This window comes from Marixanthomonas spongiae (genome assembly GCF_003095375.1).
Classification (GTDB): Bacteria; Bacteroidota; Bacteroidia; order Flavobacteriales; family Flavobacteriaceae; genus Marixanthomonas; species Marixanthomonas spongiae.
Window position 1 is genome coordinate 115,344 of sequence record NZ_QEHR01000006.1, and the last position, 57,671, is coordinate 173,014.

Annotated in this window: 55 protein-coding genes and 1 tRNA gene (2 of these 56 cut by a window edge); 23 read left to right on the forward strand and 33 right to left on the reverse strand. The window is 41.5% G+C overall.

Annotated elements, in window-relative coordinates:
- The 6 genes from DDV96_RS10215 to DDV96_RS10240 form a co-directional block, all read right to left on the reverse strand.
- Positions 1–204, reverse strand: partial view of a DUF3050 domain-containing protein gene (locus DDV96_RS10215; protein ID WP_116694675.1) — the start only. Its footprint begins 576 nt before the window's first position; the window shows 204 of its 780 coding nt (coding positions 1–204); its start codon is at positions 202–204; its stop codon lies off the left edge, out of view.
- A 74-nt stretch (positions 205–278) separates the two neighbouring features.
- A complete protein-coding gene (locus DDV96_RS10220; RefSeq protein WP_116694676.1) occupies positions 279–953 on the reverse strand; it encodes a hypothetical protein in 675 nt (224 codons plus the stop codon).
- Complete coding sequence (locus DDV96_RS10225) at positions 953–2,131, reverse strand: acyl-CoA dehydrogenase family protein (RefSeq protein WP_116694677.1); 1,179 nt, start codon at positions 2,129–2,131, stop codon at positions 953–955. The genes DDV96_RS10220 and DDV96_RS10225 overlap by 1 nt, the downstream gene beginning before the upstream one ends.
- Positions 2,132–2,181: 50 nt before the next feature.
- A complete protein-coding gene (locus tag DDV96_RS10230; protein WP_116694678.1) occupies positions 2,182–2,922 on the reverse strand; it encodes a tRNA1(Val) (adenine(37)-N6)-methyltransferase in 741 nt (246 codons plus the stop codon).
- Positions 2,923–3,037: 115 nt separating this feature from the next.
- Positions 3,038–3,562, reverse strand: a complete 525-nt coding sequence (gene rimM, locus DDV96_RS10235; protein WP_116694679.1) for a ribosome maturation factor RimM — start codon at positions 3,560–3,562, stop codon at positions 3,038–3,040.
- Between the two features lie 14 nt (positions 3,563–3,576).
- Positions 3,577–4,128, reverse strand: coding sequence for a 30S ribosomal protein S16 (locus DDV96_RS10240; protein ID WP_116694680.1), 552 nt, complete (start codon positions 4,126–4,128; stop codon positions 3,577–3,579).
- A gap of 421 nt (positions 4,129–4,549) precedes the next feature.
- Between DDV96_RS10240 and DDV96_RS10245 the strand changes: the two genes are divergently transcribed.
- The 6 genes from DDV96_RS10245 (at position 4,550) to DDV96_RS10270 (ending at position 12,073) form a co-directional block, all read left to right on the forward strand.
- Positions 4,550–4,999, forward strand: coding sequence for a ferritin-like domain-containing protein (locus DDV96_RS10245; RefSeq protein ID WP_116694681.1), 450 nt, complete (start codon positions 4,550–4,552; stop codon positions 4,997–4,999).
- 284 nt (positions 5,000–5,283) lie between these two features.
- A complete protein-coding gene (gene dnaE, locus DDV96_RS10250; RefSeq protein WP_116694682.1) occupies positions 5,284–9,636 on the forward strand; it encodes a DNA polymerase III subunit alpha in 4,353 nt (1,450 codons plus the stop codon).
- A gap of 104 nt (positions 9,637–9,740) precedes the next feature.
- The gene (trxA, locus tag DDV96_RS10255) at positions 9,741–10,058 is read left to right on the forward strand and encodes a thioredoxin (protein ID WP_116694683.1); all 318 of its coding nucleotides are present in this window, start codon (positions 9,741–9,743) and stop codon (positions 10,056–10,058) included.
- 204 nt (positions 10,059–10,262) lie between these two features.
- Positions 10,263–10,814, forward strand: coding sequence for a ClpP family protease (locus tag DDV96_RS10260; RefSeq protein WP_116694684.1), 552 nt, complete (start codon positions 10,263–10,265; stop codon positions 10,812–10,814).
- 179 nt (positions 10,815–10,993) lie between these two features.
- On the forward strand, positions 10,994–11,926 hold the full coding sequence (locus DDV96_RS10265) for a DUF58 domain-containing protein (protein ID WP_116694685.1): 933 nt from the start codon (positions 10,994–10,996) through the stop codon (positions 11,924–11,926).
- A gap of 73 nt (positions 11,927–11,999) precedes the next feature.
- Positions 12,000–12,073 (forward strand) — tRNA-Asp (locus tag DDV96_RS10270).
- Positions 12,074–12,444: 371 nt separating this feature from the next.
- On the opposite strand, the gene DDV96_RS10275 is transcribed toward DDV96_RS10270, so the two are convergent.
- From DDV96_RS10275 to DDV96_RS10300, 6 genes are all read right to left on the reverse strand, one after another.
- Positions 12,445–13,383, reverse strand: a complete 939-nt coding sequence (locus DDV96_RS10275; RefSeq protein WP_116694839.1) for a HipA domain-containing protein — start codon at positions 13,381–13,383, stop codon at positions 12,445–12,447.
- Positions 13,373–13,708 (reverse strand): HipA N-terminal domain-containing protein, encoded by a 336-nt coding sequence (locus DDV96_RS10280; protein WP_116694686.1) that lies wholly within the window; start codon positions 13,706–13,708, stop codon positions 13,373–13,375. The genes DDV96_RS10275 and DDV96_RS10280 overlap by 11 nt, the downstream gene beginning before the upstream one ends.
- Positions 13,695–13,916 carry a helix-turn-helix domain-containing protein gene (locus DDV96_RS10285; protein ID WP_116694838.1) on the reverse strand — a complete coding sequence of 74 codons (222 nt, stop codon included), beginning with the start codon at positions 13,914–13,916 and terminating at the stop codon, positions 13,695–13,697. The genes DDV96_RS10280 and DDV96_RS10285 overlap by 14 nt, the downstream gene beginning before the upstream one ends.
- Before the next feature lie 285 nt (positions 13,917–14,201).
- A complete protein-coding gene (locus DDV96_RS10290; RefSeq protein WP_116694687.1) occupies positions 14,202–14,447 on the reverse strand; it encodes a hypothetical protein in 246 nt (81 codons plus the stop codon).
- A 40-nt stretch (positions 14,448–14,487) separates the two neighbouring features.
- Positions 14,488–14,727, reverse strand: a complete 240-nt coding sequence (locus tag DDV96_RS10295) for a hypothetical protein (protein ID WP_116694688.1) — start codon at positions 14,725–14,727, stop codon at positions 14,488–14,490.
- Between the two features lie 34 nt (positions 14,728–14,761).
- Positions 14,762–14,995, reverse strand: coding sequence for a hypothetical protein (locus tag DDV96_RS10300; protein WP_116694689.1), 234 nt, complete (start codon positions 14,993–14,995; stop codon positions 14,762–14,764).
- Positions 14,996–15,112: 117 nt separating this feature from the next.
- Between DDV96_RS10300 and DDV96_RS10305 the strand changes: the two genes are divergently transcribed.
- Positions 15,113–15,766 (forward strand): DUF2461 domain-containing protein, encoded by a 654-nt coding sequence (locus DDV96_RS10305; protein WP_116694690.1) that lies wholly within the window; start codon positions 15,113–15,115, stop codon positions 15,764–15,766.
- A gap of 52 nt (positions 15,767–15,818) precedes the next feature.
- Here the strand turns inward: DDV96_RS10305 and DDV96_RS10310 are convergent, their stop codons facing one another.
- Positions 15,819–17,060, reverse strand: a complete 1,242-nt coding sequence (locus tag DDV96_RS10310) for a 3-deoxy-D-manno-octulosonic acid transferase (protein WP_165806002.1) — start codon at positions 17,058–17,060, stop codon at positions 15,819–15,821.
- Between the two features lie 361 nt (positions 17,061–17,421).
- Here DDV96_RS10310 and DDV96_RS10315 point away from each other — a divergent pair, with 361 nt between their 5' ends.
- Both DDV96_RS10315 and DDV96_RS10320 read left to right on the forward strand, forming a co-directional pair.
- Entirely contained in the window at positions 17,422–19,554 is a 2,133-nt protein-coding gene (locus DDV96_RS10315; protein ID WP_116694691.1) for a carboxy terminal-processing peptidase, read from the forward strand.
- A 64-nt stretch (positions 19,555–19,618) separates the two neighbouring features.
- Positions 19,619–20,722, forward strand: coding sequence for an ABC transporter permease (locus DDV96_RS10320; protein WP_116694692.1), 1,104 nt, complete (start codon positions 19,619–19,621; stop codon positions 20,720–20,722).
- Between the two features lie 14 nt (positions 20,723–20,736).
- On the opposite strand, the gene DDV96_RS10325 is transcribed toward DDV96_RS10320, so the two are convergent.
- Positions 20,737–21,183, reverse strand: coding sequence for a hypothetical protein (locus tag DDV96_RS10325; protein ID WP_116694693.1), 447 nt, complete (start codon positions 21,181–21,183; stop codon positions 20,737–20,739).
- A 449-nt stretch (positions 21,184–21,632) separates the two neighbouring features.
- On the opposite strand from DDV96_RS10325, the gene DDV96_RS10330 reads away from it, so the two are divergent.
- The 5 genes from DDV96_RS10330 to DDV96_RS10350 all read left to right on the forward strand — a co-directional run bounded on the left by DDV96_RS10330 (position 21,633) and on the right by DDV96_RS10350 (position 26,076).
- Positions 21,633–22,865: a metallophosphoesterase gene (locus tag DDV96_RS10330; protein ID WP_116694694.1), complete on the forward strand. Its 1,233-nt coding sequence runs from the start codon at positions 21,633–21,635 to the stop codon at positions 22,863–22,865.
- 54 nt (positions 22,866–22,919) lie between these two features.
- Positions 22,920–23,216, forward strand: a complete 297-nt coding sequence (locus DDV96_RS10335; RefSeq protein ID WP_116694695.1) for a thioredoxin family protein — start codon at positions 22,920–22,922, stop codon at positions 23,214–23,216.
- Between the two features lie 157 nt (positions 23,217–23,373).
- A complete protein-coding gene (locus DDV96_RS10340) occupies positions 23,374–23,931 on the forward strand; it encodes a nitroreductase family protein (protein WP_116694696.1) in 558 nt (185 codons plus the stop codon).
- 324 nt (positions 23,932–24,255) lie between these two features.
- Entirely contained in the window at positions 24,256–24,618 is a 363-nt protein-coding gene (locus DDV96_RS10345) for a BlaI/MecI/CopY family transcriptional regulator (protein WP_116694697.1), read from the forward strand.
- Complete coding sequence (locus tag DDV96_RS10350; protein WP_116694698.1) at positions 24,619–26,076, forward strand: M56 family metallopeptidase; 1,458 nt, start codon at positions 24,619–24,621, stop codon at positions 26,074–26,076. It abuts the gene before it with no gap.
- Positions 26,077–26,176: 100 nt separating this feature from the next.
- Here the strand turns inward: DDV96_RS10350 and DDV96_RS10355 are convergent, their stop codons facing one another.
- The 5 genes from DDV96_RS10355 to DDV96_RS10375 form a co-directional block, all read right to left on the reverse strand.
- Positions 26,177–28,771 (reverse strand): CHAT domain-containing protein, encoded by a 2,595-nt coding sequence (locus DDV96_RS10355; protein ID WP_116694699.1) that lies wholly within the window; start codon positions 28,769–28,771, stop codon positions 26,177–26,179.
- A complete protein-coding gene (locus DDV96_RS10360) occupies positions 28,759–30,774 on the reverse strand; it encodes a DUF7849 domain-containing protein (RefSeq protein WP_116694700.1) in 2,016 nt (671 codons plus the stop codon). The genes DDV96_RS10355 and DDV96_RS10360 overlap by 13 nt, the downstream gene beginning before the upstream one ends.
- Positions 30,775–30,777: 3 nt before the next feature.
- Positions 30,778–31,770: a hypothetical protein gene (locus tag DDV96_RS10365; RefSeq protein ID WP_133240838.1), complete on the reverse strand. Its 993-nt coding sequence runs from the start codon at positions 31,768–31,770 to the stop codon at positions 30,778–30,780.
- Between the two features lie 99 nt (positions 31,771–31,869).
- On the reverse strand, positions 31,870–33,624 hold the full coding sequence (locus tag DDV96_RS10370) for a T9SS type A sorting domain-containing protein (RefSeq protein ID WP_116694702.1): 1,755 nt from the start codon (positions 33,622–33,624) through the stop codon (positions 31,870–31,872).
- 189 nt (positions 33,625–33,813) lie between these two features.
- Complete coding sequence (locus tag DDV96_RS10375) at positions 33,814–34,815, reverse strand: hypothetical protein (RefSeq protein WP_116694703.1); 1,002 nt, start codon at positions 34,813–34,815, stop codon at positions 33,814–33,816.
- A gap of 241 nt (positions 34,816–35,056) precedes the next feature.
- Here DDV96_RS10375 and DDV96_RS10380 point away from each other — a divergent pair, with 241 nt between their 5' ends.
- From DDV96_RS10380 to DDV96_RS10390, 3 genes are all read left to right on the forward strand, one after another.
- Positions 35,057–35,641 carry an RNA polymerase sigma factor gene (locus DDV96_RS10380; protein WP_116694704.1) on the forward strand — a complete coding sequence of 195 codons (585 nt, stop codon included), beginning with the start codon at positions 35,057–35,059 and terminating at the stop codon, positions 35,639–35,641.
- A 7-nt stretch (positions 35,642–35,648) separates the two neighbouring features.
- Complete coding sequence (locus DDV96_RS10385; RefSeq protein ID WP_116694705.1) at positions 35,649–36,386, forward strand: tetratricopeptide repeat protein; 738 nt, start codon at positions 35,649–35,651, stop codon at positions 36,384–36,386.
- Positions 36,387–36,491: 105 nt separating this feature from the next.
- Positions 36,492–36,980, forward strand: coding sequence for a hypothetical protein (locus tag DDV96_RS10390; RefSeq protein WP_133240839.1), 489 nt, complete (start codon positions 36,492–36,494; stop codon positions 36,978–36,980).
- Here DDV96_RS10390 and DDV96_RS10395 read toward each other — a convergent pair.
- Genes DDV96_RS10395 through DDV96_RS10405 form a run of 3 tightly spaced genes read right to left on the reverse strand, consistent with a single transcriptional unit; the run spans position 36,975 to position 39,995 of the window.
- Positions 36,975–37,844, reverse strand: a complete 870-nt coding sequence (locus DDV96_RS10395; protein ID WP_116694707.1) for a hypothetical protein — start codon at positions 37,842–37,844, stop codon at positions 36,975–36,977. The two genes, DDV96_RS10390 and DDV96_RS10395, sit on opposite strands and share 6 nt — an antisense overlap.
- A 49-nt stretch (positions 37,845–37,893) precedes the next feature.
- Positions 37,894–39,051, reverse strand: coding sequence for a glycosyltransferase (locus tag DDV96_RS10400; protein ID WP_116694708.1), 1,158 nt, complete (start codon positions 39,049–39,051; stop codon positions 37,894–37,896).
- Positions 39,048–39,995 (reverse strand): hypothetical protein, encoded by a 948-nt coding sequence (locus tag DDV96_RS10405; RefSeq protein ID WP_116694709.1) that lies wholly within the window; start codon positions 39,993–39,995, stop codon positions 39,048–39,050. The genes DDV96_RS10400 and DDV96_RS10405 overlap by 4 nt, the downstream gene beginning before the upstream one ends.
- A gap of 30 nt (positions 39,996–40,025) precedes the next feature.
- Between DDV96_RS10405 and ruvC the strand changes: the two genes are divergently transcribed.
- Positions 40,026–40,583, forward strand: a complete 558-nt coding sequence (gene ruvC / locus DDV96_RS10410) for a crossover junction endodeoxyribonuclease RuvC (RefSeq protein ID WP_116694710.1) — start codon at positions 40,026–40,028, stop codon at positions 40,581–40,583.
- Positions 40,584–40,725: 142 nt separating this feature from the next.
- Here the strand turns inward: ruvC and DDV96_RS10415 are convergent, their stop codons facing one another.
- From DDV96_RS10415 to DDV96_RS10445, 7 genes are all read right to left on the reverse strand, one after another.
- Positions 40,726–41,589, reverse strand: coding sequence for a hypothetical protein (locus DDV96_RS10415; RefSeq protein ID WP_133240840.1), 864 nt, complete (start codon positions 41,587–41,589; stop codon positions 40,726–40,728).
- A 48-nt stretch (positions 41,590–41,637) separates the two neighbouring features.
- A complete protein-coding gene (serS, locus tag DDV96_RS10420) occupies positions 41,638–42,912 on the reverse strand; it encodes a serine--tRNA ligase (protein ID WP_116694712.1) in 1,275 nt (424 codons plus the stop codon).
- A gap of 203 nt (positions 42,913–43,115) precedes the next feature.
- Complete coding sequence (locus tag DDV96_RS10425) at positions 43,116–44,450, reverse strand: HTTM domain-containing protein (RefSeq protein ID WP_116694841.1); 1,335 nt, start codon at positions 44,448–44,450, stop codon at positions 43,116–43,118.
- The gene (locus tag DDV96_RS10430; protein ID WP_116694713.1) at positions 44,443–45,375 is read right to left on the reverse strand and encodes a bifunctional riboflavin kinase/FAD synthetase; all 933 of its coding nucleotides are present in this window, start codon (positions 45,373–45,375) and stop codon (positions 44,443–44,445) included. Before DDV96_RS10430 ends, DDV96_RS10425 begins: the two co-directional genes overlap by 8 nt.
- 1 nt (position 45,376) lies before the next feature.
- Entirely contained in the window at positions 45,377–46,009 is a 633-nt protein-coding gene (pth, locus tag DDV96_RS10435; protein WP_116694714.1) for an aminoacyl-tRNA hydrolase, read from the reverse strand.
- 79 nt (positions 46,010–46,088) lie between these two features.
- Positions 46,089–46,757, reverse strand: coding sequence for a 50S ribosomal protein L25/general stress protein Ctc (locus DDV96_RS10440; RefSeq protein WP_116694715.1), 669 nt, complete (start codon positions 46,755–46,757; stop codon positions 46,089–46,091).
- 216 nt (positions 46,758–46,973) lie between these two features.
- Positions 46,974–47,915: a ribose-phosphate pyrophosphokinase gene (locus tag DDV96_RS10445; RefSeq protein WP_116694716.1), complete on the reverse strand. Its 942-nt coding sequence runs from the start codon at positions 47,913–47,915 to the stop codon at positions 46,974–46,976.
- Between the two features lie 350 nt (positions 47,916–48,265).
- Between DDV96_RS10445 and DDV96_RS10450 the strand changes: the two genes are divergently transcribed.
- The 3 genes from DDV96_RS10450 to DDV96_RS10460 all read left to right on the forward strand — a co-directional run bounded on the left by DDV96_RS10450 (position 48,266) and on the right by DDV96_RS10460 (position 50,782).
- Positions 48,266–49,033: an exodeoxyribonuclease III gene (locus DDV96_RS10450; RefSeq protein ID WP_116694842.1), complete on the forward strand. Its 768-nt coding sequence runs from the start codon at positions 48,266–48,268 to the stop codon at positions 49,031–49,033.
- Between the two features lie 34 nt (positions 49,034–49,067).
- Positions 49,068–50,021 carry an OmpA/MotB family protein gene (locus tag DDV96_RS10455; RefSeq protein ID WP_116694717.1) on the forward strand — a complete coding sequence of 318 codons (954 nt, stop codon included), beginning with the start codon at positions 49,068–49,070 and terminating at the stop codon, positions 50,019–50,021.
- 152 nt (positions 50,022–50,173) lie between these two features.
- Positions 50,174–50,782, forward strand: coding sequence for a hypothetical protein (locus DDV96_RS10460; protein ID WP_116694718.1), 609 nt, complete (start codon positions 50,174–50,176; stop codon positions 50,780–50,782).
- Positions 50,783–50,868: 86 nt separating this feature from the next.
- Here the strand turns inward: DDV96_RS10460 and DDV96_RS10465 are convergent, their stop codons facing one another.
- From DDV96_RS10465 to radA, 3 genes are all read right to left on the reverse strand, one after another.
- Positions 50,869–52,233, reverse strand: a complete 1,365-nt coding sequence (locus DDV96_RS10465) for an acyl-CoA dehydrogenase family protein (protein ID WP_116694719.1) — start codon at positions 52,231–52,233, stop codon at positions 50,869–50,871.
- Positions 52,234–52,300: 67 nt separating this feature from the next.
- Positions 52,301–53,431 (reverse strand): M23 family metallopeptidase, encoded by a 1,131-nt coding sequence (locus tag DDV96_RS10470; RefSeq protein ID WP_116694720.1) that lies wholly within the window; start codon positions 53,429–53,431, stop codon positions 52,301–52,303.
- Between the two features lie 35 nt (positions 53,432–53,466).
- Positions 53,467–54,828, reverse strand: a complete 1,362-nt coding sequence (radA, locus tag DDV96_RS10475) for a DNA repair protein RadA (protein WP_116694721.1) — start codon at positions 54,826–54,828, stop codon at positions 53,467–53,469.
- Between the two features lie 47 nt (positions 54,829–54,875).
- On the opposite strand from radA, the gene DDV96_RS10480 reads away from it, so the two are divergent.
- A complete protein-coding gene (locus DDV96_RS10480) occupies positions 54,876–56,888 on the forward strand; it encodes a tetratricopeptide repeat-containing sensor histidine kinase (protein WP_165806003.1) in 2,013 nt (670 codons plus the stop codon).
- 1 nt (position 56,889) lies between these two features.
- Positions 56,890–57,540, forward strand: coding sequence for a response regulator transcription factor (locus tag DDV96_RS10485; RefSeq protein ID WP_116694723.1), 651 nt, complete (start codon positions 56,890–56,892; stop codon positions 57,538–57,540).
- On the opposite strand, the gene DDV96_RS10490 is transcribed toward DDV96_RS10485, so the two are convergent.
- A protein-coding gene (locus tag DDV96_RS10490) for an alpha/beta hydrolase (protein WP_116694724.1) crosses the window boundary here: on the reverse strand, positions 57,537–57,671 show its final stretch. It continues 1,014 nt past the right edge of the window; only the last 135 of its 1,149 coding nucleotides appear in the window; its start codon lies beyond the right edge, outside the window; its stop codon occupies positions 57,537–57,539. The genes DDV96_RS10485 and DDV96_RS10490 overlap by 4 nt on opposite strands.

Below are 57,671 nucleotides of genomic sequence, written 5' to 3' on the forward strand. Positions count from 1 at the left end.
ATCACCTTTAGGAGTCCAAGGGATAGTTGTGCACGTTAAATTGTTTTGCAACGATTTTAACAATGACATACCATCCCACACGGCAAACACGTGGTGTTCCGTAAAGGTTTTAAGGTGTTTGGCCGTTTTTAGTTCACTGTACAGCGGATGGTGGAGCAAGGTATCGCGGTACGGCTGTATTCGCTTGTTGATCTGGGCAATCATAGGTTTCTTTTTCAAGAAAACAAAAAGGCACCGCAAGTATTGCAGTGCCTGTTATAAAAGATTGTTAATAGTGGTTATTGAGCGATTAACTCTTTACCGTGAAACGGGCAAAAGTGCCATTTACCAGAATGCATAGCGTTATCTACAGGGCAAACTTTTTCTTTTAGAAGTTTAGATAATGGCAAATCGACCTCTTTGGTAAAATCGGCCAAAGTGATGGTCAAATTGTCATTGCCGGTAGCCTTAATGGGCAGTACGGTTTTTGAGCTGCTGTCTTGCATCAATACAAAATGCATGTTTTCGCCCATGGTACCGAACAAATTGGCCATCATAGGCTGCATAGCCGAAAGAAAATTTAAGAGATCCGAAGGTATTTCTTCTTTCTGTACAGGCTTCAAGTCGGTGTTTTTGTAACGTACCTTCAGTTCTTTTAAAATTGCTTCTAAAGGTTCATAGGTAATACCGCCAAAATAGCCAATTTTACCTTTTACAATGGCAAATAATTCGTATCCTTCAAATAACGCTTTGAGGGCTTGAATATCTGCTTCGGAAGAAGAGCCGTCTTGTAAAAATGAAATTTCCCAGAATTCCGTGGGTATCCACCAAACCAGTTCCATCGCATCGGGATGATCGTTACTGAACTGGGTTTCGCCCAACAGTCCATCGATGCTTACGTTTGTTAAATCCTTTTCTTGAGAATAAACAGAGACGCTGCTCACTAAAAGCAGAATTATAAGGAGTTTTCTCATTATTTAAAAGCATTTTCGCCCGTAATATCCAAGCCGGTTATCAACAAATGGATGTCGTGCGTGCCTTCGTAAGTGATGACGCTTTCAAGGTTCATCATATGGCGCATAATGCTGTATTCGCCAGTGATGCCCATTCCGCCTAATATTTGTCTGGCTTCACGCGCAATTTTCAATGCCATATCCACATTGTTGCGTTTTGCCATCGATATTTGGGCTGAGGTGGCTTTCCCTTCATTTTTCAACTGTCCTAATCGAAGCGCTAACAATTGTGCTTTGGTGATTTCGGTAATCATTTCGGCCAATTTTTTCTGTTGCAATTGAAATGCTGCAATAGGTTTTCCGAACTGAACACGCTCCTTTGCATACCGTAAGGCCGTATCGTAGCAGTCCATGGCCGCCCCGATGGTTCCCCAAGAAATTCCGTAGCGGGCAGAATCCAGACAACCTAACGGTGCGCCTAAACCGCTTTTATTGGGCAGTAAGTTTTCTTTGGGCACTTTTACGTCTTGAAAAAGCAACTCGCCGGTTGCACTGGCACGCAAGGACCATTTATTGTGCGTTTCCGGTGTGGTGAACCCTTCCATACCGCGTTCTACCAGCAAACCGTGAATGCGGCCTTCTTCATTTTTTGCCCAGACTACGGCAACATCACAAAATGGGGAGTTTGAAATCCATAGTTTGGCGCCATTCAATAAGTAGTGATCGCCTTTGTCTTTAAAATTGGTAACCATCCCACCAGGGTTGCTACCGTGATCGGGTTCTGTAAGGCCAAAGGACCCCATCCACTCACCGGTGGCTAATTTTGGCAAATATTTTTTACGCTGTTCTTCGGTACCGTATTTCCAAATAGGATACATAACCAACGAAGATTGTACGGAAGCAGTAGAGCGAACGCCACTGTCGCCCCGTTCAATTTCTTGCATAATGAGGCCGTAGCTTATTTGGTCTAATCCGGCACCGCCGTATTCTTCAGGAATATAGGGGCCAAAAGCGCCAATCTCGGCAAGGCCCGGGATAATCGATTTTGGAAATTCGGCCTTTTGGGCTGCCTCTTCGATAATGGGCGATACGTCACGTTTTACCCAATCACGCGCAGCATCGCGGATGAGTTTGTGCTCTTCGGTTAATAAATCGTCGATATTATAATAATCTGGAGCTTCAAATAAGTCTGGTTTCATGATTTTGTGAATTTAAGGAATACAAATGTAAAAATCACGGGTCTAACCTCCTACATTTTCAAGTAAAAATCGCGCACCAACTTTTTATAGGCTTCAGTATAATTATGGCGGCTTATTTCAATCGTGAGCTGTTCAATTTTAGGAGTCGTTTCAGTAAATGAAAACTCCAAAAGACTGCGTTTTTCTTCGGAAGTTTCTGTACCGCGAACCCTGCAAATACGGTTGACAAAAAGTCCTTTAGCTGAAGCCAATTCAATGAAGCCTTTTTCTTCTTTCTTCGGAATTATGGTAGAGAAAATGCCTGTTTCAGAAAGCAAAGCGGAAACACTTGCTACTAAATCCTCAAAAGGCATGGCATCATTGAACCGCGCCAATTTTCGGGATGCAGAAATTTTTTTCTCATCCTTTGGGAGAGATGCCGAAGGCAGAGGGGCGTCATAAAACGGTGGATTGGATACAATTAAATCGTATTTATCATCAATTTCAGAAACAAACTCCTCCAACGAAGCGTGATAACAAAACAACCGATCGCTCCAAGATGAGTTTTCAAAATTCTCCACACATTGCTCATATGCGTTTTCGTCAATTTCAATGGCGTCGATTAATTCGGCAACGCTTCGTTGTGCCAGTTGCAACGCGATGATACCGGTACCGGCGCCAATATCCAAAATAGAGGAGGGATGATTTTTTAGTGAAGCCCATGCACCTACCAACACACCATCGGTGCCAATTTTCATTTCACAACGATCTTGCTCAATGGTGAATTGCTTAAAATGGAAAGGCTTGCTCACGGTTGGTTAATTTGAATTGTTTTATAATAAAGGTAGAAGATTTTGGACTATAGAATAGAACATAGATTGGGCGGCAACGTGTTTCGAGGAACGAGAAAAGTATGAAAATCACAAATTAAAGATACAGCTCAATTAACCCTTCCGGAGCGGTAATGCGAATGTCTTTCTTTTCCCGATCTACTTTTTCAATTAAATCGTCATTGATAGGGATTAACACTTGTTTCCCATCGCGCTCAATTTCAAAAAGGGCTTGTGCGGTAGTGTCGTTTATTCCAGCTATGGTCCCTACGAGTCCAAAATGGGTGTCGGTAACGGTAAAACCAATTACTTCGTGAAAGTAAAATTTGTTGCCACTTAATTTGGGCAACATGGTTAAAGGCAGGTACAATGCGTCCCCTAATAGGTTGTCGGCATCGGCTTCGGTTTTAACGTCTTCAAATTGAATGCGCAACAATGTAGATTTGTGCAAGGAAAGCGATTCAATAAAAAATGGAATCAGGTTTTTGTTGTGTTCAACAAAAACCGATTCCATTTCCAAAAATTGTTCGGGGTCGTCTGTGTCCAGTTTGGCCAACAACTCCCCTTTAAAGCTGTATTTTTTAACGATCTTGCCTAAGTAGAAACAAGCTGACTTTTGCATCGTTAGGCTACGCTTTATTCTTCTTCCTTAGAAGCTTTTTCGCCTTTAGCTTCGGCTGCTTTGGCTTCCGCTTCGGCTTTTGCCTTGGCTTCTTCTTCAGCTTTTGCTTCCTCTTCGGCCGCTTTGGCTTCGGCGAGGCGAGCTTCGGTAATCGCTTTTTCGGCAGCTAAGGCTTCGGCTTTCGCTTTTTCTTCGGCTTCAGAAAGCTTGGTGCGTTTTCCTTCTACTTTCTTGGCTTTTTCTTCTAACCAAGCGTTGAATTTCTTTTCGGCTTCTTCTTCGGTCAAGGCTCCTTTCCGAACGCCACCGGCAAGGTGGTTTTTAAGCAAAGCCCCTTTGTACGAAAGGATGGCCCGTGCCGTATCGGTTGGTTGCGCTCCGTTTTGAAGCCAGTTTACAGCACCGTCCACATCCAGTTCAATGTGGGCAGGGTTAACGTTTGGATTGTAAATACCAATTTTTTCAAGGTATCTACCATCTCTTTTCACTCGGCTGTCCGCCGCAACGATCCAGTAAAAGGGTTTTCCTTTTTTACCGTGTCTCTGTAATCTAATTTTTAAAGGCATGTTAATTAATTTTTGAGGTTCCCGACCCCGGTTATAATTTTTATGAAATCCTTTTTAATTGTGGCTTCAGCCCTTTTTAAAAAGATAGGTTCAACAACTCCCCCAACAGTCGTTTGAGGTGCCGTTTCAAACCTATTCCGTTTTTACGGACGGCAAAAATACAACATTTTTTGTTTGAAAGTCAACCCAATGCGCCTTTTTTGTCTCTTTTCTGAAATTTTAATCCATTCAATATTTTTTCTTCAACATTTAAAAATACCAAAAACTCCTTGTAATCTCGTGAAAACCCAATGACTGCAAGGGTTAAACTCTGTTAAATTGTTTTAAGGTTGGGTTAATTGTTCGTTTAAATAAGTTTCAGTTCCTATATTAAGTTTAGTTGAAATTATTAAAAAGTGCAATTAATTTAAAATATACCATTATGGAATATACTGAAGACATATCAAAACGTGTAAACGATTTGCTGGAAAAAAATTACGATGCCGAAAAAGGCTACAAAAAAGCAGCTGAGATTGTTGACAATGCTAAGCTAAAAGAGTTTTTTAAAGAGCAGGCCCAAAACCGATACGATTTTGGACACCAACTTAAAAGTGAAATAAAAAACTTTGGCGAAGATCCCGATAAAGGCGGAAGCACAAAAGGCTCTATGCATCGAACGTGGATGGACATTAGAAGTACTTTTACATCCAATGACGAAAAAGCTATTCTAAAAGAAGTGGAACGTGGCGAAGAAGCTGCCGTTGAGGAATATAACGAAGTGATCAATGATACCACTTTGCCCCCAACGACCAAGGATATTTTAACAAAACAACGCAACAATGTGCAGACCACGTTGCAGAATGCCAAAAATTTTGAAACAGTGTTGTCTTAAAACAACGCGCTGTGAAAAAGAAGAGAGGCCGGTTTTTTGCCGGTCTTTTTTTATGTTGATAAACGCTAAAAACTCCCTGCAGATTTCATGGTAAAAAACCATTCAATTTTCTATTTTTACTGCTGGATAAATGTTCTCGTTTTCTCGATACAAATTTGTAACTACCGTTGTGTTCCCAGATTTACTTGAACTGACGGAAAGCCAATGGACCTTTTTTGAACCCGCCTTTTAATTGGGCTGGTTGAATGTTTGTCATGCAAAATTCATCATTCTAAATTAGCTGTATGTACCTGATTTTTGATACCGAAACCACCGGATTGCCTAAGCGTTGGGATGCTCCCGTTACCGACACAGACAACTGGCCACGTTGCATCCAGATAGCCTGGCAGCTGCACGATGCTATGGGTAACCTGATAGAGCATCAAGATTTTTTAGTTCAACCGGATGGGTTTACCGTTCCGTTCGATGCGGAGAAAATCCATGGTATTTCTACCGAGTTGGCACAAAAAGAAGGAACACCATTACACGAAGTGGCCGAAAAATTTGCCAATGCCCTGTCCAGAACAAAATTCGTGGTTGGACAAAATGTAGGGTTCGACCTTAATATTATGGGGGCTGAATTCCACCGATTGCAAATGCACAACCCATTGCCGCAATTGCCCGTTCTGGACACCTGTACCGAAACGACAGCGCAACTGTGCCAAATACCGGGTGGCCGTGGCGGAAAATTCAAACTGCCTACACTAACTGAATTGCACGAATTTCTGTTCAATGAGCCTTTTGCTGAGGCACACAACGCAACTGCCGATGTGGAAGCAACCACCCGTTGTTTTTTAGAACTGGTAAGAAGAAACATTTTTACCGAAACGGAACTGGACGTTCCGTCCGGTTATTTTGAAGAATTCTCTAAGGAAAACCCCAAAGAAATTGAGTTGATTGGCCTTGAGCACATCAACCTTAAAAAAGCCTCCGAAAAAATAAGGCAGGAAATTGAAGCCGCCACCCAAACAGAGGCCATTTCTTCCGAAGAAATAAAAGAGAACATCGCCACCTTGGAGGAAACGGCTTTTTCGCACCTGCACAACCACTCGCAGTTTTCTATACTGCAATCCACTTCTTCTACACAAGATTTGGTGCAAGCGGCCATTAAAAACGATATGCCTGCCGTAGCGCTTACCGATAGCGGAAATATGATGGGGGCGTTCCATTTCACAAAAGCTGTAAACACATATAATGCAGGACTTGCAGAAGAAGAGAAACACAAGGAATTAAAAGCAATCGTAGGCTGTGAATTTTTTGTGTGCGAAGACCATTTAAACAAAAACCACAAAGACAATGGCTACCAAATAGTCTTGCTCGCCAAAAACAAAAACGGCTATCACAACTTGGCAAAAATGGCCTCCATTGCTTATACAGAGGGGTTTTATTACGTGCCTCGAATTGATAAAGACGTCATTTCAAAATACAAGGAAGATATCATTGTCCTCACCGGAAGCATGTATGGGGAAGTGCCCGGAAAAATACTCAACGTAGGCGAACACCAAGCCGAAGAAGCGCTGCTTTGGTGGAAAGAGCAATTTGGTGACGACCTGTACGTAGAAATCATGCGCCATAACCAAGAAGATGAAAAACGCGTAAACACCGTACTTGTTGAGCTTGCCAAAAAGCACGATGTGAAGTTGGTGGCCTGCAACAATACGTATTATATCAATAAAGAAGATGCCAACGCCCACGATATTTTGCTCTGTGTGAAGGACGGCGAAAAACAGGCCACTCCCATTGGTCGGGGCCGTGGCTATCGCTATGGACTTCCCAATGACGAATATTATTTCAAGTCGCAAGAGGAAATGAAAAGCCTCTTTAAAGACCTTCCGGAAGCCATTAGCAACATTTCAGAAGTTGTCGATAAAATTGAACCGTATTCCCTGGCTCGGGAAGTGTTGTTGCCCAAATTCAGTATTCCCGAAGAATTTCAACACCCGAAAGATGCGGAAGACGGCGGTAACCGTGGTGAAAATGCCTATTTAAAACACTTGACCTTTAAAGGTGCCAAAAAACGCTATGCCGAAATCACCCCCGAAATTGAAGAGCGCATTAATTTTGAATTGAGCGTTATTGAAAACACAGGCTATCCCGGCTATTTTTTAATTACCGAAGATTTTATCCGTGAAGCCCGGAATATGGGTGTTTCGGTAGGGCCGGGACGGGGGTCGGCCGCGGGCAGCGTTGTGGCCTATTGTTTGGAAATCACCAATATAGACCCTATAAAGTACGATTTGCTTTTTGAGCGGTTTTTAAACCCGGACCGAGTGAGCATGCCCGATATCGATATTGATTTTGACGATGAAGGCCGAGGCAAGGTAATGGATTACGTTATTGAAAAATACGGTGCCAATCAAGTAGCACAGATTATTACCTACGGTACCATGGCGGCAAAATCCTCCATCAGGGACACTGCCCGGGTACTGGATTTGCCCTTGAACGAAGCCGACAGGATCGCCAAACTCATCCCTAATATGACCAAGCTGAGCAAGATCTTCGGTATGGATGAGCAACAGCTTCGCAGCAAGTTTAGGAGCGACGAACTGCCAAAAGTGAATGAACTGTTGAACCTGTCGGAAGGAAGCGATCTGGAGGCAGAAACCATCAACCAAGCAAAAATATTGGAAGGTTCCGTTAGAAATACAGGCATTCACGCTTGTGGGGTAATCATTACCCCAGACGATATTACCAACTTCGTGCCCGTTTCCGTAGCAAAAGACTCCGATTTGTACGTAACCCAGTTCGATAACTCGGTAGTGGAAAGTGCGGGATTGCTGAAGATGGATTTCTTGGGGTTGAAAACATTGACCTTGATCAAGGACACGGTTAAAATTGTAAAGCACAAACACAATATCGACCTGGATCCCGATAGTTTTCCGTTGGACGATGAAGAAACATATGCGCTTTTCCAACGAGGGGAAACCGTAGGGATATTTCAGTACGAATCCCCTGGGATGCAAAAGTATATGAAAGAGCTGAAACCTACTGTGTTTGCAGATCTTATTGCGATGAACGCCTTGTACCGTCCGGGGCCGTTAGAGTATATTCCCAGTTTCATTAGGCGGAAAAACGGCGAGGAAGAGATTGATTACGACCTTCCCGCAATGGAGGAATATTTGCAAGAAACCTATGGCATTACGGTCTATCAAGAGCAGGTGATGCTGTTGTCGCAAAAACTGGCCGATTTCAGTAAAGGTGATGCCGATGTGCTTCGGAAAGCAATGGGGAAAAAACAAAAAGCCGTGCTCGATAAAATGAAACCCCGTTTTATTGAAAATGCTTCCAAGAAAGGCCATGACCCCGAAAAACTAGAAAAAATCTGGCGAGATTGGGAAGCGTTTGCAAGTTATGCCTTTAACAAATCGCACTCTACTTGCTACGCGTGGATTGCGTATCAAACTGCTTATTTAAAAGCCCATTACCCGGCCGAATATATGGCGGCAGTGCTTTCCAATAATATGAACGACATTAAGCAGGTGACCTTTTTTATGGAAGAGTGCAAGCGGATGGGCTTAACGGTCTTGGGCCCGGACGTGAACGAATCCTTCTATAAATTTACGGTAAACGATCAAGGTGCCATCCGTTTTGGAATGGGCGCCGTTAAAGGGGTTGGCGGCAATGCCGTGGCCACAATTGTTGAGAACAGGAAAGATGGTTCCTATAAATCCATTTTCGATCTTGCCAAACGTATCGATTTACGTGCGGCCAATAAAAAGGCCTTTGAAAGCTTAGCACTGGCTGGCGGTTTTGACAGTTTTGACACCCATAGGGCACAGTACCTTCACGATGAAGGCGATGGCGTGATGTTTGTGGAAAAAGTACTGAAATATGCTTCAAAATATCAAGAAACGCAAAACTCATCGCAAGTGAGTTTGTTCGGTGAGGCGAGCGAAGTGCAAATTCCCGAACCAGAAGTACCACCATGTGAAGAATGGGGCACGATGAAAAAACTGAAACTGGAAAGAGATGTGGTAGGCGTTTATATTTCCGGGCATCCCCTAGATGATTTTAAAATGGAAATGAAGTATTTTACCAACTGTAAGGTTTCGGATTTCAACAACCTTGAGAAATTTGTTAATAGAGAGCTGAGTTTTGGAGGTGTTATAAGCGATGTTCAGCATAGGGAGTCCAAAGCAGGTCGTGGTTGGGCCATTTTTACCGTTGAAGATTATGAAGACAGCTACGAGTTTAAGATATTTGGCGAAGAATATTTGAAGCTGCGGCATTTTTTGATGCCCAATTCCTTTATACACGCTCGGGTGTACGTTAAGGAAGGATGGACTAATCGTGATACAGGAAAAAAAGGCGATCCAAGAATTCAATATTCCAGTATGTTGCAATTGCACGATGTGTTGCAAAAACATTCCAAAAAATTGACTATCCGTTTACCACTTGAAGATGTGGAAACCGACCGTATTGAGCGGTTAAACGATTTATTCACTATTCATAAAGGCGACAAGCAGTTGCGGTTTTTAGTGTATGAAATGACCGATAAGATTAAAATAAACATGCCCAGCCGCACCCGGAAAATTGAAATAAACAAAGAACTGTTGGATGAATTAAGTAAGGAACAGGTTCACTTCAAACTCAATTAATACTATCAACAAAAACAATAAACCTATTATATAAAGTAATGTTAGGGCTGTAAGGTTTGGCCCAAAAAATGACTACTTTTGCGTAACAATAAAAAAACAAAATTATGGCTTTAGAAATAACTGATGCAACATTTGACGAAACCGTTTTAAAAAGCGACAAACCGGTTTTGGTCGATTTTTGGGCTGCTTGGTGCGGACCGTGCCGAATGGTAGGACCTATCATTGATGAAATAAGTAAGGACTACGATGGCAAAGCCGTTGTGGGCAAAGTTGATGTTGACGCCAACCAAGAGTTTGCCTCAAAATACGGGGTGAGGAATATTCCTACCGTATTGGTGTTCCATAAAGGTGAATTAGTGGGCAGACAAGTAGGTGTTGCACCTAAAAACGTATATGAAGAAGCGATTGACAAGCTTTTGTAATAAGAAATTTGAAAAAGAAAAATTAAGTTGAAAAGGCTTGGCGTATTGTCAAGCCTTTTCTTATTTTAGTGAGGTAGTAAATCTTGGATTTACGTAATTGAACCTGCCTTTGCCGGCAGGCAGGCAAACCCCGCTTAAAAGCGGGATCTAATAAAGGGAAATAACAAGTTAAATTAAAAAGATTCCCGCTCTTGCGGACATGATATGGAAAAAGAAAAAACATACAAAGCACAGGATAAAATAGACAATCAACTGTTAAACGAACGTAAAGTGTTTCTTTGGGGACAAGTGGACGACAATAGTGCCCGCCACGTTGTGGATAGGTTGTTGTATTTAGATTCGTTGAGCAATGATGAAATAAAACTCTACATCAACAGCCCGGGAGGCTATGTGACCGCAGGTTTCTCTATGTATGATACAATTAAACAAATTAAAAGTCCTGTTTCAACCATTTGCACAGGTTTAGCCGCTTCTATGGGGAGTATTTTGCTTTCAGCTGGAGAAAAAGGGAAGCGTTACATTCAACCCAACGCCCGGGTGATGATACACCAGCCCAGTGGTGGCGCAAGAGGGCCTGCAAGCGATATTGAGATCACCGCCCAGGAAATTTTAAAAACCAAAGAACTGAGCGCGCAGATTTTAGCCGATAACTGTGGCCAAGAGTTTGAAAAAGTAATGAAAGATTTTAACCGCGACCACTGGATGGATGCTGAAGAAAGTATGGCTTACGGGATTGTGGATAAGATTTTGAAATAGCGAAGCGGACCCTTCGACCCTTCGATACAATTTTTAGTTGCTTTTCGCTTCGCGTAAGCAACTAAAAATCACTCAGGGGTCTCATGGGTCATAGATATCGATTAAGTTATTAGCAAAAAATAAAGTAAAGGTCGCTGAGTGATTTTTAATCGCAGGGCGATTAAAAATTGTACCGAAGCGTGAATATAGAGAAACAGATTAATGAAATTACAGGATTTAAAAACCTGGAACTGCTTGCCAAACAAGTGGTGGAAGGGTTTATTTCTGGATTGCATAAAAGTCCGTTTCATGGGTTTTCGGCTGAGTTTGCAGAGCATAAAATTTACAATCAAGGCGAGAGCACCAAACATATAGATTGGAAACTATATGCCAAAACCGATAAGCTTTATACCAAACGGTATGAAGAAGAAACCAATTTACGCTGCCATATCATTATTGATAACAGCAGCTCGATGCATTACCCAAAGCTAAAGCAATTTGGAATTGATTCTTTAAATAAAATAGGGTTTTCAGCCTTGGCTTCTGCAGCTATTATGAATTTATTAAAAAGACAACGCGATGCGGTAGGGATGAGCATTTACAGCAATGAATACGAGTTTTACGCTAATGAAAAAGGTAGCGAACGCCACCACCAAATGCTGTTGGGAAGGTTGAATGAAGCCATCCAAAAGCCTGCTGAAAAGAAAACAACTAAAACCTATTCGCACCTGCATTTAATCGCTGAAAAATTAAAACGCCGCTCGTTGGTTTTTCTGTTTACCGATATGTTTCAAAGCGATGCCGAAGAAGAAGCCTTGTTTGAGGCCCTGCAGCATTTAAAATACAACAAACATGAAGTGATTTTGTTCCATACCTTTGATAAAGAAAAGGAACAGAACTTTAACTTCAGCAACCGCCCAAAAAAGTTTGTCGATGTAGAAACCGGCGAACATATTAACCTATATGCCGAAAATATCAAGCAGTCTTATGAAACGGCGGTAGCGGATTACTTTTCGGCATTAAAGCTGAAATGCGGCCAATACCGGATTAAGTATGTAGCGGCAGATATCAATGAGAGTTTTAATAAAATTTTGACTACTTATTTAGTAGAGCGTCAAAAGTTTGGGGGATAGATGGAAATTTTTTTCAAAAAATGTTTGCCAAAATGAAAATGCGTGGTATATTTGCCACCGCTAAGATAGCAACGGTCTGGTAGTTCAGTTGGTTAGAATACCTGCCTGTCACGCAGGGGGTCGCGAGTTCGAGTCTCGTCCAGACCGCTAAATGCCTTCGAAGGAAGGCATCTCTTTTAAATTTTGAAAGAGTAAAGATGTTGTGTTGCCACGATTGAGTTCGTGGAGTGGTTTAGATACCCAATCAAGTTGGGTACTACCAATGAGAAGCTTTTCCTAACTGGAAGGGCTTTTTTTGTTTTATAACACATCTGTCTATAAATTGTCAACTTCGGATCAAGAACATTTTCTGGGTTTTTGAGTTTTTAAGGATAAAGCCTAATTGTTGTGTTCAAGCAAAAATTGTGGTTAACCTGCAAAGAAATCGAGAAGAATGATTATATCAAAACACTTTGTATTAGTTAGCATTCTGTTTTTTAACATATCATTATTTGTCCTATATAGTATAGGATGATTAGTTAGGCAAGTGTTTTATATCTAATTTCCAGGACATCCTTATAAGCAGTTTTCATATCATTTGATAAAAATGATTGATCAATCCATTCCATAGCTTTGGGTTTATTTTCAAACATTCTTTTAAAAACGCCTTTAATTTGTTTTGGAGTCAATCCTAAGCTTTTTCCCAAAGTTTCAAAATGTACTTTTTTTAGCTTTTTCTTCTTCCCTTCTAAAGTAAGGGCCAACTCTTCTTTATCTTCAGGTAGCACTATTGTTACATTCAACAAATCATAAGCAGGGGCTAAGATCCAACCCATAGAAGATTCTCTCATAGAGAAGTTTTTTAAATGCATATCATTATTGCCCGTTAAAAAACTAAATAGCACCAATTCAAAATAAAAAATCTTATCCAATAAGGGGTTGCTGGAATATGTTCCCAATGCTTTACCTACTTTTTCCATCGAACTTCGATATTTATCAAAAGCCTCAGTAATCTGAAACATATCTTGCATATGAATTTTCTCGCCTGTTTCGGTTCGATCAATCCGTTTGGTTATGTACGCAAGTTCCCCTGAGGCAAGTCGTATCAAACTTGAAGGTACTACATTAATATCATAAGCTTCTGCAATTCGCATCGTTAGATGTTCATTGGCCGGCAGTTCAGGGAAATTGTGTGACGGTGGCTTAAGTATAAACTGCCCGCCTAAAGCTCCCACTACTGTTAAACGATTGTCAGGTTGTTCTTGTGCATCCGTAAGTAAGGTCATCGATAACTTGGGTTGTACTCCGGGAACAGTTACTCTACGTTCTATTACCTCTTTTGCCAATTCAGCCATTTGATCAATGGTGTAGAGTATCTTTGGGGGGTTTGGGGTTCCAAAAAAGTCCAGCGAACACTTTTCATGAAAATCTGCTGTCCCGTCAAGAGGCTTATAACAATACAGGCATTTATTTTTCATCTTCTCCATTTATGGGAATGACACTCACAGCTCCAATACAGTTTTGACAACAGGTCAACAAGAGACCCATCCGGTCATTCGTGTTAATTTTCCAATTTTTACTGGCAATCTCTAACAACCAACCTTCAGGAATTAAGCCTTCAAAAAAAGGAAATAGCCGGTTATCTTCATAAGGTTCTTTTGTCATGGGCATCGTAAAACAAATAAATTGATTAGGATGCTGTTTTACATAGTCTTCATCATACTGAAAAATATAGTCACCTTCATCAGTTTCAGTAATAAACCCTGCAAAATCTTCTTTATAAAATACCTTACCTTGTCTCATCCTCATTTAATTTTTTTAAACTCACAGGTACTAACGTATGACCAAACATTGCCAATACTAGATTTACCTTTTCTAAATTAAGATTGGTTTTTCCCTGTTCTATTTTACGAATAACGGTCAATGCCACGCCAGCACGTTCCGAAAACTCTTCTTGGGTCAAATCGACGGCTTTACGCCGTTCTTTTACAAATTCAGCTAAATCTTTCATTATATGTTTTTCAGTATAAAACATAACAAATATACGTAATTATATGTTTTTAAATATAATTATAAAAAATAAATTAATTTTATATGCTTTTGAATATAAAAATAAATTTTGTGGCACTAATGAAGTGTTTATCATGCTTGCACTGTGCCTTTCGGCAGGATCAAGATAACCTAAAATCGAAGTGGAAGGGCTTTTGTTGTTTTAAAAAAGTTTTATTTTGCATATAAAAAAACCCGAAACATTCCATATGCTTCGGGTTTTAACTTTTTAAAAGAAATCTAAAAATCAATTATCCTCATCGGTCTTGACCTTCATTTTGGTCTCGCCGTCTTCCTCTTTAATTTTTACTTTCTTGTCTTCGGTTTCCATTTTAATTTTGGTTTCGTCACCGTCAACCTTTTTCTTTATCTCGGCACCTTCATCTTGCATTTCTTCTACCATTTCTTCGGCTTCGGTCTTTTTTTGATCCCGGCACGAAGTCAATGGTGCTAAAAACAAGGCTGCTAAGGCAATCATTGCTATTTTCTTCATATTATTGGTTTTTGTTTATAGGTTTTTATTAAAGTTTGTTTCACATGTCATCGGTGCCACCGGTGCCCGTGTTTTCTTCTATTTCGTCAACGCCTTCTTCAATGGCATCTCCGGTGTCGTCCACGGCGTCTTCAATGGCATCGCCGGTGTCATCCATGGCATCTTCTACATCGTCGGTTACATCTTCTACGTCGTCTGCTTTTTTATTGGTATCCCTGCAAGACACAAAACTGGTGCTGAATGCAGCAACCAATGCTAAACTTAAAATTAATCTTTTCATAATATCGGTTTTTGTTGTTAGGTTTCTGTTTTCTTTATTGTCCGTCGTCGTTGCCAATTTTATCGATTTCCTCGTTGATTTCTTCGTTGACCTCTTTGTCCACTTCTTTGGCTGTACGCTCTAAAATGCCTTCAGACTCTTCGGCCGGAACTTCTTTTTCAACTTCTACTTCCCGAACCACTTCTTTGGTTTCGGTCTTCGTGTCCCTGCACGAGGTGAAAGAAAATCCTACTAAAGCCAATGCGGCAACAATAATTACTTTTTTCATAATTGGTTTTGTGTTAAATTACTGAACAAATCTATGTATTTTAACAGTTGCCATATTGTAAAGTTTTATTAAAATTTAAAATAAAGATACCGTAAGCTGTAGTTTTAAAAAGAAAAAATGAACTTTAAACGATTGTATCAATTTCTTCGGAAACTTCAAAAAAACAACAATAAAACATGGATGGATAACCACCGGGACGAGTACCATGATGTGCGGGACGACTTGATCGAGTGGTTTAATCAAATGGACATCAAGCTCGCTGCAGTTGATCCCCATTATTCCCCAACTACCGGAAAACAAGCCATTAACCGTATTAATAATAACCTGATGTACCATCCCAACAAACCAATTTACAAAGACCATTTTGGGGGCGGATTGGACAAAGAAAAAAAACAAAGTGATTTTTATATGCACTTTGGCGTGAACGAAACCTTTGTGGGCGGCGGTTTTTGGCATCCTTCTAACAAAATTCTGAAAAGCATTAGGGCGGCCATCGATTACAACGGAGCGGAGTTTAAAAAAATACTCAACAAAAAAAACTTTAAAGACACTTTTGGCGCTATGAGAGCGCATGATAGCTTAAAAACGGCACCAAAAGGGTACGCCCAAGATCACGAACACATCGATTTATTACGCCGAAAATCGTTTGCCGTTTCGCATCCGTTTACCCAAAAAGAAACAATGGCCAGCGATTTTGACGATAAAGTGATTGCGGTTTATAAAGAAATGCTGCCTTTTAGACGGTATTTAAACCAAGCAGTTACCGTCTAGTTTTGTGTTATGGATGAAAGCTATAAACGGAAAACTTTTCTTCAGCTATCGATCACAACCCTTGCTTTCGTATATAATCCAAAGTGATTTTTGTTGCGCCGGTGTTGTTGTTCACAAAATGTCCAGCGATCATTCCCGTCTCAAGCCTAAACCGTTTGTTGGTCGCCAGTTTGCTTAAAATTTCGGTACATTCCGCTGCGGAATCAACGGCGTACAATCCCGCCAATTGCTGCAATCGTTTAGCTTCGGGAAAGTTCTCAAAATGACTGCCAATTACAATGGGCACACCAAAAGTGGCGGGTTCCAGGATGTTGTGCAACCCAGTTTTGCCCATCGCACCGCCCACATAGGCGATATCTGCATAGCTGTAAATTTTGCTGAGCAACCCAACCGTGTCGATTATTAATACTGAAAACTCCTGTAATCGCTGCCCTTCTTTCTCAGAAAACAATACCGAAGCAGGTTTCAGCTTTTTCCTGAACTGTTCAATTTTTGCGTGGTCAATATTGTGCGGTGCCACGATAAACTTCACTTCTTCCGGAGCAAGATTCATATATTCCAACAAAACGGCTTCATCTTCCGGCCAAGTGCTTCCGCAGACCACGCAGAGCGACTTATTTTTGAACACTTCGGCAAAAGGCAAGGTGTTGTCCTGTTCGATTTGGTGCGAAACCCGGTCAAAACGTGTATCGCCGCTCACGGTTACATTGGTAATATTGATGGTCTTCAATAGTTTTTCTGAAACAGCATCTTGCACAAAAATACGGTCAAAACTTTTCAAGGCGTTCCGCATCAACCCGCCGTGGCCTTTAAAGAACACTTGCCCTTCCCTGAACAATCCCGAAACCAAGATCGTGGTGATATCCTGGCGTTTCAGTTCAAAGAGGTAATTGGGCCAAAACTCATATTTTACGAATACCGCAAGCGATGGATGCACAGCACGGACGAAATTTTTGGCATTTCCAATAGTGTCCAGCGGAAGGTACACCACCACATCGGCTACTGCAGTTTTTTTCTTTATTTCGTAACCCGACGGAGAAAAAAACGACACCACTATTTTATAATTGGGAAGCTCTTTTTTTACCGCTTCCATAATGGGCAAACCTTGCTCAAATTCGCCCAACGAAGCGCAATGGAACCAAATGGTCTGGTCTGATGCCGTAATGTACTTTGCCAAAGTTTCAAAAACCGTTTTCCTCCCCGAAACAAAAAGCTTCATTTTTTTACTGAAAAATTGTGCTATCCATAAAAACAGGTAGCTAATACGGGTTAAAAAACTATATGAAATGCGCATAGGTGGAATTTACACTGCTAAAATACGATTATTGTTTTGGTTAAAAGTAATGGGCGTCAAATTGGAGGATTAAGCGGTAGTGAATAGCATTTGCAAAAGTGACGAAATTTTATCGAACTTTTAAGGCAATTTCAACCGCTAATTTATACTAATTGCCTTAAATTTCTGTTATGGTTATGGATGCGTGTTAACAAATCTCTTTTCCTGAAATCCCTACATTTATTTTAACCGTGTTTGCCTTATTCTGTTGCGTATTTCAAAATAAATTCGGTTTAACAAAAAATTAGTACGATTATAAATGGTTGGCACGGTTTTTTATATAATTTAGAACACTTAAAAGAAGAAGAAAGCTATGCGAATTATGAAAAAGAATTTAAAGGTACTGTTCCTTGCTGTGTTTGTGGGCGTTGCGTCTTGCAGCTTCACCACAAAAGAATTTGACGGCAACGATAAGGACAAAGTGCTTTTAGACCTTATTACTTACGTGCTGCAAAAAGGGCACTACAATCCCGCCGATATCAATGACGAGTTTTCCGAAGAGGTTTACAAAGACTTCATTAAAGGGCTGGATCCATTGAAACGGTATTTCCTCGCTTCAGATATTGAAGAGTTCAGCAAATACAAAACTGAAATTGACGACCAGATAAAAACCAAAGACCTTACGTTTTTCAATTTGGTGTATAACCGTTTTCAAGAACGGATGGAAGAGGTGAAAAAAATCTATCCTGAAGTGTTGAGCACCCCGTTTGACTATACTAAAGATGAAACAATTAACGTAGATTACGATAAGATCGATTACGTATCGTCAAAAGAAGAATTGAAAGAACGCTGGCGCGAGCAATTGAAGTTTTCTACCATTTCTTCCTACTACGACAATGTGGAAGAGAACAAAAACAAACTGGAGAAAAAAGAAGAAGGCTACACCGCCAAATCAAAAGAAGAAATGGAAGAAAAAGCCAGGGAAACATCAAAAACCTCCTTGGACGAATACTTTGACTTCACTGAAGATTTAGAACGCAAAGATTATTTTTCCATTTACTTGACCACGATCGTAGAAGAATTCGACCCGCACACCAATTATTTTGCCCCGCCGGACAAAGATCGTTTCGATTTAAGGATGAGCGGTCGCTTAGAAGGAATCGGTGCCCGCTTGCAGAAAAAGAACGATTACATAAAGGTAATCGAAGTCATAAGCGGCGGTCCTGTGTGGCGTGGTGATCACCTACAAGTAGGCGACCTCATTACCAAAGTTAGGCAAGAAGACGAAGATAAAGCCGTGAGCATTGTGGGGATGCGCGTTGACGATGCCGTAAAACTCATTAAAGGCCCAAAAGGCACCAAAGTGACCTTGACCGTAAAACGTGTGGATGGCACTATTGAAGAAGAAACCATCACCCGCGATGTGGTCGAGCTGGAAGAAACCTATGCCAAATCTTCCCTTATTGAAAAAGAAAACAACAAATACGGGCTTATAAACTTGCCGCAGTTTTATTTCAACATGGAGAATTATGGTGAGCGCAATGCTGCCAGTGATGTAAAAAAAGAAATACAGCGCCTTAAAAAAGAAGGTATGGAAGGGTTGATTTTAGACCTTCGTGGCAACGGCGGCGGTTCATTGCGCACAGCCGTTGACATTGCAGGCTTGTTTATAGAAGAAGGCCCTGTGGTTCAAGTGGCTTCCAACGGTAAAAAAGAAGTGCTTTCCGATGAAAATGACGATATAGTATGGAACGGCCCCTTGGTTATTTTGGTCAACGAGCTTTCTGCTTCGGCTTCCGAAATTTTGGCCGCGGCCATGCAAGATTACCACCGTGCTATTATTTTGGGGAGCAAGCAAACCTACGGAAAAGGAACGGTGCAAAACGTACTCGACTTAAACCAATGGATTCGTAAAAGCGATTTGGGCGATTTGGGCGCACTGAAAATAACCACCCAGAAATTCTATCGGGTCAATGGCGGCTCTACCCAACTGGAAGGCGTAAAAAGCGACGTCGTCATGCCAGACCAGTACAGCTATTTTGATGTTGGCGAACGCGATTATGACAATCCGTTGCCCTTTGATAAAATAGATTCGGCAGACTATAAAACGTGGGATGGCTACATAGATTACGAAGAGACCATCAACAAGAGCAAAGCCCGAATGGCCAAAAACCAACAACTTCAATTAATCGATGAAAATGCAAAATGGATCAAGGCGCGTCGCGATGAAAACGTAGTGCCGCTTAATTTTGACAAATACGTTGCAGATATTGAAAAACGCAAAGAAGAAACCAAAAAATTTGATGCAATCGATGAATATGATAATAAGTTAAATTTTGCATCGCTCCCGTATGAAATACAGATGATGAAACAGGATACCACATTGCACGCAAAACGTAAAAGATGGCACAAAAACTTGGCTAAAGACATTTACGTACAAGAAGCTGTTAATGTTTTAGGGGATTTAAAAATAAACAACATAAAAGCCGGAAAAATGGCCGATATTAAAAATTAGTATTTGCGTTTTAATCTCTTGTAACTAAAATGAAAAGCTTCAACCTTTTTGTTACATTTACAGAGTGAAAACGTCCACTTCATTAACACAATTAGCGCTCCAGAAGTTTAAAAGGAACTTTTGGGGCGTTTTTAGTTTCTTGTTTTTAATGGTTTGTGTTTTCATAGCGATTTTTGCGTATGCTTTGGCGCCAGATAATTCACAAAACGCCAACCAGATGCATCTTTCCGTGCACTCCAAAGAACCTGGGTTTACCGTGACCATGCTTACAGTCCCTTCCGAAGTAACAGAACAACATGCGGTGGCGGTATTTTTTTTCGGAAAAAAAAATGCCGATACCGAAGTGCCCATAGCAAACTACACAATAAAAGACACTGTGCTGCAAGCAACGCTCTACACGGGCGATGGAAGCAAAGGGCTTCAAAAGGAATATCCATTAACCTTATTTCCAGAAGCTAAAACGGTTGCAGCAATCCCGCAAAAGTATATTTCAGAAAAAACATTCTTGCTGGGCACCGATAAATACGGGCGCGATCTGTTGAGCCGGATGTTAATAGGTATTCGCATTTCGCTGGGCATTGGTTTTGTGGCGGTGTTCATTTCGTTGGTCATAGGCATCGCCATGGGTGCGATGGCAGGTTATTTTGGCGGCAAGGTAGATGCGGCCATTATGTGGGTAATTAATGTTACTTGGTCCATACCCACGCTACTGCTGGTGATTGCCATTACCCTAGCGTTGGGCAAGGGCTTTTGGCAGGTGTTTATTGCAGTGGGCCTTACCATGTGGGTAGAAGTGGCACGGGTAGTCCGTGGGCAGGTTATGGGTGTGAAACAAATGCAATACGTAACGGCAGCAAGGGCTTTGGGATATAAAGATTTCAGGATTATCACCAAGCATATTTTGCCCAATGCCATGGCACCGGTGATAATTATTTCGGCGGCCAATTTTGCCTCGGCCATATTGATAGAAAGTGGCCTGAGCTTTTTGGGAATAGGGGCCCAACCTCCTATGCCAAGTTGGGGCGGAATTATTAAAGACCACTACGCCTATATCGTGTTGGGGAAACCTTGGCTCGCCATTATTCCCGGTTTGGCCATTATGAGCTTAGTGACTGCTTTTATGTTAATTGGCAATGCCCTGCGGGATGCGCTGGATGTAAAAACATAATAACGATCACACGCCTATTCTATACGGATGTAGTTTTCGGAATAATACTTGTTGCCCTGTTCGTCGAGCGCAATCTGGCTAAACGTGTTTTTCTCCATTTCCAAATTGAATCGGAATACCTGTGTGGTGTCTATGATTTTCATCATTTGGTAGGATCCGTATTCCAAACGTTCTTCCAGTACGCCGTCTTTTACAATGTAATTACCGTAACCGAACCATTCAACTGAATCCTTGGGGTTGTAGCGTGTCCACATTACTTTGCTGTCCGAGTACATTTTAACCTGCCGGCTGTTCTTAAAGTTTTTAATGGTATCGACCACCATATTGTTTTTGTACATGTATTGGTCTTGAAGTTCCCATACGCCTTTAAGGGTGTTTTTTTCTTCGGGGATAATCGTTGAAGCACTTATTAATATGGTAACGAGCACTAAACTGACAGTGATAAAAATTAGTTTCTTCATGGGATAGGTTTTTAAATGATGACTGTAAACGTACAGTAAGGTACAAAAAAATCAATAAATTAACATATTCTATAAAAATATGATTTTATATAATGGAAGGAAACAGTATCATAAAAATAGAAAAGCCATCACAGGTGTGATGACTTTTCGCCCCAAATTTGATCGACCACCCTTAGGTTGGTCAACCTACTTATGTATCACAAATTTACTAAAAATTATGAATTTTATTTCATAATCCCTTCTTTTTCTGAAAAAATAAGGGTTACTACGTAGCTTGTAACATTTTAATACAGAAAGGGTTATGACGATTATTTGTAGGAAAAATCTATAAGTCGGCCATTCAAAAAAATCACACGTTTTCCCAAGGGCTTGACAAACAGTTAAAAAAAAGTAAATTTTCGGTATCGCCTATTTAAACATTGGTATCTTTAAAAATTCTTATTTCATGTATGGTAGTACGTTGGATCATTTTTATTTCATTTTATATTTTAATCGATATCTACGCCTTTCAAACGGTAAAAACGCTTACCCGTAATTATTGGCTATATGGACTATGGATTGCGATTTCGCTATTGGTGTTGGGGTCGGTGATTTATCAGCTCGGTATTGTAGGTGCTGAAAGAACGATCGGTCTTGACAAAATGTATGTCTTGGGGTTTTTTCTGGTGGTTTTTGTGCCAAAGCTTATGTTGGTCGTTTTTATGCTCGGGGAAGATATTGTGCGGTTAATAATCGGGGGTTTCTCTAAATTCGGCACCAATGCCGAAAGTTTTTACCTGCCTTCCCGGCGAAAGTTTGTAAGTACCGTGGCGTTGGGCCTTGCAGCTATTCCATTTGCGTCTTTGCTTTACGGGATGTACAAAGGCAAATACCAGTACAGGGTGCTTAAGTATGCCTTGGAGTTTGACGATCTGCCCGAAGCGTTCCACGGCTATACCATTACACAGTTGAGCGACATCCACAGTGGTAGTTTCGATGATGAAAAAAAGGTAAATTATGCCGTCAACTTAGCTAACGAACAAAAAAGCGATGTCATCCTTTTTACCGGTGATCTGGTCAACAACGTAGCCGAAGAAATGGACCGTTGGAAGCCCGTTTTCAGTAACTTAAAAGCCAAGGACGGTGTTTTTTCGGTACTTGGCAACCATGATTATGGCGATTACGTTAACTGGGACACCAAAGCCGCTAAAGCCGAAAATTTATCTAAACTGAAATCTATTCAGAAAGAAATGGGCTGGGATCTGTTGTTGAACGAAAACCGGACCATTGCCCGAAACGGTCAACAAATTAAATTAGTAGGCGTTGAAAACTGGGGGGCAGGCGGTTTTAAAAAGGCAGGCGATTTAAATAAAGCTTCCGAAGGAATTACCAAAGAGGATTTTAAAATACTTTTAAGCCACGATCCATCTCATTGGAAAGAGCAGGTGAAAGAAAATGATAGAAATTATCAACTTACCCTGAGCGGCCACACCCACGGCATGCAGTTTGGTATCGAAATTCCCGGTATCATTAAATGGAGCCCCGTTAAATACCGCTATGAAAACTGGGCCGGTATTTATGAAGAATTTGGTAGGTACATAAACGTCAACCGCGGATTTGGTTTTATAGGCTATCCGGGACGGGTTGGCATTTGGCCCGAAATAACGGTAATACAACTTAAAAAACGAGGCAAAGACGCATAATGCGTTTGAAATAGTATATTTGTAATAGATTTATTCAAGAAACACGGTAAGCACATGTCAAAATTTGGAGAATTGATCGAAACCAAGCTTCCCGTCCTGCTGGCATTTTTTGCCGAAAAGGACGAAGCCTGTAATGAAATGCATCCCACCTTACGGGATGTCGCCGCTGCTCTTGGCGATAAGGCCAAAGTAATAAAAATTGACGTGGACAAAAACCAAGAACTGGCCGAGGCCCTCCGCGTTAAAGCATTGCCTACATTGATGATTTACCAAAAAGGCGAAATGAAATGGCGCCAAAGCGGCGAACAAGATGCCAATACCCTTATCGATTTGGTCAAGGAATATATTTAATTATTTTTTCTCTTGAGTATTCTTGGTCATTTCTACCGTAGGGAGAAATCACATCCTCAGGATCACGTCATAATTTTTACATATAGCCTTACTTTTTTAAATGGTTTTCGCCTGTCCGCACATTATTCCTACATTTTAATACCAATTATAAAATTTTATGATTTCAAAAACCATACAAAACAGACGCGCAGTCTATCCTGCGCAATACAATACTAAACCTATTTCAAAAGAAGAAATACAACACCTCCTGGAAGCCGCCAATTGGGCACCAACACACAAGAAGACCGAACCGTGGCGTTTTAAAATATTTCATTCGGAAACGGCACGGAAAAAATTGGCCGATTTCCTCGGGAAAACCTATCAAGAAATAACTGAAAATCCTTCAGAATTTAAACGGAAAAAAGTTCAACAAAAGCCAATGCAATCGGCCTGTGTCATTGCAATCTGTTTGCAACGAGACCCAAAAGAGTCGGTGCCAGAATGGGAAGAAATCGCAGCAACAGCCATAGCCGTACAAAATATGTGGTTAACCGCCCATGAGCTAAAGATTGGTGCGTACTGGAGTTCTCCAGCACTAAAAGACCATCTTCACAAACTAACCGATTTTAAGGAAGGCGAACGGTGCTTGGGCTTTTTCTATATGGGCAAATACGACCAAAAGCTTTCCGAAGGCAAACGCAAAACCTCCATAGACGAGAAAACCATTTGGATTTAAACCAAAAACTTCTTCGATAATAGTATTGATAAAACTATCGAATAAAGCCGTTCAACAAAATTTATAACTAAAAAATTAGTTTAAACTAAATATTTAGTTTATATTTGACTATTGGAATTTTAAAAATCACTTGTCATTCCGATGTAGGCACTACTGAGGAATCTACTATTAATAATGAAAAAAATGTTTTGCTAGGCTGAAGAGGCACTACGCTCTCGCCAAAAAAAGCGATTAACTAAGGTGGTTGAGTGTTTCGACTTTTTCGAAATGCGCTGCGCTGAGCCTGTCGAAGTGTATCGAAACCACCGACAACAACTGTAACAAATGAAACAACTCACAAAAGCCGAAGAAGACATTATGAAAATCCTTTGGAAACTGGGGGAGGGCAATGTGGCAGCGATTATAGACGAGCTGCCAAAACCAAAACCTGCGTACAATACCGTTTCTACCATTGTGCGCATTTTAGAAAGCAAAGGATTTGTAGCCTACAGAAAAGAAGGCCGCGGCCATATTTATTTTCCGAAGGTAAAAAAAACCGAATACAGCAACCAGTCCATCAACAAACTGGTGGACGGCTATTTTCAAGGGTCGTTCAAGAGCATGGTTTCCTTTTTTATGAAGAAAAACGACATCAGCATCAATGAGCTGGAAACGATAATGAAAGAAATAAATAAAGAGGAAGAATAGATGATACATTATATATTACAAACCATCGCGTTTCAACTACTTTTTTTAGTGGTGTATGACCTCTTTCTGAAAAAAGAAACCTTTTTTACCTGGAACAGGATTTACCTATTGGCAACTCCCATACTCAGTTTTTTGCTGCCTTTATTTAAAATTGAAGCCTTTAGAAAGGCAATCCCGGAACAGTACTTAGTCCAACTTCCTGAAGTGGTAGTTGGTGGGGAATCGGCTCAAAAAGCCATAGCGTTAAATTCGGTAAATATTTCAGGAACAACGACCTCGTTTTTAACCATTTCAGAAATACTACAAGCCCTGTGGCTTTTCGGTATGGTGGTGGCATTGTTGCTGTTCGGTTTAAAACTCTTTAAATTTTATAAACTGAAAAAGTCTGGCGTTTCAAAAAAGGCAGGGAAGTTAAACATTATCCAACTGCCAAAGGGCAATTCCGCTTTTTCATTTTTCAATACGGTTTTCTTGGGAAGCGGTCTTTCAGAAAAACACCAAAAGACCATTCTGTTGCACGAACAAGTCCATGCAGCCCAAAAACACACCGCCGACCTGCTGTTTTTTGAAGCTTTGCGCATCTTATGCTGGTTCAATCCCTTGGTATATGTGTTTCAAAAAAGAATGACCGAACTGCAAGAGTTCGTGGCCGATAGCTGTGTGATACAGCAGCAAAACCGAAAAACCTATTATGAGGGACTGTTGTCTCAGGTGTTTCAAACCCACGATATTTCATTTACCAATACATTTTTCAATCAATCATTATTTAAAAAACGAATTGTTATGTTACAAAAAGCAAAATCAAAGAAAATTTTCCAATTGAAGTATTTATTGCTCGTTCCTGTGGTGTGCGGCATGTTATTCTACACCTCGTGTACCCAAGAAACGGGAGTGGGAGACGAAAATGCATCACTCACCCAAAAAATAGCCGACTTGCAGGCCGACATTGAAAGCAAGGAAATGAGTAAAGAAGAGCGGCAGGCATTCATCAATATGGTGCAAAAAACCTTGAGTTTAAAGGATGAAAACAATAAAATAATTATCGATAAAAACGGTGTCGTTACATCGATTGCGAGGGAAGAAACCAATACAGGCAACGGTGATGTACCGTTTGCAGCCATCGATAAAGTACCCACCTATCCCGGTTGTGAAGGAATGAGCAACAAAGAAGCAAAAGACTGCATGGCCAAAAAAATACAGCAGTTTGTAGCAAGTAATTTCAACACCAAAGTGGCCGACAAGGCAAACTTAACAGGAAAACAACGCATCTTTGTCCAGTTTAAAATAGACAAGCAAGGTAATGTGGCCGATGCACGGGCGAGAGGTCCGCATCCCGATTTGGAAACGGAAGCGTTACGCGTGGTTAACACCATGCCCAAAATGCAACCCGGCGAACAGGATGGGGAAAAAGTAGGAGTGCTGTATTCCTTACCAATACTGTTTATGGTTGAGGAATAGAGTAAAAGTTCATTTAACCACAGCGGCACAAAATGAACAATGAAGCTCCGCTATGTCCTTTGTGCCGCTGTGGTTCTATTTTAATCCTTCAAATTTTTGCTTAAGCCCTCCTTCGGTTTAAAAACCAAGCAAGCGTCACAATTATTAAAACACCTGCGATTCCCAATACATACCAATAGGTTTTCAAAGGTTCTTGTGCAACATCGGTGGCGCCATAATACACAAATGCGCCCCAATAATAGGGCGATTTTTGAGGGTTGGCCACGGCATCGTTGTTCAAATAGTCCAAACTTGCTTTGTGAAGCGAAACATCACGCGATCGGGTTTTCTTTAAATTTTTATAGTAGTATTCCATAAGTTGCGCCGTGCTTTTATCGTTTACCTGCCACAATGAAAACAGCACATTGGGTGCCCCAGCATACCGAAATCCGCGGGCCAAATTGATGGAGCCTTCTCCTTTAGACACCTTGCCCACGCCTGTTTCGCAAGCGCTCAATACAACCAACTGCTGTGAAAATTGACCGCCGTACAATGTTTCCAACGAAAAGGATCGGTCTATAAACTTAATTTTGGGCTCGGTGGTAAACGTGCCGCCAACCGCATGGGTTGAAATGTGCAAAATGGAATGATGGTTGGCGTTCTGCAAAAAATGCTGGGCCGTTGCTTTGTTTCCCATCAATAACTGGGACGGAAACAACTCGTCAATCGCTTCGGCTTCCATAATTGAATAATGAAGCTCCTGTTCAGTATTTTTAAAAACTGGAAAAACACCCAAAACCGATTGTTTATCTGTAAAAGTTCCGTTGTTGTTCATGTAGTGTTGAAACGAAACGGTGTAAGATACCGAACGATCAAAAACCAAAAACGGCATCTCACTGTATTGCTGGGATTGCGTTTGTTGGGTCAATAAGGTTTGAAACGGCACAAAAGAAAGCAATCCGTCGGGGATGATGAGCAACGTCTTGGATGGTGGTAATTCCAGTTTTTTGAAAAGCCCGTAAGATGCGGCGGTAAAGGCCGAAATATTATTGTTTATAGTGGCTGGATCGTTAAAGAACCGATTGTAGCTACGGATGGAATGCAACAAAGCTTCTTGTTCTTTTTCTGAAGCAGTTAATCTTTTAAACACCTTTTTTTCTGCTGAAATAATAAACTGAAACGTCTTGTTCTTTCCCAAAAAGTAACTTAATATTGTTTTTTCTGTTTGTGATGCTTTCTGTTTTATCTCTTTCAAGTGTACTGAACGAACGTTTTGCAATCCTGGCATGGTTTGTTGAATGCTGTCATAAACCGTTCGTTGACGGGTCAAAAGTTTACTGTACGTTTTTTGTAGGGTGCCGAGTTTTTTATAATCTGGGTTGGGATGGTGGGCAAGAGCCTTGATTTGGTTATTGGTCACGGCCAGTTGTTCTCTCAATTGCTGAAATTCGGTTGCTTGTTGTCCCGCTTTTTTACCAAGAATCTTTTTTAGGGCAATAGCTTCAAAAACCACCCGTCCTTTTACCCGGTTGTCCAATTGTATCGCTTTTTCAAACCATTGGCTGTCTTGGGTGGTTTTATACAGGCTATAAAGCACATCCATCATGTGTTCTGTACGCTGTTTCACTAGTTGTTGGGCGATCAATTTACTATCTTGAACGTACAGTTGCGCAAACAGGTAGTCGTGTACCGTAAAGGCTTTTTCAAAGAGTGCGATGCTTTTTTTTAAATTATGGGTCCGTACCAAAGCCATGGCGTGCAGGTCCAAAGCGTCCATTAAGATGGTTTCGGCAATCAATTGCTCGGTTAGTGGTACTTCTTGTGTGCGTTTATAGGTGGGCAACGTGTTTAAATACACTTTTTGAAGCGTGGATAGGCTACGTTCTGTTTCTTTGTTTTCAAAGTAGGTTTCAGCTAATCCCAGATATAGTTTTGCTTGTTCGCGACTATCGGTATCGCGCTTTTTTGAAGCAATCTCAATGGCTTTTTTTATAGCCGAAATTGCTTTATCGTACTGTCTTTCCAACCGGTAAACTTGGGCCAAAATCTGAAAGGCTTTACTATTGGTACGTGATGCATTCAATAGGGAAGAAACCATTTTTTTGGCTTCTTCAAGATACCCCAAGCCCACGTAATTGGTTGCTAAATTAAGTTGCAGGTCTTGGTTTTGTGGTGTTTTTTTTAAACCTTGCCGTAATAACTGTACTGCTTTGTTGTATTCCCCACGGTTGTGGTACAGCACCGAGAGGTTTAAAATGGCACTTATTTCCTGTTCTGTTTGATCGTGTTCTTGCGCCAAAAGCAAATAATGTGTGATGGTGTTTTCGGCTTCAGATAATGCCCCGGCTTTAGTATAGAGGTTTCCCAAGGGCTTTAAACAATACTCAATTATATCATAGCCCGCTAAAGTTTCAGAAAAATAAAGCTGTTTGGCAGTTTCGTAATAATCAATGGCCTGCTGAAAAGCCCCTTTTTTAGAAGCAACATACCCCAAATTGCAATAGGCAACCGTTTTGGCCAATTGTACTTCTTGGGAACTTTTTGAAAGGTTTTCCAGATAATCTTTTAAAGTGAGGGTGTTTTTAACTGAGGGTTCTTCTAAAAAAACATCCAATTTCTTATAAATGGTATCGGTTTCAGCTTTTTGCGAAAAGCACGGTAACAACGCAAAAAAGAGCAGGGCAAAGCAAACGATATTTCGGTTTAAAATTTCCAAATGGCGTAAGCTTGCAGTTGTGACGTAGGTTCTTTGAAATTAAACACATACCGAAGCCCGACACTGGGGCCAATGCGAACGCCACCTGCATTGACGCCCACAAAAACGCCGCTGTTAAAATTGGTAAACGTATGGGTGCATTCGGTTTTTTGATAGGTGTCGTTTGTTTCGTTCCGTATCACTCCTTCATCTGGAATGTTTAAAAAGGCTTCCCCTTCGGTTATGGTTTCTACTTTATTCTGTAAATCCAGCTGTAGTTGCACCCCGGCACCGACCGCCAAAAAATTGTTGAGGTTATAGCGGTAGGAGATGGGCACGGCATAAGCCGTAATATTATTTTCTTCATTTTTTTCTGAAAAGCGCACCAACTCCTCAATGCCCACGCCGTTTATGTCGCTGGTTTCAAAGTTTTTCAATTCGTCGAATGAACCTGCAGAGAGGAACAGCTCGGCCTGTAAATACCCGCGGTACGATTTGAAAGGTGAAATGGTGGCTCCTGCAAAATACTCCTTGCTGTTGTCCCGCGATGGGGTAAAAATATAACCGGCTTTGGCACCTATTGAAATTCCCGGCATAAAACGGGTGGTACTGTAATTGGTGATAATGGGTTCGTTTTTGTCAAAAAAAATGGCCGTTCGGCTTTTTGTTTTTTGTTTGTGAAAATTATCGCCAAATTTCATAGAATATTTCACAAACCCTTTGGTGGAATCGCGGTCCACGACGTTTTTTTGGGCCGTTCCCGGTAAGTAAATCTTTTTAAATGTGAAAATGAGCTTATTTTTTTCAATAATAGTATCTAAACAAGAGTAGTTTACTTCCCTGTCTTTGGGGCAGATGCGGCATTTGGGATACATATCGCTTACTTGCAGCGTGCTTTTGTCGAACATGTCGGGCGTGTCCACTTCCAATCGTATGGTGTTGGCCGGGCCCTCGCCGTTGTTTTGGAATTTCACCTTAAACTTTACCCGTTTAAAGCGAACCAAACGGTAATTAAGGATGGTTCCGTTGGACGACATCTTATTGGGATCATGAGAGGTTACGATTTCCAGTTCGGTATCTTTTACGGTATGGTTTTGGTAATTGTTGTCGGGTACGTAAATAGTACGCAAAGTAACTATGGCACTGGTGTCTTTCAACATTTCGGGCGTGGTTTTCAAAGTCCTGAAAATATGCCGTTCTTCGCCCGGTTGCATGTTTCTAAACTCGATGCGTTGATGGTTACGGTATAGCTCTTCAGATTCTTCAAGGGTAGCGGGCAAATTGGTGCGTTTGGTAGAATCTTGCTGAACACCGGCGTCTATAAAAGGTTGGCTGTAGCTATTGGCAATAAAATATCGGGAGGCATCGATATCGGCAACTGTTGCAAAATCTGGGATGGAGGGCGCTATGGTTTCGCCGTGATGCATCCTGGTATCGTCCAGTATAAAATTATCGTCCTTAAATTTCGTGTCGTTATAATACAGGTACAAAGACCCATTGGTAACATAATCTTTAGTGTTTTTATAGCTGGTTATCAACACCAGTTCTTCGTTTGGCAAGGGGTCGCGGTTGGTTTTAATAACGAGGTGTTTGCCTTCGGGGAAAACACTCGGTTCGGATTCTTCAGAAAAACCAGTATCAGTACTGGCTTGATCGTTATCGTGGGCATCGATTTTTATCGTTTCTGGCCTGCTTTTGGGTGGTTTACCGTTATCGTAATTGTTGGTGCTCCATAACCTCGCCGTATAATCGCCATCTTTTTTGTAGGTATGCTTGGGTTTTTCCTTAAAACTGAAATCGCCATCACCAAACTCCCAATAATAGGTGTAAAAAGCTTTCGGTGCGCCGGCAACCTGATTTAAAGGCGGCATTTGAGGATTGAATTCCACTTTATTGCCCCTCACGTCGTAAAATATGGGTGCGCTACGGGTAACGGTGTCTTGGGCAACTTCTTGACTTATTAAGGTTGTTGCCGTGCTAACAAGACAAAGAAGCAGAACAAGGGATCGTGCTATAGGTTGCATAGATTATAAATTATTGATGTACGCTATCAAACTTGTTTCAGAACCCGACTGCAGGTCGCGCGTTACGGTTATTTTTCCGTCTTTGGTAATTACGGCACTGGAACCGAACATGAATTCGGTTTCCGGTTTGCCCACGAAAATGACTTCACCGGGAGTGTTATTGGGTATTTCGCCGTATTGCTCGCTGAACACTTCATTTTCTGTATCAAAGCTTGTAAACATGCCAATGGCGGTACTGGAAGCGTCGTAATATAAAAAAGTGTTGCTGTTGGAGGTGTTGTAGCCCGGTTTGGCCTTGTTGTAAAGGGTACCCCTGGGCGTTTGGTTTTCATTAAACCTTGCGATACTGCGCCAACCGGTGTTTTGCACAAATGCCCTGTACCCTAAAACGGTATCCCCGCTTGCGTTGGTATAGGGTTTTTCAAAGATGGTCCCTTGTTGCTCGATTTCCCAAAGAACGGTACATTCTAATTGCGGGCAACTGGGCGAATGGAACAGCGAAAGTTCTAAATTTTGGTTTTCCGAAGGAACAAACACCTGTATGCTTTGATTGAAAATAACCGGTTCACCATTGTAAGTGGCGTTCAAGTAAAAAATACTTTCGCTGAGCAATGGTTCCACTTTTTGGTTTTGGTTAAGGCCATTGGTGGAAAGCTGGCAAGCTATGATTTCGCCGGGCTGGTACATTTCAATAAGCGAAAGGGTGACCTCGCCATCGACTAAGGTACCGTCTGGGGTTGAAAAGGTTTTGGGGGTTACCATTAATACCGTGCCTTGGTCGGCAACAATTTCAGAAAAAGAAAAGTTAAATACCTTGAACGTCTGTACTCTTGGCAAGCGGCAATCACGGCCACTTTGCCGGTAGGCGGTGCTGTCTATCACGGCTTGTTGGTTAGGGTTTTCAACAGGGCCTATTTTACAGTCTCCGCTATCGGAACTGCACGCTAAGAAAGCCATACAGATGCAACAACCTAAAAGTGCGATGCGGTATTTCATAATTGATCTATTAGTTAGTTGCCACTAAGGTACAAAATTTAAAAGAGTGCCCTGCTCCCCCTCAAAAGCAAGGCACTCACACTCACATAAAAGAGCGGTTTATTCTTTAATGAACTTAAAGGTCTGGTTTTGATTCACATTATTGGTAACCGTTATAAAGTAGATGCCCGTTTTTAAAGCTGAAATAGCTACAGAAGCTTTTTTGGTGCTTCCAGAAAACGTTTGGGCGGCTACTTTTTGTCCCAACATAGAGTGAATGGTAACCGAAGCTATGGTGTTTTGCTCTAAGTAAACCGTAAGCTGGTCGGTTGCTGGGTTGGGGTACAGCCCTCCGGTTTGCTTGTTGAAATTATCCGCTGTGCCCAAGGTTCCGTCGCAATTGGTCAGTGAATAGTTATAAGGCGTTCCAGAAAAGTTCATAGGGCCAGTTGTTGTGGTTACGAGTCCTGATGTTACCGGAATATCGTACACCGAAATAGCCGTGTGCGGTAAAGTGAGCTCCATATTCTCGCAATTGTTTCTTTTGTTACCTGTTTTTGTGATTTCGGCCAAAGTAACCGGCGTACCTACTGGCGTACGGTATCCTGCAATAAGGTAATCTCCTTGCGTTCCGTTGTTATAGTCTAACACGGTGGCCATATCTGGGTAGTAGATCAATGGCATTTGCGAGTTCCAAAAGTTGTATTCATCGCCAGGAGCTTCTACGTGGGGCGTTAAATATTGATAGTCTATGGAAACTTGGTTTCCGGTCGCTTTTTCAAATTCATACACAATAACATTGCTTTGTCCAGTTTGGGTGGTTCCGCCAGCAGACCAACTTTCGTTTCGGTCGTATCCAAATACCACCAAATTATTAAAAGAGGTAACCGATTCTTTTAAGGAAAACCCATAACGGTCGAGATCGCCTGAATTAATGACCCAAGAAAGGCTGTTGATAATAGTTCCGTTAGGGTCGAACACAGTGATTCCGAAGTTGTGCATAGAGGAATAATTGGACAGCATATAGATGTTTCCGGTAGTGGGTTCATAATAAGCATCGACACTCACGTCCCTAGAATTTCCGAAGATATAACTGCTGTTCCATACAAAGTTGCCTTCGTAATCGATAAGGTATGCCAAAGCGCCTTGGCGTTCAAAACCTTGTTGGGTAAGGCCGGTGGCACTTCCCGTCAAGAAAAAGCCATCACTGGTTTCGGTAATCTTATTGACAAAGTCGTAGTCGCTGGTGGCACTTACCGAGGTGTCTAATTCGGTGGTCCAAAGCACGTTCAAATATTGATCTACGCGAAGTATATAGCCAATGTTAAGGCTGCATTGGTAGTCTAAACTATAACAGTTGCCGAAAAATCCGCCCACCACAAAACCGGGGTCTGCGTTTCCGTCATTGTTGGCATCGGTATTGGTGAATGCAATGTTTAACCCGGTGGAATTGAAGTTTGGCGACACGATATCGTAATAGTTTACATCGAGCATATTGCCGGTGGCCGCTTCTATTTTTGCTATAAAGGTATGTTTGGTGCCGCTAACATCGATGGAGCCGGTAATGGCGACAAAGTCGAACATGTTAGCCACATCGAAAACCCGGGCGTTTTGCAACGAGGCATCGGAATACTGCTTGGCCCAAACAATGTTTCCGTTTTCGTCCATTCGTTTCAAGCTGATTTCAGAATTGCTCATATTGGTGTCGAAAATGTTACTGGCAACGATAAAATCATTACTGCCGTCGTTGATAACATCTAAGTTAAGGTCGTGGTAAATATCGGAATTGTACTGTACCTCTCTTTGGAAATCCTGAGCGTGAAGCGACAGGCAAAAGAAGCCGATGAATGCGATTGAAAATAGTATTGTTTTCATAATGTGTGTTTTAAAGTTCTTATTTGGTTTATTGGGCTCATTTTGATTGCCCGTTCTATTGGTATATGGACAAAAGCATGTTTTGTTACCCCTTTTTTTAAAATTATTTTTAAATGGTATAAAAAAAAGCCACCTATTACAGTGGCTTTTCTGGCTATCAAACAATCGACTAATCAAAAACCAACAAAACTAGGGGAGACTGTTGATGGCCGCTGTAACGTTTTCAAAGCTATCTACTTGGGTGTCCTCGATAGTAAAAGTATAGACCTCATTCTCGGCAATGGTCACCCCTTGAATGGCATACCGCCAGTTGTCGCCGTCTGCCGACATAAAAATGAGGTGTGCTTCCAGGCCAATGGGGATTTGGCCGTAGTGTTCGGAAAAATACCCGTTTTCGGCAATAAAAGTATCTAAATGGGCCAAGCCGTTTGCTTCTCCGTCGTACGATAAATACACGGCACTGTTGTCAAAATCGAACCCTTCGGGCACATCCACGAGCAAGGTGGTTTTTGGTCTCGGGTCGTTGTAAAACCGGTCGATGTTGGTCCAGCCAAAGGCTTCGGCAAATACATAATAGTTTCCACCTTCATTGTAGATCTGGGCATTGTCTTCTTCTTCCACTTCGTCCCAGGTAAGGTTGCCGTTTTCATCAATTAGGCCGTTCCACAGCACCATTTCAGGGTCGGTGCCACCGGTGTTGTCACCAGGAACCATGAGTTGGTATTGGCAGCCCATTTGCAACAGATCGCCATCTTGCCTTACTTCAATAAAAAACTCGCCGCCACTTACCAACGGGGCTTTGTCGCCATTTTGCATTAAGCCCATAGTGGGTTTGTTGGTGGTGGCCATGTCGCGTTTTTCGTATAGGTCTATAAAGGTAAGCTCCACTTGACCGGTTACCACATCACCGTCTTTCAGCAGGCAATTGGGGAATATTTGTATTTCTGCTCCATCGTTGGAAGTAAATTGAACGCCATCTTCGGCATTGAACGTTTCCTTTTCCATATGAGTGGTCAAGGCTTCAGCTCTTAAGGCGTTAAATACCGCTGGGTCGCCTGCAGTATAAGGCAAAGATCCATCGTCTACAGGTACGGTGCTTTCGGGACTACAGCTTATGCCAAATACCCCTATTAGAGTAAGTAACATAAAGCGGTATCCATAGGTTCGGATTGTTTTGTTTGTACGTTTCATAACTTTTTAATTTTAAGGTTTACACCCTTATATCATTATGTTTTTATTTTGTTACCATAGGATTGAATTTTTTTTGAAATGAGAAAGACGTTAAGAAAAGGCAGAACAGGTACAGCATACTCTTTTGTGCTCTCTGTGCGACCTTTGCGGCCTTTCAGGTTAAAACGGGAATACTAAAAGCACACTAAGAAAAACATGGTATCTTTGGGAAAACAAACTGAAACCATTTTAAAACCTGTTTTTGGCAGCAAAAAAAATACATCCCGACCAAAAATATATCGAGGCGCTTTTGGCAAATAACCGGGAGCTTATTGATGAGATCTACACCAAATTTGCTCCAAAGGTCATTGGCTATGTACGTAAAAACAGTGGCGACGAAGCTGCGGCGCGCGATATTATTCAAGAGGCGTTAATAACGGTGTACGACCAAGCCAAAACAAAAGGGTTGCAGCTTACTTGCCCTTTTGATGCCTATTTTTTCCTCATTTGTAAACGCAAATGGCTTAATGTGCTCAAAAAAAGATCCAATAAAGAGGTAACAATAGAGGAGGAGCGTTTATCTATACATGACGATGCACACGAACATGCCACGGCAACCCAAGAATTTGAGCAACAGCAAAATCTATATATTGCAATGCTCTCAAAATTGGGCGAAACCTGCAAAAAAATCATTACGTTGGGATTTTCGTCTATGTCCATGCAAGAGGTGGCAGACCAACTGGACATAACGTATGCCTATGCCCGGAAAAAGAAATCGCTTTGCATTGGTAAACTAACGCAATTAATTAAAGAAAGCCCTGAATACCAGCAGCTAAAAAACGGATGAAAACAGTATGGAACCTCAAGAAAACGAATTAGTATTCACAGCTTATTTAGAAGAAACACTATCGGTTTCAGATCGTAAGGCGTTTGAACAGCGTTTACAAGAAGACCCATCGTTCCGTGACGATTTTTATGCCTTTAAAACTGTTTACAGCGCCTTAGAAAATCGGTTTTCGGCTCAACGTGCCGATGTATTGCAATCCATACAACAAGCCGATGCCCGCTTTAAAATTTCCAAAAACCAAAACGATTCCCATGGAAAATCCATCCGGTTTAAACCGTGGCATTATGCAGTGGCAGCATCCATCATATTGGCCGTGGGGCTGTTTTTGTTCAATGGGTTTGGCAAACCAACCTATTCCGAATTTGCAACTCATGAGCCAATCTCGTTAACCTTGCGAAGCGATAACGCCACAACAACAAAACAAGCCGAACAGGCCTTCAACACCGGCGATTATGCAGAAGCAGAGTTACAGTTTGATAAATTACTTCAAAAAAACCCTGAAACGGTAGAATACCAATTCTACAAAGCACAAGCATTGGTGGAGCAGGATAAATTTGATGAAGCCGAAATAATCCTGAAAGATATTTCAGAAGGAAATTCGGTTTATGCTTCTGAAGCGCGTTGGTGGAATGCTTTGGGCAAACTGAAGCAAAAAAAATACGATGAGGCAAAAAACATCCTAAAATCAATCGATGCCAATACCGATGCCTACAACAAAGCCCAAGAACTATTACAGGAATTATAAACTCTGGTAATAAGGTTGTTTTAATGCCAATATTATAGATGAACGGTTTGTGGGTCGCTTAAAAATATTCTTATAAATTTGCAATACTATGAACGCGTTGTATTTATGAAGCACCTCATCCTTTATTTTATTATCGCTTTTACAACGGTTTCCTGCCAGTTTTTTGAAACCGAGAAAATATCTTCGGAAACATTCTACGATGAAGAACTAAAAACCATAGACTGGAACAATGTGGACCAATACCCTATTTTTGAGCCCTGCAGCTCCTTTTTAGACAAAGCTTCACAAAAAAAATGTTTTGAAAACACCTTAACAACTTATCTTTTTGAAGCTGTTAACAACAATAGAGATAAATCTTTAAAAGAATTGAACGACACGGTATATGTAAGGTTTTTGGTTTCTGAAAAAGGACAGCTTTCCGTGAAAAATATGGATTTGGACAGCCTTACCAAAGCCGAATTGCCAAACTTTGAACAAAACCTTCGCAATAAAATCGATGCTATAAAACTGATTGCTCCAGCCTATAAACGAGGGATTCCCGTTAAGACTCATTTTACCTTGCCCATTGTGCTGCAAACAGGCGGAGATTTATAGGTTAAACTTATAACCAACAGTGAAATCTACAGGAAATTCATCGTTGCTTTCGAGTCCAATGGCAACAATGTCATTGTACGATAAGGTAAGAAAGCCATTGCCCAATGCAATATCGGCGCCCAGTCCAAATGCGCCGGGGGTTTGCAGTTCGCCGCCAGAACCGGTGATGCGCTCTTCTTGCCCGTTGCTGTCGGTATAAATGATGTCCCGTGATGCATGGGAGTAGGCCACGACCTTCACATTGGCAAATACATCGATTGCGCTCGATTTTATGAACTTAAAGCGGTAATTCAAGGAAATCTCAGAATTTGAAAAATCGTAATCGCTGTTTTTCAGCAATTGTTTAAAACGAAAAACCAAAGCGTGACGTTTCAGTTTTACTTCGTCCGTTAATTCCAAATCCACACCAAAAGAAGGTAAAATGGTGTTGTTCGGGTTTATGTAATAAACATTGTTCGAAACCCCTACATAGGCGCCCAATCTCGTTTGTAGCTGGATGGATTTTTCTTCAAACGTAAAAGAAGGATCCACTTTTTTGTTATAGGAAATCACAAATTCCCGCAAGCTCGGCAAGGTTAAATTCACTCCGTCAACAGCAAGGGAAGCATTTTGGGTTTGTTGCTGCAACACCTCTTTGTACTCTTCTTGGTAACTGCCGTTAACTTTGGTGTTTTTCAGTTCGGTAATGGTGTTCCCTTTTTGTAAAAAGTAGCGGTATTCGTTGTCAATGGTGTTCCATAAAAGGGTAAGTGGTCCTTCAATTTCTTTTTGTAACGTATAGGTGTTACCATCTACGGTGTATTGTTGTTGGGCCGAAACAGCGATGGTGGTCAGTAGGCAAGCTAATAAAAGTAGGCGTTTCATAGGGTCAGGTTTTGTTGGGTTAAAGATAGAAAATTTATTGAAAGTACCTTTAGGTTTTGTACCGTCGTCCTTTCCATTTGTATCCGCCTAACAGGCTTAAAACAAAAACGGTTACTGTTATAAAAGGGTAAAGGAAACCACTAAGTGCCATTTGGAAGATAAATTTTGCCGAGATTGTTTTTTTTCTGAAGACCTTTCTGTTAACAAGGCAGGAGTGGGCGCTCAACAAAATGATAATGCCGTCGATCAATACTTTCATGAAAAACAGGAACAAGAAAAAATAACGGAACGATAAGCTGAAAAAAACAAAGATCCAACCAAAAACAAACCAAAGGTTGGTCGCAAAGACGAGGCCTCCCACCACTTTTGGAAGCCAATTTTTTTGCTTTGCCGTTTTCGATGCCCACCGCACCCGTTGGTTGATTACTTGACGCCATTTTTTTTGCGGCTGGGTAGTGACCACAGCAGCATTGCTTTTTAAAAAATGCACCGTATTGGGTGCTAACTGCTGGATGTTCTCCATCATAAAAATATCGTCCCCACTGGCAATATGGTTGTTGCCGGAAAATCCTTTCAATTGCTGAAATAGGTCTTTTTTATATCCTAAATTGGCTCCATTGCAAAGGAAAGGGCGGTTTAAGCCAAATCCGCCCATGGTTACGGCCTGCAAGCTCAAGCCGTCGCATTGTTGATAAGCGTGCACAAGGCTACCGTTGCTATGGTAATATACTGGCCCGCAAACCATATTGGGATGCTTTTCCTGAATGATGCTGTTAAAAGCGCGCAACCAAGTTACGGGAACCTTGCAATCGGCATCGGTGGTCAGGATCCAAGGGTGCTTGGCTTCGGAAACAGCGAGGGTAATGGCATCTTTTTTTGGGGAATTCGAAAACCGTTTGCTCCGTATTATTTTATACGGAAACACACAGCCTTCCAAGGCTTGCGACAACACAAAAACCGAACGGTCCTTAGACACGTCATCCACAAAAATCACTTCAAAAAAATGTGCTGGGTAGTCCAATTGTTTCAGCGAGGTGACCAGGGCAGTCAAATTGTTAGCTTCATTTCTAAACGGGACGACTATTGAAAAATTGGTTTTAGGAGAAACGGGTTTTGATGACAGCGATTTCAACTGTATCATTCCTATCCAGATGGCTAATAAAAGAACCAGATAAATGGTAAACAGCAAAACCCCGGATATCATCATCTGTGCTCGGTTTTATAGCTTAGAACATACCAACTGCCCATCAAAGCCGGTAGGATAAAGTTGAGCAGCCACATGGTAAAAACGGTAAAAAGTACAGGCAGTTCGGGAATTTCCGCAAATGAAAACAACCAGACCGCCACCCCGCCACGGATGACCACATCGAAAAGCAAAAAGGAAGGAACGATAGAAACCAGCAGGTACATAGCGCCAATGAGCGGAGCGGCTTTTAATATTGTCAAGTCACCCTCAAAAAAAACCAATACAAAATAAAACAGAAACCCAAATATCACATACCGTAGCACGGAAAATAACACCAGTTTCAGCTTAATGGAAACCGGTAAGTTTTTAAAATACCGCACAACATTGAGTGCCGAAAGTCCTTTGACCAGCAATTGCTTTCTTCTGAAAAGATAGCCAAGCACCATTGCCAGCAATACAACCAATAAGAAAATCCCAAGTTTGGTTTCTGAAATCGGCAGTTCGTAATCCATTGCCAGTATTAACAGACCAATAGCACCAAAAAAACAGGTAACGGCCATTTGGGCACTGCTGCTTATAAAATTGAGCAAAAGTATTTCCTTTCTTTTTTCCAAAGGATAAAAAAACGCCTTGGCTCCATAGTCGCCGATTCGGTTGGGGGTTGGCAATGAAACCGTCAACGCCATCAGGCTTTGTTTGGTTGCTTCGGAAAATGAAATGGATGTGGTTTTTGAAACCGCCGTTTGCCATTTGGCGATTTCCAACGTCCAATTAATGGTTGCCAAAACGATAAAAAATAGGATATAAATGAAGTTTTTTGACTGTATTTCAGAACTAAAAACTTGCCATTGCAATGTGTTTCCGGAAGCGATTTTATAATAGATATACGCAAATGTGAGCCCCAACACCAAAACTTTTAGGGCAACCAGCCAATATTGTTTAGATTTGTGCAAAACCGTGCGCATAAGCGACGAAGTTACAGAAAGTTTTCAAATATGGGTTCAGAAAAAATAATCCTCGGCATTGACCCCGGAACCACCATAATGGGATTCGGACTCATAAAAATAGTGGGCAAAAAAATGCAGTTTATGCAATTGAACGAGTTAACGCTCACCAAATACAAAGACCACTACCTAAAACTGAAACTCATCTTTGAACGTACCGTTGAATTGATCGACACCTATCACCCCGATGAAATAGCCATCGAAGCCCCGTTTTTTGGGAAAAACGTCCAATCCATGCTTAAACTGGGCAGGGCGCAAGGGGTGGCGATGGCCGCCGGACTTTCAAGGCAAGTGCCCATTACCGAATATTCCCCCAAAAAAATAAAAATGGCCATCACCGGCAACGGAAACGCCAGTAAAGAACAAGTGGCTAAAATGCTGCAAAGTACGCTTGGTTTAAAAGAACTGCCTAAAAACCTCGACAGCACGGACGGATTGGCCGCAGCGGTGTGTCATTTTTATAACGAAGGCCGTATAGAAACAGGTAAAAGCTATACCGGCTGGGCTGCTTTTGTAAAGCAGAATGAAGATAGGGTGGGTAAAAAGTAAAAACCAAATCTCAAATTACAAATCTCAAGAAAAATCAAATAATCTTTGTGGTTTCAAATTTTGCTTTAACCGCGCCGCCTTTCAGGCACTACCGTGAGAAAAATGGGGCAGGTCCTCTTAATTTAGGAGGGTAGCGTTTTTATTATTCGTAAAAATACCTAAACTCTTTTACCAAACTTCCATTTTTATACACCTTGGTAAGCGTAGGGTTTTTGTTTTCATTGAGGGTGTACTCAAAATTGGTTTCTGATTCATCAGAAACAATCGAAGAAACCAAATCTGTTGTTAAAAAATCAAAACCTCCTTCTAAATTATTAGCATATAGAATGGGATTTACAGGGTTTTCTCCGTAAATGTCTTTAAAACTATATGGTAGCTTTCCTTCTGTTTCATAACTGTATGTAAAGTCGCCTGCATCTGAGTTTAATGTAACAGGTTTAAAACCATCATAAGTCACATTAGTGACTATATTGTCATCTATCAACTCTTGATATACTAATCCGTTTTGGTTCAGCTTAAATGTTTTTGTATCTGTATTTCCAGATAGCACCTTTTCACTTATTATTGTGTTGTCTGCATTGTGGGAAAATGAAATTGTGAAGCTTATATGCGTTTCTGTATAACTATCATAAATTATTTCAGTTATTCTGTCTTCAATATCGTAAGCGAAACTTGCTGTTGATAAAATAGTTCCGGTAGGATTGTGATTGATTTCTTTTGATAAAAAACCATCAGAATTATATTCAGGAGTTATGTAATTGTCTAACTCCCCGTTGTGATAATATGAAAACTTTATATGTTTTGAATTCTCAAATTCATTTATAACCCTAAGCTTAAGGTCACCATCAATAACTTTCCATTCTTCAAACTTGATTAATCCTGTTGTCTCGTTTTCCTGTTGTTCAGATTCCTCTTCAATATTTTCATCATTATCTGAAGAGCATGAAATGGTCATTGTTATTGTAAGTATTGCTAGTAAAAAGAAAAAGGGGCTATTTTTTTTCACAGGAATGAATTGTATTTTTTTAAATAAAACTTTTTGTGATTTGTGATATTAAATTTTTATCATTTCAAATCCACAATACGGCACTAATACCTCTGGGATTTTGATGCCTTCTGAGGTTTGGTAGTTTTCCAAAATGCCGGCCAAGACACGCGGTAATGCCAACGCACTTCCGTTTAAGGTGTGGGCCAAGGTATTTTTACCGTTCTCGTCTTTAAACCGAAGTTTTAATCGGTTGGCTTGAAAGGTTTCAAAATTGGATACCGAAGAGATTTCCAACCATCTATCTTGAGCGGTGGAGAATACTTCAAAATCGTAAGTCAAGGCTGCGGTAAAGCCTAAATCGCCGCCGCAAAGCCGTAAAATTCGGTACGGTAGTTTCAATTCGCGCAAGATGTTTTTTACGTGTTCTACCATACCGTCCAAAGCTTTGTAACTGTTTTCGGGATGTTCCACGCGAACAATTTCCACCTTGTCAAATTGGTGCAAACGGTTCAAGCCCCGAACGTGCGCGCCATAACTTCCTGCTTCGCGCCTAAAACACGGTGTGTAACCGGTACAGGCGATGGGCAACTGATCGTTTTTCAATAAATCGCCCCGAAACATATTGGTTACCGGCACTTCGGATGTTGGGATCATATACAAATCGTCGTTGGTAATATGGTACATTTGGCCTTCCTTATCGGGTAATTGACCAGTGCCGCGAGCAGAGTCTTCGTTTACCATTAACGGTACTTGATATTCGGTATAACCGGCTTCCGTGTTCTTGTCTAAAAAGTAAGTAATCAAGGCGCGTTGCAATCGGGCACCTTTTCCTTTATAAATAGGAAATCCGGCTCCGGCTACTTTTACGCCCAACTCAAAATCAATCAGGTCGTATTTTTTTGCCAGTTCCCAGTGTGGTAACGAGCCTTCTTCCAAGGTTGGAATGTCCAATTCACGGAAAATTTCTTCATTGTCTTCTTCGTCAGTACCGGCCGGTACGCTTTCGTGCGGCACATTGGGAAGGTCGTACAACATGGTTTGTAGTTGTTCCTCAGCAGCATTTAATTGCTCTTGCAACTTTTTGGACTCTTGTTTTAGTTGGGTGGTTTTTTCTTTAAGCTGATTGGCTTTTTGGGTTTCTCCTTTTTGAAAAAGCATCCCTATTTCCTTTGAAAATTTGTTGGACTGTGACAGCACATCATCCAGTTGGGTCTGGGTGTTTCTGCGGGTTTCATCTGTAGCGATAATTGCTTCCAGGTCTTTTTTGGCATCGATGCCTCTTTTGGCGAGCGCTTTTACAAACGCATCTTTTTTCTCACGGATTTCGTGTACTTGTAACATAGTCCTAACAATTTTAAGAAAGCAAAGTTAGGAAAATGGAAGTTTTAATGGAGATTTTTTTGTTGAAAAGATAAATTGGGTTGTTTACTCAAATGTGATCCCTCACCATCCCTCCTTCGGGATGACTAGCGCAGTCATTTCGACGATAGGAGAAATCACATCCTGCTTGTTCTGTTTCTAAAAATTGATACCGTACTCTTATATCATTTCTTCGGCTTCCTTGCAAACCCTTCTTCCGAAGGTAAAATCCAATCGTTGTGTTTAAAATGATGCCAGGGCTCGGCGGCCAGATCGACTTCGGGGTCGGTGAGTTGGTGGTAGTACCCCGTGTTCACCCGAATGCGAGAATCCATATACACTGCTACATCCCGGCCTTTTTTGGCTTCGGCTTCTTTAATGCGCTGTGCCAATTGCCAAAGCATATCGGGCTTGGCCTTTACCGATCGTTGTTGCTTTTTGCTGAGCAATTGGTTGTAGTCGTAGCGTTTTCGTTCTTCAGTGCCTTTTTCTTTTACCCAAACGGTCAAACTACCGGCTTTACTGCGCAACATCATGCGCCAACTCAACCGGTGGCCTTCTTCGGTCCAGAGCACATCGTCCTTAAAAAACCAATGCCGCAACGGCAGCCCGATTTGAACTATAAAATAAACAGAAAGTACAGTGATTAACGCTGGTTTGTAATTTGGCACGATGATTTCGCCTTTGGTATATAATTTTTTCTTGGGAAGAAATCGCCTCTGTAATGTTTCCGCAGAGAAAAAGAAAAGGGCAAATGCCATGGACATGTACGGGAAAATACCAATTTGAAATATGAACGAATTGAACAAATGAAAAAAGATGGAAGCGATAAAAGCGGCCATCCGGGTGCGCTTCCACAGCAATAAGGGAACGATTAAAAGATCAAAGAAAATGCCCACATAGGCAATGCACCAATGCGCCCAATTTTGCTGAAGGAACCCGCCCACCAACCAATAATCCTTTTTGCCTTTCATAAAAAGGGCCGGCACACTGGCATCTAGCCAGCCGGGATACCATTTTGCGATAGATCCGTAGGTATAGACAATCCAAACTTGTAATATTAATACAAGCAGCACCCATCGTGGCATGGACGAAGATTTGAGTTCAGAATTTTGTCTGGCATCTATTGAAAACCATCGGTTGGCCGGTAAAAACACCATGAGCCAACAAAGCAACATCATTAAATAATAATGGTTGTTGTACGACGATTTTTGCATTAAGTACACACAGGTCCACATAAGGGCGTAGCAAAACATATTAAACCGGTATTTGTATCCAAGCATGACCAAAAGGCCAAAAACGCCCATCAAGGCAAAATACCAGTACATTAAATCGCCGGGCAACGGTTGTAAAAACTCAAAGCCTATGAAGTTAAAAGTAAAATCAGGCTCGACCAAGGTACGGCGCACCCAGCCGGAAGCAATGGCGCCAAAGCCTTCTATGGCAATCAATGCGCCGAAAACCACCCGCCATAACACCAGGTTGATGTTGTCTATATGTTTAAATAAAAACTTATCCACGGTTTTTAAGGAAATCCCTGGCAAACAGTTCGTCTTCTTGAATGGCCTTTTTTAAAGCTTCGGTGCCATCAAAGGTGGCTTCGTCCCTAATGTGGGTAATGAACTCGATACGCAGCGGTTGGTTGTACAGATCTTGATCAAAATCCAGAAAATGGGTCTCAATGGTTTTTTGCGTGCCGCCAACAGTAGGGTTGGTGCCAATGCTGGTCATACCGAAAACTTTGTTGTCATTAATGGTGGCTTCAACGATGTACACACCGTTTTTTGGAATGAGCTTATAGTCTTCTGAAGGTTTTAGATTGGCAGTTGGATAGTGCAATGTCCTGCCAATGGCTTTTCCTTTTACCACCGTTCCCGTAACCATAAATTGATAGCCCAAATATTCATTGGCCGTACTAATGTCGCCGGCTTCCAGTGCCTTACGTATTTTGGTAGAACTTACCGTTACTTTATCCAGCTCTTGTGCGCTGATTTCTTCTACTTCAAAGCCGTAGGTTTCACCAAATTCCTTTAAATCGGAAATATCAGCGGTGCGGTTTCGGCCAAAACGGTGGTCGTAACCAATGATCACTTTTTTTGCGTGAAGTTTGTTTACCAAGATATCGCGCACGTATTCCACCGCCGTTAAGCGGGAAAATTGTTTGGTGAACGGATGGATGACCAAATGGTCCAGACCTGTTTTTTCGAGCAGCTCTTTTTTTTCTGAAAGCGTATTGATCAATTTAATCCCTGCATCTTTTTGAAGCACCATTCTTGGGTGTGGGAAAAACGTCAACAAAACGGAATCCAAGTCGTCTTTTTTTGCTGTTTGCACCAACCGTTTCAAGATGGCTTTATGGCCAATATGCACGCCATCGAAAGTGCCAATGGTTATGGCGCAAGGCCTGTTGTTTTCGTATTTTGAAGCTGCTCTATGCTCTTTCACCTTAGTTTCCGTTAAACGTGTTCATAGTATTGTTGATACCTGCCAAGCCGAAAGACTCGATGGCTTTGGCAGCTTTTTCCAAGCGTTCGGGCAGTTTTTTATCTTCCGCTTCGTTCCATTCGCCCAAAACGTAATCCACTTGACGCCCTTTGCTGAACTCATCGCTGATGCCAAACCGGAACCGGTTGTATTTAGTGGTTTGCAAAGTGTTTTGTATGTCTTTTAACCCATTGTGGCCGCCATCGCTTCCTTTTGTTTTTATACGGATTGTCCCAAAGGGCAAATTAAGGTCGTCGGTTACCACTAAAAGATTTTCCAACGATATTTTTTCTTTTTCCAGCCAATAGCGAACCGCTTTTCCGCTTAGGTTCATAAAGGTGCTGGGTTTCAATAACAAAAAGCTGCGGCCTTTCTTTTTATGAAGGGTTATGTCGCCTAACTTTTCGGTCTGCCAAGTCAGGTTGTTTTCTTCGGCCAAATGGTCCAGTATTTTAAAACCGATGTTGTGGCGGGTATTGTGGTATTTGGGGCCAATATTTCCCAAGCCGGCAATTAAAAATTTTTTCATGGGGTCGCCTTCTGTATAAGGTTGTTTTTGTTTAGTGCTAAAAAGATTTCTGAAAAATGACAGCATAACACGTATTTCAACAGTAAAAATAAAAAAAGCATCCCGAATTACAGGATGCTTTTTGTTTATCTTAAGAGCAAAGTGCTTATTCTTCTGTAGCGCCTTCCTTGTTTTCTGCTCCTTCGGCAGTTTCTTCTGCTCCTTCTTCGCCTTCAGCTCCTTCTTCACCTTCTTCGTCTTCATCTTCGTCAATTTCGTCAACGATAGCGGTACGGGAAGTTCTCACTTGGCAAATAACCTCTTTGTCTTCTTGCAAGAATTCGAAATCTTCTTTTTCAACGTCGCCCACGGTAAAGACATCGCCAATTTTCATTTCGGTTACGTCAACATCGATAAAATCGGGAAGGTTTTTAGGCAATGCCCTAACGCGCAATCTACGGTTGATTACACGCAATACCCCACCATTTTTAACTCCTTTCGCGTTACCGCTCACACGTACCGGAATGGTCATGCTAATTGGGGTGCCGTCGAACAATTGATAGAAATCGATGTGCAATATCTGGTCGGTTACCGGGTGAAATTGAATGTCCTGCAAAGCACAGTCGATGGTTTCGCCGTTGGCCAGCTCTAATACAACCCTAAAAACGTCGGGTGTGTAGATGAGGTTGTGAAATTCGGTTTCATCTGCTGAAAAATGAATGGTGTTATCCCCTCCGTACACGACGCAAGGAACCTTTCCAGCATTACGCAAGGCCTTCGTTGCCGACTTGCCCACGCTTTCTCTTTTAGATCCTTTGATTGTAAGTGATTTCATTTGTAAAATTTATTTAATTATCAGGGCACATTGAGCCCCAGTTTTTTAAGGAGTGCAAAGATATGGTTTATTTTGTATTTACAATTTATGAAGGGATGTTTTTTCTGAAAAAAGTGGTTTCACATCAAAACGAGCTAAAAAAGATTTAACAGATTGCAAATTTTGGGTGTTGCCAGGCTGTTTTATAAATGAGTTAGGGTGATTTCAGAAAAAAACTTACATCAAAAACTTGGAACTGATGCTTTTGTTGTGGTTTACGCTCAGCATTACCTCGGCAAACAGGTTGGCACACGTAAGCACTTTTACTTTTTTGCTTTCTTGACTTAACGGAATGGAGTCCGTAACAATCAATTCTTCCAATTTAGATTTTTCAATACGTTCATAAGCATTGCCCGAAAGGATAGGGTGCGTACAAATGGCGCGCACGCTCAAGGCACCGCGCTCCATCATTAAATCGGCTGCTTTGGTAAGCGTTCCCGCTGTATCGACCATATCATCGACCAAGACCACATTTTTGCCTTTTACATCGCCAATGAGTTCCATATGCGAGATAACGTTTGCCTTTTCCCGTTGTTTGTAACAGATCACCACATCGCTTTCCATTGCTTTGGAATAGGCGTACGCCCGCTTGCTGCCGCCCATATCGGGAGAGGCGATGGTTAAATTGTCAAGGTTCAATTTTCGCAGGTGCGGTAAAAAAATGGTCGAAGCAAAGAGGTGATCCACGGGTTTTTCAAAAAACCCTTGAATTTGATCGGCGTGCAAATCCATAGTGATGATGCGGGTGGCCCCGGCCGTTTCCAGCATTTTGGCTACCAATTTTGCCGCAATGGGCACGCGCGGTTTGTCTTTCCTGTCCTGTCGGGCCCAACCAAAGTAAGGCAATACGGCGGTAATGTGCCGTGCCGAAGCGCGTTTTGCAGCATCGAGCATTAACAGCATTTCCATTAAGTGGTCGCTGTTGGGGTGGGTAGAACCAATGATAAACACCCGGCTGCCACGGACCGATTCTTCAAAAGAAGGTTGAAATTCACCATCGCTATAGGTAGAGGTAATTACTTTGCCTAACGGAATACCAAATGCTTTGGCAATATCGCCAGCTAATGTTTCACTTTGTTTACAAGCAAAAATCTTGGGTTCGGGAATGGGAACGGACATGGGTTCTGTTTTGAAATTGGTTGTGTGCAAATGTAAAAATTTATTGGTTAGCTGATTGAGATTAGGCCATAGAAATATATCGTGATAATAAAAAAAAATCAATGTTGCTTTAAAAAAATAGAAAGACAAATGATTAAAATTTATAAAACGACGTACTATTTGTATTGATGCTTAAAAAGGAAACAACATTAAGTTTGGAAAGATTTAAGGTTAGGGTTGCTTAAAGCGTTTTAGATTTTTTAACTTGCTTTCGCAAAAAAAGAATTGATAACCTATAAAAAGAGTTGCCGAAGTTTATGCAGAGCTGCCTAACTGCTTTAGGCAGGCATAGTCGAAGTGCAGAGAATGTCATGAAAATAATATCATACAACGTTAACGGCATCCGGGCCGCCATTAGAAAAGGGTTTTTAGATTGGATACAAAGCGCCAATCCTGATGTTATCTGTATTCAAGAAACCAAAGCAATGAAAGAGCAAGTGGATACCGATGCGATTACGGAAGCCGGTTATCCATATCAATATTGGTACAGTGCCGAGAAGAAAGGCTATAGCGGCGTGGCCATTTTTTCAAAAATAGAACCCAATAACGTTGCTTATGGAACGGGAATCGATTATATGGATCACGAAGGCCGAAACGTTCGGGTGGATTTTGATGATCTTTCCGTGATGAGTTTGTATTTGCCCAGCGGAACGAACATTGCACGATTGGAGCATAAGTTGACCTATATGGACGATTTTCAACACTATATTAATGAATTGAAAAAAGAGATCCCCAATTTGGTTATTTGTGGCGATTATAATATTTGTCACGAAGCGATTGATATTCACGATCCTGTGCGCAATAAAAATGTATCCGGTTTTTTACCGGTAGAACGCGAGTGGATCGGCAATTTTATGGATAGCGGGTTTATAGATTCGTTCCGGCATTTCAACAAAGAACCCCATAATTATACCTGGTGGAGCTATCGCGCCAATGCCCGCAACAATAACAAGGGTTGGCGCATCGATTATAATATGGTTGCAAAACCGTTACAAGAAAACCTAAAAAGAGCCGTTATACTACCCGAAGCCAAACACAGCGACCACTGTCCACTTTTGGTGGAACTTTCATTCCCGTGAAAACGGGAATCTCAATATTTAAAAATCCAATACCATGCTTAAAAATCTTTTCCTCGGAATCCTAATCGCATCGATAACTACCTCGTGCGTTTCCTCAAAAATATATGACGATTTAAAAGATCGCTATGCCGATTTAAAATCTGAAAACGAATCGTTAATGTCGCAGTTGGATAATACTTCGACAAATGGAGAAGTATATTCTGTTGCTCAATTGCGGGAAGAAATTGAAAAATTAAAAGCCGAAAACACACGTTTGGCGATGGATTTGGCTGCTTCAGAAAAAAATTACAAGCGTTTACAAAAATCTTACGATGCGTTGGAAGCAAATAGCTCCTCGGCATTAACCGAAAACTTAGAGCGTAACCGAAAACTCTTAACCCAATTAGAAGAAAAAGAACGCGCATTGGCTGCCGAAAGCCAGCGATTAAACAAACTACAAAAAGATTTAGCCGCGCGCTCCAAACGCGTGGATGAATTGGAAGGCATCATCGCTGCAAAAGATGCTAAAATGAAAGCTTTAAAAGATGCCATTTCTGCTGCCTTGACCAACTTTGAAGGCAACGGCCTTACTGTGGAACAGCGTGACGGGAAAGTATATGTTTCCATGGAAAACAAACTGCTTTTTGAAAGCGGAAGCTGGGCGGTAAACGCACGTGGAAGACAGGCGGTCGTTCAATTGGGAAAAGTATTGGCACAAAACCCCGAAATAGCCGTGTTAATTGAAGGCCATACCGATAATGTACCGTACGGTGGCAACGGCCCGTTAAAAAACAATTGGGACCTTTCTACCAAACGAGCCACCGCCATCGTGAATATTTTAACCGAAAATGCTTCGATTCCAAAAGAAAACTTGACTGCTGCCGGAAGAGGCGAATACGCGCCCATCGCAACAAATACAACTTCTGCAGGAAAAGCAAAAAACCGTAGAATAGAAGTGATTTTAACCCCAAAACTGGATGAAATTTCTAAGTTGTTGAATGATATTTAGTCTTTATATAGCTACACCCAATTAGATTACTAATCTTTATTACTGAAAACCTTTTTGTGTTTATCATAATAATTTTTATTTTCCTCCTGTTGGGAATATACCGAAAAGCCAACTAAATTCGGAAGTAGGTATTAAAAGTTAAAAATTAAATTATGCAAAAATCATTACTATTAACTATTATGTTATCAATATTATTTGGTCAATTTCTTTCAGCCCAAATAAATGCGACAACTAAAGAAGGCAAAGAGGTATTGTTAAATGAAGATGGGACATGGAAATACATAGAAAAGAGAGAGGTTAGCTCAGACGAATTGAATTTAGAATGTTCAGAATTGATTTCCACAGAAACCGATAAAATGACTGGAAGATCGACCACTGCAGCTAAAGAAACTTTAATAATTTCAGAAGATGGTGGCAAAACTGGTTTTGGAATATATGCTTTGAATGGTTCGAGATATACAATTCTATCAATTCAAGCAGCTGGTGCTGGAAGTTGTATAGACGATGATGATACAATTAATATATTATTTCGTGATGGGTCTAGGCTTGAACTTACCAATAATGGAAAATTTAATTGTGACGCAAAAATGACTTTATTTTTTGGCGGTACATTTGGTAATAAAAAAGATTTAAAAGAACTTTCAACAAAGGAGATAGAAACAATGCGAGTATGGACTTCAAAAAGTTATGTAGAAAAAGATTTTTCCTCCGATCAAAGTAATAAACTGATGCAAACACTTAAATGCTTATCGGAGAAATAGGGTCAGTCATAAAAAGTTAGAAACTAGTCTTATTTCTTTATTGTTATGGTTCCGATTTTAATCGGAACCATTTAGTCTTTAAAGTCCTAACTCACAAACGCACTATACCCCGTAATCGCCCTCCCTACAATAAGCGAGTTTATTTCCTTGGTACCTTCATAACTATAAATGGCCTCGGCATCGGCGACAAAGCGGGCGACGTCGTGCTCCAATAAAATACCGTTTCCGCCCATTACTTCACGGGCGCGGCTTACCACATCACGAGTGCGCATACTGCAAAACACTTTGGCAAGCGAGGCGTGTTCATCGGTCAATAAGTCTTCATCTTGCAATTCTGAGAGTCTGAAACAAAGGGTTTGCATCGCTGTAAGGTTTGAAACCATTTCCACCAAATGATTTTGTATCAACTGGAACGAAGCGATAGGACGTCCAAACTGTTCACGTTTCTTAGTGTATTTTAAAGCACTTTCATACGCTCCCCGGGCACAACCCACCGCTTGCCAAGCTACGGCAGCACGAGTCATTTTTAGCACCTTAGCGGTATCCTTAAATGATTCACATTTTTGTAATCGATCACTTTCAGGGACACGGCAATCTTTCATGGTAATCAAGGCGTTTTGTACGGTACGGAGCGCCATTTTGTTCTCCATTTTTTCGGCTTTAAAACCGGGGTTTCCTTTTCGAACCAAAAACCCTTTGGCCCTGCCACTATCTTCGTCCCGTGCCCAGATGACAACTACATCGGCAAAGGTGGCATTTCCAATCCATTTTTTTTGTCCATTTAAAATCCATTCATCGCCTCCTTGTTTACACGTAGTCCCTAAACCGCCAGCTACGGCCGATCCCACATCGGGTTCGGTCAACCCAAAGGCACCTATTTTTTCCATCCGTTGCATTTTCGGCAGCCATTCTTGTTTTTGTTCCTCACTGCCGCATACGTAAATAGAACCCATTGCCAAGCCACTGTGCACACCAAAAAAAGTGGAGATAGAGACATCAATCCTGGCCAGTTCCATGGCGATAATGCCTTCCATTAAAAAGCTTTGTTCATCGGGGCCAATGCCGTCGTAGGCAATGCCGCAAATGTCGAGTTCGGCCATTTTTGGGATGATTTCAAAAGGAAATTCGGCTTTGTTCCAATATTCATTGGCAATGGGCTTTATTTCTTTCTCCATAAAATGACGCACTTTTAACTGGATTTCGCGTTGGCGTTCGGTCAATTTTAAACTGAGGTCGTAAAAATCACCATCAATGGGCGGCAGTTTGTGCTGTCCTTTCTTGCCTTGGCTTTTCAGCATTTTCATCAAGCCTTTTAACTGACGGTCGTCTAATTCGCCCACAGCGGTCATCACTTCGGGTAAATCTACTTTTTGCGATAATTTCCCCAAAGCATCAAGATCTACATCTTTTAGAAGGGAAATAGTTTGTTTAATTTTTGAAAAGATTGACATGCAGTGCGTTTTTAAGATTGAATCTTAAAGATACCGTGTCTGTTTTAGTTTACTGCCTAAAGAAGTGTTAATTTGAAGAAGATGGTTTAAGCAACGATTGGTGGATAAATCCTTTTAAGGAATCGCTTTTTTGAATGTGGTACCAACTGTTGTTCTTTCCTAGAATCATGACAGAATCATTTTTTTGCAAACTTGCTACTTGCATAAATTTTGTAGATGAGCCTATTCGCAGTTCAGAATTATTACGGGTTATTTTTCCGAAGGAATCTTTATTGGCATTTTTAACTTCAGGGATTTTCTGCTTTTTTATAAATGGTAAGGGATTGATGGCTCCCGAATAGCCTTTGTAAATCCCGAAGTGTAAATGAGGCGCCGTGGTTTTGGCATTGCCAGTATTGCCCACAAAACCTAATGTATCACCGCTTTTTACTCGTTTTCCGGTCGTAGTTGCGATACTGTCTAAATGTGCGTAATAAATGGAACGACCAAAAAGCCCATCACGCAACCAAACTTGCTTACCGCCTAAACCGCGGTTGCCTGTTGAGGAAACGCGACCATCGGTTACGGCAACCACGGGCGTACCTCGTTTGGCAAAAATATCGACCCCTTCGTGCGAGCGCTTTCCGCCAGCTCGGGTGGCTCCCCAATAACTCTGTATGTTTTTAATTCCAGCACCGCTCACGGGAAAACCATAGATGGGAACCGTGTAAATTTTCATTGAGAAAGAAGAATTAGCTGCTAATTCAGGTTGAAGGATAAGTTTTACGGTTTCATTTTTACCGCTTTCATAAGTAATTGATTTGGTTCCTGGTTCGTTGCTTATTCTCGGTTTTTGTTGGAATACAGAATCGTTTTTCTTCTGAAATAAATCAATAAATACCGAAAGTGAGTCGTTTTGCATTTCGGTAAAAACAATCAATTTCTCGCCCTCTTGAACTGAAACCAAATAACTATAAACAGGATTGTTTCTGGAATTGAAAACTCCCGTTTCGGTATACGGAAGTTCAATTTTCAGACTGTCTTTAAAGGCTCGATTATAAGCGGTTTTCCAAGAAGTAAATTGTGAATTTTCGTCGTCGAAACCACGTTCGTATACTTCCCTGGCGGTTGGCTGGGTAACAACGTCGGTTGCTTTTTGTATTTGTTTGCACCCCAATAAGGTAAGTAATGTTATGGCAGCGAATATCTTTATTTTCATAGCTGCTTGATGCAGTGCAGAAACTGTACCAAAAATCAGCCAAATAAATGCCGCACCACATCGTGTACCTTCGCCACTTTAATGATGTTGATGGTAAATTTTTGCTTCGGAAATTTGCAGTGTTTGGAAACAATGATACTCCCGAAACCCAGTTTCTCGGCTTCGAGAATGCGCTGTTCCACTCGGGTTACGGGCCGTACCTCGCCAGCCAAGCCTACCTCGGCAGCAAAACATAATGATTTATCTATCGCTACATCGATATTTGACGAAAGCACCGCGGCTACCACAGCAAGATCAATTGCAGGGTCGTCCACCGAAATGCCTCCGGTAACATTTAAAAACACATCTTTTGCACCCAGTTTAAAGCCTGCCCGTTTTTCGAGTACGGCCAACAGCATATTCAACCGTTTGGCGTTGTAGCCCGTGGCACTGCGTTGTGGCGTGCCGTAAACTGCCGAACTAACTAAGGCTTGAATTTCAATCATCAACGGGCGCATGCCTTCAAGGGTTGCTGAAATTGCCGTACCGCTCAAGTCTTCTTCATTCTTGGAAATCAATATTTCCGAAGGGTTCGATACTTCCCTTAAGCCACTGCCTTGCATTTCGTAAATTCCCAGCTCGTTGGTGCTGCCAAAACGGTTTTTATGTGCGCGGAGTATGCGGTACACGTGGTTTCGGTCTCCTTCAAACTGAAGAACCGTATCGACCATATGCTCTAAAATTTTTGGCCCGGCAATATTGCCATCTTTGGTAATATGCCCAATTAAAATAACAGGTGTAGCGGTTTCTTTGGCAAATTTTATAAGTTCGGTCGTGGTTTCCCGAATTTGCGAAATACTCCCGGCACTGCTGTCGATATGGTCGGTATGCAGGGTTTGAATGGAATCGATTACCACGATATCGGGCTCGATTTCTTCAATGTTTCGAAAAATATTTTGTGTTTTGGTTTCGGTAAGGATATAGCAGTTTTCTGAAACCGGCTGGATGCGTTCGGCCCGCATTTTAATCTGTTGCGCACTTTCTTCCCCTGAAACATACAACGTTTTATAGGGTAGCTGCAAGGCTACCTGAAGCATCAAGGTACTTTTTCCTATTCCGGGTTCGCCGCCCAATAAGGTTAGCGAGCCGGGGACCAATCCGCCGCCTAAAACCCTATTGAGTTCATTGTTTTTTGTGTTCATCCTCGCTTCGGAAACGGTAGATATTTCAGAAACCCGTAACGGTCTCGCTGCTCGTTTGGCCGTTGCCGTAGTTGATTTCCAACTCGATTTTTCGGCTTTTTGCACCACTTCTTCGGCAATGGTGTTCCATTCGCCACACGAGGTGCATTTGCCTTGCCATTTTGAGTACTGCGCGCCGCAGTTTTGACAGAAAAAAGTGGTTTTTGTTTTTGCCATAATCTTTGCTAAAATAAGTATATTTACACAAGTAAATGCGTTCCCCAATGAAACATCTTTTACTCCTATTGCTCTGCTTGTTTTATATTGCGTTGCCAGCGCAAGAAAATGAGCAGGTAATCAAGGCGTTAAAACAGCACATAAACACTTCGGAAAATGGAAAGAAATTAAAATGGATGGACAGCCTGTCCAATTATGTTTATTTCGACACCAACCGCAATCCCGACTCGATTTTAGCGGAAACCATCGATTTTGCAGTGCAATTGGATTCATTGAATATCGCCATGTACCAGCTTTCCAACAGGATGGATTTTTTGAACAACAACGAAGGAAAACCAGAAAAGGCGCTGCGGGAATACAAAAGATTGTCTCAAAAGGCCGCATTGCTTCAAAATAAAGGCACCAAAGCAAAGCTGTTTTTAAACATAGGGGATAGTTATTATTATATAAAGGAGTACGAAACGGCCGTTAAATACTACGATACCACCCAAGTGTTTGCCAAACAGGCCAATGAGGAGCGGTTATTGGGGCTTGCAAAAATGTACAAGGCAGGCACCCAAAGCCAAATGGGCCACTTTGCCGAAAGTTCGCAAGGACTGCAAGAATCCATCAAGATATTTAAACGGTTAAAAGACACCTTTAATATAATCAGCGCGAAAAATTCACTCTCCATTTTGTACAGCCAAAACGGTTTTTATGAAGAAGCCCAAAAAGAACGGGACGAAGCCATTGCTTTTGCAAAAGCGATTAAAAGCTATTCGCAGCTAATTTCGTTTTATGCCAATGCCGCAACCGATGCCAAAAAACAAAACAAACCAAAACGCAGGATCGAAAACCTGTTATTGGCCAAAAAGGCTTCGGACAGCTCAATGCATGCGTCGTTTTACAACCCCATATTGCTGTCGCACCTCAGTATTGCTTACGCCCAACAAGATAGTATCACATTGGCGGAAACCTATTTGAAAAAACTGGAAAAAACAATAGCAGGGACTCAAAACCAACGGAATAAAGAGCTGCACATCGAGGCGTTGAAAGATTATTGGTTTGCAAAGAAAAACTATAAAAAAGCACTGCAATACGGGAAAGAACACCTTACAATAAACAGGAACAGCTCTAATTTTGAAAACATTATGACTGCCGAAAAATTTTTGGCCGATGTATATGAAGCCCAAAACAACGATGCACAGGCATACCGGCATTTTAAAGCATACGAAAACATAAAAGACTCTATCTCAAACGTTCAAAAAGCAAAAGGGCTAAGCTATTACCAAACCTTGTACGAAACCGAAAAACGGGATTCAAAAATCGAGGCGCAGCAAAAAGACATCGCCCTGCTCGATGCCGAAAACAGGCTTAAAAACCACTGGATGCTTTTTGGCAGCTTGGGAATGCTGGGGGCTTTTGCCGGCGTGCTTTTGTACCGCTCCCGCACGGCTGCCAAAAAACGGCAGAAACTGCAAGAACGGTTTTCGCAAGATTTGATAAAAGCTCAAGAAGACGAGCGTACCCGTGTGGCCCGGGAGCTTCACGACAGCGTAGGCCAAAAACTGATGCTGCTTACCAAAAAAACCAAAAATACCGGCGATGCCGCCATGGAATCCCTTGCAGGAAATACCTTAGAGGAACTCAGGAGCATCTCAAGGGGACTGCATCCGGCAAGCCTTGAAAAACTGGGCGTAACCAAGGCCATCGAGACCATGATAAACGAGGTGGACGCCAATACCAACATCTTTTTCACCAACGAAATTGAAAACATCGATGGTGATTTAACCCCAGACCAAGCCCTGCACCTTTACCGTATTGTACAAGAGGTGCTCAACAACATGGTAAAACATGCCGAGGCCAAGGCAGCATCGGTAAGCATCCATAAAAAGGGAAAAACCATCGAAGCCTTTATCAAGGACAATGGCAACGGTTTTGAGTATTCTGAAAAATTGAACAATGGAGAAAGCTTAGGCATGAAAACCCTCTTGGAGCGCGCCAAGATAATCCATTCTAAACTCACCATACAAAGCGCGCACTTAAAAGGAACTTCTGTTTTATTGGAAATACCAACTTAATATGGAAAACAAAGACTTTACCATAGTTATTGCAGACGATCACCCTATGCTGTTGAGCGGCCTCAACGAGGAGTTAAGCCGAAACGGTTACAATGTGGTAGGGCAGGCCAACAACGGCAACAAGGCGTTGAGTTTGATTTTAGAACTGAAACCGGACATAGCGCTTTTAGATATCGACATGCCGTTGATGACCGGGTTGGAAGTCATTAAAGCCGCAAAAGAGAACAATAGCATCAACACCAAATTTATTATCCTTTCTTTTCATAAAGAGCCTGAATATATCGTACAGGCCAAAGCCCTTCAAATTGATGGGTATTTGCTGAAAGAGGATTCCTTTAAGGAAATCGACGATTGCATGGAAGCCGTCTTAAACGGAAGGGAATATTTCAGCGAATCGTTCGATAGGGGCTCCCTCAACATTGCTTCAGAAGAAATGAAAAAGTTAAAAACATTGACCCCTTCCGAAGTAACCATCTTAAAGTTGATTGCCTCGCAAAAAAACACCTCGGAAATTGCCGAAACGCTTTTTGTGTCGAGACGGACGGTTGAGAAACACCGCAGCAACATTATTGATAAACTTCTTATTGAAAAAGGGACCAATGCCCTTACCAATTGGGCCTTGGTAAACCGGGTGACCATCGGTAAGCTTTAATAGCCAAAATCGGTTTTTATCTTGTCGGCACGGTCCAGAAGCATGTCCACGGTTATAAAATCGGTTTCTTCTTTGTCGAAACCGCCTTGAAACGTTCGCATGGCTTTTTTGGGCTCCCCAATTTCTTCATA

What these genes read in the sequence shown, in the direction of transcription:
- DDV96_RS10285 (WP_116694838.1), bottom strand. Translation starts at nt 13,916, where the DNA reads ATGAAAGATTTAGCTGAATTTGTAAAAGAACGGCGTAAAGCCGTCGAT.
- DDV96_RS10445 (WP_116694716.1), bottom strand. Translation starts at nt 47,915, where the DNA reads ATGTCCGTTCCCATTCCCGAACCCAAGATTTTTGCTTGTAAACAAAGT.
- DDV96_RS10225 (WP_116694677.1), bottom strand. Translation starts at nt 2,131, where the DNA reads ATGAAACCAGACTTATTTGAAGCTCCAGATTATTATAATATCGACGAT.
- DDV96_RS10375 (WP_116694703.1), bottom strand. Translation starts at nt 34,815, where the DNA reads ATGAAACGTACAAACAAAACAATCCGAACCTATGGATACCGCTTTATG.
- DDV96_RS10245 (WP_116694681.1), top strand. Translation starts at nt 4,550, where the DNA reads ATGGAATATACTGAAGACATATCAAAACGTGTAAACGATTTGCTGGAA.
- DDV96_RS10405 (WP_116694709.1), bottom strand. Translation starts at nt 39,995, where the DNA reads ATGCGCACGGTTTTGCACAAATCTAAACAATATTGGCTGGTTGCCCTA.
- DDV96_RS10295 (WP_116694688.1), bottom strand. Translation starts at nt 14,727, where the DNA reads ATGAAAAGATTAATTTTAAGTTTAGCATTGGTTGCTGCATTCAGCACC.
- DDV96_RS10280 (WP_116694686.1), bottom strand. Translation starts at nt 13,708, where the DNA reads ATGAGACAAGGTAAGGTATTTTATAAAGAAGATTTTGCAGGGTTTATT.
- DDV96_RS10305 (WP_116694690.1), top strand. Translation starts at nt 15,113, where the DNA reads ATGAACTTTAAACGATTGTATCAATTTCTTCGGAAACTTCAAAAAAAC.
- DDV96_RS10290 (WP_116694687.1), bottom strand. Translation starts at nt 14,447, where the DNA reads ATGAAGAAAATAGCAATGATTGCCTTAGCAGCCTTGTTTTTAGCACCA.
- DDV96_RS10470 (WP_116694720.1), bottom strand. Translation starts at nt 53,431, where the DNA reads ATGAAAATAAAGATATTCGCTGCCATAACATTACTTACCTTATTGGGG.
- DDV96_RS10330 (WP_116694694.1), top strand. Translation starts at nt 21,633, where the DNA reads ATGGTAGTACGTTGGATCATTTTTATTTCATTTTATATTTTAATCGAT.
- DDV96_RS10400 (WP_116694708.1), bottom strand. Translation starts at nt 39,051, where the DNA reads ATGATGATATCCGGGGTTTTGCTGTTTACCATTTATCTGGTTCTTTTA.
- DDV96_RS10365 (WP_133240838.1), bottom strand. Translation starts at nt 31,770, where the DNA reads ATGAAATACCGCATCGCACTTTTAGGTTGTTGCATCTGTATGGCTTTC.
- ruvC (WP_116694710.1), top strand. Translation starts at nt 40,026, where the DNA reads ATGGGTTCAGAAAAAATAATCCTCGGCATTGACCCCGGAACCACCATA.
- DDV96_RS10300 (WP_116694689.1), bottom strand. Translation starts at nt 14,995, where the DNA reads ATGAAAAAAGTAATTATTGTTGCCGCATTGGCTTTAGTAGGATTTTCT.
- DDV96_RS10360 (WP_116694700.1), bottom strand. Translation starts at nt 30,774, where the DNA reads ATGCAACCTATAGCACGATCCCTTGTTCTGCTTCTTTGTCTTGTTAGC.
- pth (WP_116694714.1), bottom strand. Translation starts at nt 46,009, where the DNA reads ATGCTGTCATTTTTCAGAAATCTTTTTAGCACTAAACAAAAACAACCT.
- DDV96_RS10240 (WP_116694680.1), bottom strand. Translation starts at nt 4,128, where the DNA reads ATGCCTTTAAAAATTAGATTACAGAGACACGGTAAAAAAGGAAAACCC.
- DDV96_RS10335 (WP_116694695.1), top strand. Translation starts at nt 22,920, where the DNA reads ATGTCAAAATTTGGAGAATTGATCGAAACCAAGCTTCCCGTCCTGCTG.
- DDV96_RS10370 (WP_116694702.1), bottom strand. Translation starts at nt 33,624, where the DNA reads ATGAAAACAATACTATTTTCAATCGCATTCATCGGCTTCTTTTGCCTG.
- DDV96_RS10220 (WP_116694676.1), bottom strand. Translation starts at nt 953, where the DNA reads ATGAGAAAACTCCTTATAATTCTGCTTTTAGTGAGCAGCGTCTCTGTT.
- DDV96_RS10260 (WP_116694684.1), top strand. Translation starts at nt 10,263, where the DNA reads ATGGAAAAAGAAAAAACATACAAAGCACAGGATAAAATAGACAATCAA.
- DDV96_RS10465 (WP_116694719.1), bottom strand. Translation starts at nt 52,233, where the DNA reads ATGTCAATCTTTTCAAAAATTAAACAAACTATTTCCCTTCTAAAAGAT.
- DDV96_RS10450 (WP_116694842.1), top strand. Translation starts at nt 48,266, where the DNA reads ATGAAAATAATATCATACAACGTTAACGGCATCCGGGCCGCCATTAGA.
- DDV96_RS10275 (WP_116694839.1), bottom strand. Translation starts at nt 13,383, where the DNA reads ATGAAAAATAAATGCCTGTATTGTTATAAGCCTCTTGACGGGACAGCA.
- DDV96_RS10385 (WP_116694705.1), top strand. Translation starts at nt 35,649, where the DNA reads ATGGAACCTCAAGAAAACGAATTAGTATTCACAGCTTATTTAGAAGAA.
- DDV96_RS10390 (WP_133240839.1), top strand. Translation starts at nt 36,492, where the DNA reads ATGAAGCACCTCATCCTTTATTTTATTATCGCTTTTACAACGGTTTCC.
- DDV96_RS10455 (WP_116694717.1), top strand. Translation starts at nt 49,068, where the DNA reads ATGCTTAAAAATCTTTTCCTCGGAATCCTAATCGCATCGATAACTACC.
- DDV96_RS10440 (WP_116694715.1), bottom strand. Translation starts at nt 46,757, where the DNA reads ATGAAATCACTTACAATCAAAGGATCTAAAAGAGAAAGCGTGGGCAAG.
- DDV96_RS10485 (WP_116694723.1), top strand. Translation starts at nt 56,890, where the DNA reads ATGGAAAACAAAGACTTTACCATAGTTATTGCAGACGATCACCCTATG.
- trxA (WP_116694683.1), top strand. Translation starts at nt 9,741, where the DNA reads ATGGCTTTAGAAATAACTGATGCAACATTTGACGAAACCGTTTTAAAA.
- rimM (WP_116694679.1), bottom strand. Translation starts at nt 3,562, where the DNA reads ATGCAAAAGTCAGCTTGTTTCTACTTAGGCAAGATCGTTAAAAAATAC.
- DDV96_RS10325 (WP_116694693.1), bottom strand. Translation starts at nt 21,183, where the DNA reads ATGAAGAAACTAATTTTTATCACTGTCAGTTTAGTGCTCGTTACCATA.
- DDV96_RS10345 (WP_116694697.1), top strand. Translation starts at nt 24,256, where the DNA reads ATGAAACAACTCACAAAAGCCGAAGAAGACATTATGAAAATCCTTTGG.
- DDV96_RS10340 (WP_116694696.1), top strand. Translation starts at nt 23,374, where the DNA reads ATGATTTCAAAAACCATACAAAACAGACGCGCAGTCTATCCTGCGCAA.
- dnaE (WP_116694682.1), top strand. Translation starts at nt 5,284, where the DNA reads ATGTACCTGATTTTTGATACCGAAACCACCGGATTGCCTAAGCGTTGG.
- DDV96_RS10460 (WP_116694718.1), top strand. Translation starts at nt 50,174, where the DNA reads ATGCAAAAATCATTACTATTAACTATTATGTTATCAATATTATTTGGT.
- DDV96_RS10480 (WP_165806003.1), top strand. Translation starts at nt 54,876, where the DNA reads ATGAAACATCTTTTACTCCTATTGCTCTGCTTGTTTTATATTGCGTTG.
- serS (WP_116694712.1), bottom strand. Translation starts at nt 42,912, where the DNA reads ATGTTACAAGTACACGAAATCCGTGAGAAAAAAGATGCGTTTGTAAAA.
- DDV96_RS10310 (WP_165806002.1), bottom strand. Translation starts at nt 17,060, where the DNA reads ATGCGCATTTCATATAGTTTTTTAACCCGTATTAGCTACCTGTTTTTA.
- radA (WP_116694721.1), bottom strand. Translation starts at nt 54,828, where the DNA reads ATGGCAAAAACAAAAACCACTTTTTTCTGTCAAAACTGCGGCGCGCAG.
- DDV96_RS10395 (WP_116694707.1), bottom strand. Translation starts at nt 37,844, where the DNA reads ATGAAACGCCTACTTTTATTAGCTTGCCTACTGACCACCATCGCTGTT.
- DDV96_RS10315 (WP_116694691.1), top strand. Translation starts at nt 17,422, where the DNA reads ATGAAAAAGAATTTAAAGGTACTGTTCCTTGCTGTGTTTGTGGGCGTT.
- DDV96_RS10350 (WP_116694698.1), top strand. Translation starts at nt 24,619, where the DNA reads ATGATACATTATATATTACAAACCATCGCGTTTCAACTACTTTTTTTA.